The sequence below is a fragment of the Streptomyces sp. a15 genome, assembly GCF_059026085.1.
In genome coordinates, this window is the sequence record NZ_JBWLKM010000019.1 from 55,396 (window position 1) to 113,066 (window position 57,671).

At 70.7% G+C, this 57,671-nt stretch carries 44 protein-coding genes and 2 pseudogenes (1 of these 46 running past the window's edge); 28 read left to right on the top strand and 18 right to left on the bottom strand.

The features are described 5' to 3' along the window. Positions 1–142: 142 nt before the first annotated feature. Both AC5P09_RS21070 and AC5P09_RS21075 read left to right on the top strand, forming a co-directional pair. Entirely contained in the window at positions 143–682 is a 540-nt protein-coding gene (locus AC5P09_RS21070) for a hypothetical protein (protein WP_493875376.1), read from the top strand. Positions 683–770: 88 nt separating this feature from the next. Beyond that, on the top strand, positions 771–3,374 hold the full coding sequence (locus tag AC5P09_RS21075; protein ID WP_493875377.1) for an immunoglobulin I-set domain protein: 2,604 nt from the start codon (positions 771–773) through the stop codon (positions 3,372–3,374). Between the two features lie 89 nt (positions 3,375–3,463). Here the strand turns inward: AC5P09_RS21075 and AC5P09_RS21080 are convergent, their stop codons facing one another. The 5 genes from AC5P09_RS21080 to AC5P09_RS21100 form a co-directional block, all read right to left on the bottom strand. Then, on the bottom strand, positions 3,464–4,408 hold the full coding sequence (locus tag AC5P09_RS21080; RefSeq protein ID WP_493875378.1) for an SMP-30/gluconolactonase/LRE family protein: 945 nt from the start codon (positions 4,406–4,408) through the stop codon (positions 3,464–3,466). A gap of 122 nt (positions 4,409–4,530) precedes the next feature. Next, the gene (locus AC5P09_RS21085; protein ID WP_493875379.1) at positions 4,531–5,256 is read right to left on the bottom strand and encodes a class I SAM-dependent methyltransferase; all 726 of its coding nucleotides are present in this window, start codon (positions 5,254–5,256) and stop codon (positions 4,531–4,533) included. A 155-nt stretch (positions 5,257–5,411) separates the two neighbouring features. Beyond that, positions 5,412–7,871 (bottom strand): SpoIIE family protein phosphatase, encoded by a 2,460-nt coding sequence (locus tag AC5P09_RS21090; protein WP_493875380.1) that lies wholly within the window; start codon positions 7,869–7,871, stop codon positions 5,412–5,414. 185 nt (positions 7,872–8,056) lie between these two features. Further along, complete coding sequence (locus AC5P09_RS21095) at positions 8,057–10,450, bottom strand: MFS transporter (protein WP_493875381.1); 2,394 nt, start codon at positions 10,448–10,450, stop codon at positions 8,057–8,059. A 152-nt stretch (positions 10,451–10,602) separates the two neighbouring features. Next, positions 10,603–11,046 (bottom strand): SRPBCC family protein, encoded by a 444-nt coding sequence (locus AC5P09_RS21100; protein WP_493875382.1) that lies wholly within the window; start codon positions 11,044–11,046, stop codon positions 10,603–10,605. 181 nt (positions 11,047–11,227) lie between these two features. Here AC5P09_RS21100 and AC5P09_RS21105 point away from each other — a divergent pair, with 181 nt between their 5' ends. From AC5P09_RS21105 to AC5P09_RS21120, 4 genes are all read left to right on the top strand, one after another. Beyond that, positions 11,228–12,265: an Rv2578c family radical SAM protein gene (locus tag AC5P09_RS21105; RefSeq protein WP_493875383.1), complete on the top strand. Its 1,038-nt coding sequence runs from the start codon at positions 11,228–11,230 to the stop codon at positions 12,263–12,265. A gap of 135 nt (positions 12,266–12,400) precedes the next feature. Beyond that, on the top strand, positions 12,401–13,978 hold the full coding sequence (locus AC5P09_RS21110; protein ID WP_493875384.1) for an alpha/beta hydrolase: 1,578 nt from the start codon (positions 12,401–12,403) through the stop codon (positions 13,976–13,978). A gap of 71 nt (positions 13,979–14,049) precedes the next feature. Continuing rightward, on the top strand, positions 14,050–14,448 hold the full coding sequence (locus AC5P09_RS21115) for a RidA family protein (RefSeq protein WP_493875385.1): 399 nt from the start codon (positions 14,050–14,052) through the stop codon (positions 14,446–14,448). Positions 14,449–14,468: 20 nt separating this feature from the next. Continuing rightward, positions 14,469–14,972: a GNAT family N-acetyltransferase gene (locus tag AC5P09_RS21120; protein ID WP_493875445.1), complete on the top strand. Its 504-nt coding sequence runs from the start codon at positions 14,469–14,471 to the stop codon at positions 14,970–14,972. Positions 14,973–14,976: 4 nt separating this feature from the next. Here AC5P09_RS21120 and AC5P09_RS21125 read toward each other — a convergent pair whose 3' ends face one another. Further along, on the bottom strand, positions 14,977–15,552 hold the full coding sequence (locus AC5P09_RS21125; protein ID WP_493875386.1) for an adenylosuccinate lyase: 576 nt from the start codon (positions 15,550–15,552) through the stop codon (positions 14,977–14,979). Between the two features lie 391 nt (positions 15,553–15,943). Here AC5P09_RS21125 and AC5P09_RS21130 point away from each other — a divergent pair, with 391 nt between their 5' ends. Both AC5P09_RS21130 and AC5P09_RS21135 read left to right on the top strand, forming a co-directional pair. Continuing rightward, complete coding sequence (locus AC5P09_RS21130) at positions 15,944–17,749, top strand: 3-hydroxyacyl-CoA dehydrogenase family protein (protein WP_493875387.1); 1,806 nt, start codon at positions 15,944–15,946, stop codon at positions 17,747–17,749. 184 nt (positions 17,750–17,933) lie between these two features. Continuing rightward, complete coding sequence (locus tag AC5P09_RS21135) at positions 17,934–18,746, top strand: TetR family transcriptional regulator (protein ID WP_493875388.1); 813 nt, start codon at positions 17,934–17,936, stop codon at positions 18,744–18,746. A 971-nt stretch (positions 18,747–19,717) separates the two neighbouring features. On the opposite strand, the gene AC5P09_RS21140 is transcribed toward AC5P09_RS21135, so the two are convergent. Together AC5P09_RS21140 and AC5P09_RS21145 are read right to left on the bottom strand one after the other, a co-directional pair. Further along, positions 19,718–20,491: a 4'-phosphopantetheinyl transferase family protein gene (locus tag AC5P09_RS21140; protein ID WP_493875389.1), complete on the bottom strand. Its 774-nt coding sequence runs from the start codon at positions 20,489–20,491 to the stop codon at positions 19,718–19,720. A 227-nt stretch (positions 20,492–20,718) separates the two neighbouring features. Then, positions 20,719–21,017, bottom strand: a pseudogene (locus AC5P09_RS21145) (IS630 family transposase); the annotation flags it as partial. A 930-nt stretch (positions 21,018–21,947) separates the two neighbouring features. Between AC5P09_RS21145 and AC5P09_RS21150 the strand changes: the two are divergent. Genes AC5P09_RS21150 through AC5P09_RS21185 form a run of 8 tightly spaced genes read left to right on the top strand, consistent with a single transcriptional unit; the run spans position 21,948 to position 31,783 of the window. Next, positions 21,948–23,741, top strand: coding sequence for a fatty acyl-AMP ligase (locus AC5P09_RS21150; RefSeq protein ID WP_493875390.1), 1,794 nt, complete (start codon positions 21,948–21,950; stop codon positions 23,739–23,741). A gap of 38 nt (positions 23,742–23,779) precedes the next feature. Then, positions 23,780–24,082 (top strand): acyl carrier protein, encoded by a 303-nt coding sequence (locus AC5P09_RS21155; protein WP_493875391.1) that lies wholly within the window; start codon positions 23,780–23,782, stop codon positions 24,080–24,082. Continuing rightward, complete coding sequence (locus AC5P09_RS21160; RefSeq protein ID WP_493875392.1) at positions 24,079–27,168, top strand: type I polyketide synthase; 3,090 nt, start codon at positions 24,079–24,081, stop codon at positions 27,166–27,168. Before AC5P09_RS21155 ends, AC5P09_RS21160 begins: the two co-directional genes overlap by 4 nt. Further along, positions 27,165–28,187: a 3-oxoacyl-ACP synthase III family protein gene (locus AC5P09_RS21165; protein ID WP_493875393.1), complete on the top strand. Its 1,023-nt coding sequence runs from the start codon at positions 27,165–27,167 to the stop codon at positions 28,185–28,187. Before AC5P09_RS21160 ends, AC5P09_RS21165 begins: the two co-directional genes overlap by 4 nt. Beyond that, complete coding sequence (locus AC5P09_RS21170; protein ID WP_493875394.1) at positions 28,184–30,151, top strand: HAD-IIIC family phosphatase; 1,968 nt, start codon at positions 28,184–28,186, stop codon at positions 30,149–30,151. Before AC5P09_RS21165 ends, AC5P09_RS21170 begins: the two co-directional genes overlap by 4 nt. Further along, on the top strand, positions 30,148–30,384 hold the full coding sequence (locus tag AC5P09_RS21175; RefSeq protein WP_493875395.1) for an acyl carrier protein: 237 nt from the start codon (positions 30,148–30,150) through the stop codon (positions 30,382–30,384). Before AC5P09_RS21170 ends, AC5P09_RS21175 begins: the two co-directional genes overlap by 4 nt. Further along, complete coding sequence (locus tag AC5P09_RS21180; RefSeq protein WP_493875396.1) at positions 30,381–30,983, top strand: hypothetical protein; 603 nt, start codon at positions 30,381–30,383, stop codon at positions 30,981–30,983. The genes AC5P09_RS21175 and AC5P09_RS21180 overlap by 4 nt, the downstream gene beginning before the upstream one ends. After that, the gene (locus AC5P09_RS21185) at positions 30,980–31,783 is read left to right on the top strand and encodes a thioesterase II family protein (RefSeq protein WP_493875397.1); all 804 of its coding nucleotides are present in this window, start codon (positions 30,980–30,982) and stop codon (positions 31,781–31,783) included. Before AC5P09_RS21180 ends, AC5P09_RS21185 begins: the two co-directional genes overlap by 4 nt. An 18-nt stretch (positions 31,784–31,801) precedes the next feature. Here AC5P09_RS21185 and AC5P09_RS21190 read toward each other — a convergent pair whose 3' ends face one another. Then, a complete protein-coding gene (locus AC5P09_RS21190) occupies positions 31,802–32,608 on the bottom strand; it encodes a 2-oxo acid dehydrogenase subunit E2 (protein ID WP_493875398.1) in 807 nt (268 codons plus the stop codon). A gap of 807 nt (positions 32,609–33,415) precedes the next feature. Here AC5P09_RS21190 and ccrA point away from each other — a divergent pair. The 7 genes from ccrA to pssA all read left to right on the top strand — a co-directional run bounded on the left by ccrA (position 33,416) and on the right by pssA (position 41,139). Further along, on the top strand, positions 33,416–34,753 hold the full coding sequence (ccrA, locus tag AC5P09_RS21195; RefSeq protein ID WP_493875446.1) for a crotonyl-CoA carboxylase/reductase: 1,338 nt from the start codon (positions 33,416–33,418) through the stop codon (positions 34,751–34,753). Positions 34,754–34,761: 8 nt separating this feature from the next. Beyond that, positions 34,762–36,789, top strand: coding sequence for a protein meaA (locus tag AC5P09_RS21200; RefSeq protein WP_493875399.1), 2,028 nt, complete (start codon positions 34,762–34,764; stop codon positions 36,787–36,789). After that, positions 36,786–37,745, top strand: a complete 960-nt coding sequence (locus tag AC5P09_RS21205) for an HpcH/HpaI aldolase/citrate lyase family protein (RefSeq protein ID WP_493875400.1) — start codon at positions 36,786–36,788, stop codon at positions 37,743–37,745. The genes AC5P09_RS21200 and AC5P09_RS21205 overlap by 4 nt, the downstream gene beginning before the upstream one ends. Positions 37,746–37,750: 5 nt before the next feature. Continuing rightward, the gene (locus AC5P09_RS21210) at positions 37,751–38,263 is read left to right on the top strand and encodes a MaoC family dehydratase (RefSeq protein WP_067442528.1); all 513 of its coding nucleotides are present in this window, start codon (positions 37,751–37,753) and stop codon (positions 38,261–38,263) included. 2 nt (positions 38,264–38,265) lie between these two features. After that, entirely contained in the window at positions 38,266–39,471 is a 1,206-nt protein-coding gene (locus AC5P09_RS21215; RefSeq protein ID WP_266449956.1) for an acyl-CoA dehydrogenase family protein, read from the top strand. A gap of 170 nt (positions 39,472–39,641) precedes the next feature. After that, positions 39,642–40,298, top strand: coding sequence for a phosphatidylserine decarboxylase (locus AC5P09_RS21220; protein ID WP_266449955.1), 657 nt, complete (start codon positions 39,642–39,644; stop codon positions 40,296–40,298). A gap of 22 nt (positions 40,299–40,320) precedes the next feature. After that, entirely contained in the window at positions 40,321–41,139 is an 819-nt protein-coding gene (gene pssA, locus AC5P09_RS21225) for a CDP-diacylglycerol--serine O-phosphatidyltransferase (RefSeq protein ID WP_266453019.1), read from the top strand. An 83-nt stretch (positions 41,140–41,222) separates the two neighbouring features. Here pssA and AC5P09_RS21230 read toward each other — a convergent pair whose 3' ends face one another. After that, positions 41,223–42,341: a glycerate kinase gene (locus AC5P09_RS21230; RefSeq protein ID WP_493875447.1), complete on the bottom strand. Its 1,119-nt coding sequence runs from the start codon at positions 42,339–42,341 to the stop codon at positions 41,223–41,225. Between the two features lie 224 nt (positions 42,342–42,565). Between AC5P09_RS21230 and AC5P09_RS21235 the strand changes: the two genes are divergently transcribed. The 4 genes and pseudogenes from AC5P09_RS21235 to AC5P09_RS21250 all read left to right on the top strand — a co-directional run bounded on the left by AC5P09_RS21235 (position 42,566) and on the right by AC5P09_RS21250 (position 44,756). Beyond that, on the top strand, positions 42,566–43,642 hold the full coding sequence (locus AC5P09_RS21235; RefSeq protein WP_493875401.1) for an ADP-ribosylglycohydrolase family protein: 1,077 nt from the start codon (positions 42,566–42,568) through the stop codon (positions 43,640–43,642). A 47-nt stretch (positions 43,643–43,689) separates the two neighbouring features. Further along, the gene (locus AC5P09_RS21240) at positions 43,690–44,184 is read left to right on the top strand and encodes an NUDIX domain-containing protein (protein WP_493875402.1); all 495 of its coding nucleotides are present in this window, start codon (positions 43,690–43,692) and stop codon (positions 44,182–44,184) included. Between the two features lie 2 nt (positions 44,185–44,186). Then, positions 44,187–44,372 (top strand): annotated as a pseudogene (locus AC5P09_RS21245) (NAD-dependent deacetylase); the annotation flags it as partial. 15 nt (positions 44,373–44,387) lie between these two features. Beyond that, positions 44,388–44,756 carry a VOC family protein gene (locus AC5P09_RS21250; protein WP_493875403.1) on the top strand — a complete coding sequence of 123 codons (369 nt, stop codon included), beginning with the start codon at positions 44,388–44,390 and terminating at the stop codon, positions 44,754–44,756. A 38-nt stretch (positions 44,757–44,794) separates the two neighbouring features. Here the strand turns inward: AC5P09_RS21250 and AC5P09_RS21255 are convergent, their stop codons facing one another. Together AC5P09_RS21255 and AC5P09_RS21260 are read right to left on the bottom strand one after the other, a co-directional pair. Then, the gene (locus AC5P09_RS21255; protein ID WP_493875404.1) at positions 44,795–45,280 is read right to left on the bottom strand and encodes a methylated-DNA--[protein]-cysteine S-methyltransferase; all 486 of its coding nucleotides are present in this window, start codon (positions 45,278–45,280) and stop codon (positions 44,795–44,797) included. A 58-nt stretch (positions 45,281–45,338) separates the two neighbouring features. Then, complete coding sequence (locus AC5P09_RS21260; RefSeq protein WP_493875448.1) at positions 45,339–46,886, bottom strand: AlkA N-terminal domain-containing protein; 1,548 nt, start codon at positions 46,884–46,886, stop codon at positions 45,339–45,341. Positions 46,887–46,926: 40 nt separating this feature from the next. On the opposite strand from AC5P09_RS21260, the gene AC5P09_RS21265 reads away from it, so the two are divergent. Beyond that, on the top strand, positions 46,927–47,622 hold the full coding sequence (locus tag AC5P09_RS21265; protein WP_493875405.1) for an MFS transporter: 696 nt from the start codon (positions 46,927–46,929) through the stop codon (positions 47,620–47,622). 197 nt (positions 47,623–47,819) lie between these two features. Here the strand turns inward: AC5P09_RS21265 and AC5P09_RS21270 are convergent, their stop codons facing one another. The 6 genes from AC5P09_RS21270 to AC5P09_RS21295 form a co-directional block, all read right to left on the bottom strand. Next, positions 47,820–51,758 (bottom strand): glycoside hydrolase family 2 TIM barrel-domain containing protein, encoded by a 3,939-nt coding sequence (locus AC5P09_RS21270; protein ID WP_493875406.1) that lies wholly within the window; start codon positions 51,756–51,758, stop codon positions 47,820–47,822. Between the two features lie 229 nt (positions 51,759–51,987). Then, positions 51,988–52,497, bottom strand: a complete 510-nt coding sequence (locus tag AC5P09_RS21275; RefSeq protein ID WP_493875407.1) for an O-acetyl-ADP-ribose deacetylase — start codon at positions 52,495–52,497, stop codon at positions 51,988–51,990. 72 nt (positions 52,498–52,569) lie between these two features. Then, on the bottom strand, positions 52,570–53,979 hold the full coding sequence (locus tag AC5P09_RS21280; protein ID WP_493875408.1) for a phytoene desaturase family protein: 1,410 nt from the start codon (positions 53,977–53,979) through the stop codon (positions 52,570–52,572). 98 nt (positions 53,980–54,077) lie between these two features. Beyond that, on the bottom strand, positions 54,078–54,920 hold the full coding sequence (locus AC5P09_RS21285) for an inositol monophosphatase family protein (protein WP_493875409.1): 843 nt from the start codon (positions 54,918–54,920) through the stop codon (positions 54,078–54,080). Between the two features lie 147 nt (positions 54,921–55,067). Next, positions 55,068–56,894 carry a gamma-glutamyltransferase family protein gene (locus AC5P09_RS21290; protein WP_493875410.1) on the bottom strand — a complete coding sequence of 609 codons (1,827 nt, stop codon included), beginning with the start codon at positions 56,892–56,894 and terminating at the stop codon, positions 55,068–55,070. A 44-nt stretch (positions 56,895–56,938) separates the two neighbouring features. After that, positions 56,939–57,671, bottom strand: partial view of a class I SAM-dependent methyltransferase gene (locus AC5P09_RS21295; protein ID WP_493875411.1) — the 3' portion only. It continues 101 nt past the right edge of the window; only the last 733 of its 834 coding nucleotides appear in the window; its start codon lies off the right edge, out of view; it ends in the stop codon at positions 56,939–56,941.

Consider the following 57,671-nt stretch of genomic DNA (forward strand, 5'->3'; position numbering starts at 1 on the left):
CGCCATGCCCAACTCCGTTGTTCTCCAAGCCACTTGAGAACTCTTTGCCTTCTGTTGACAAGCTTCGGGAAATCGTATTTAGGTTTGCCTTACCTAACCCCCCACGGGGTTCCGCAGCACCCAGAGAGGTGAAGTGCTCACCATGAGAGCCGTTCCTTCCGCCCGTACCTCAGCCCGTGCCGCCCTCGCCGTCGCCGCCTCCGCCGCCCTCACCCTGGGCCTGGCGACCTCCGCCTCCGCCGCCACCTCGACGCGCACGATCGTCGACGGCAGCACCACCTACAACCTGTCGGTGACCGCCCCGAACACGGCCGCCACGGCGGGCCAGGTCATCACCGTCACCGGCTCCGGCTTCAACACCGGCCAGGGCATCTACGTCGGCCTGTGCGTGATCGACGGCGCGCCGGGCGTCAACAAGCCCACCCCGTGCCTGGGCGGCCAGGACGAGGACGGCTCCACCGGCGCCTCGCACTGGGTCAACAACACCTTCGGCGGCATGTTCGCCAACAGCTCCAAGTTCGGTACCGGCGGCACCTTCAGCGTGCAGATCTACGTCAAGGCCACCCTCGACGACGGCAGCGTCTGCGGCGACGACGTCACCTGCGCGATCGTCACCCGCGCCGACCACTTCGACACCAACGACCGCAAGTACGACGTGCACGTCCCGATCACCTTCCAGTAGGCGCCCGTCGGACCGGGCCCCTCGCACCCGGGGCCCGGCTCTCGCGCGACCGGAGTGCCGGGCGCACCCGACCAGTGAGGAACCCTTCATGAAAGACGACACGACGGCCCGGGCGGCGCGCCCCCGGCTCAGACGCCCGGCGGCGCTCCTCGGCGCCGCCGCCCTGGTGGCGGCCGCGGCGACGGCCGTCACCGTCGGATCTGCCGCGCAGGCCGCCGACACGCCGAGGACGGCGCTCGGCAAGGACGGCCAGCAGCTCACCGTCTCCGCCTCCGCCGGCCTGGACCCGGCCGGTGAGACCCTCCGCGTCACCGGCGAGGCCTACGACGACACCAAGGGCATCTACGTCGCCGTGTGCAAGGACAACGGCGACAACCGCATTCCCACCCCCTGCCTCGGCGGTGCCGACCAGGAGGGCGACAGCGGCGCCTCGAAGTGGATCATCCCGGTGGACGCCCCGGACGAGGGCGCCGGCACGGTCGCCATCCCCTGGGGCGAGGGCGGCACCTTCGACGTCGAGCTCGAGGTCAAGGCCAAGGACGGCGGTCTCGACTGCCTCCAGGTCGCCTGCTCGGTCGTCACCCGCGTCGACCACAACGGCACCGGCGACCGCTCCCAGGACGTCCGCATCCCCCTCACCTTCCAGGGCCAGGATCCCGGCGACGGGAACGGCGGCGGGGACGGAGTGGACGTACCGGCGGGCACGGTCAGCTTTGCGAAGTCGGCCGAGTTCACCGCCGCTGGGCGGCCTCTGGACCTCCTGCTGCACCCCGACTCGGGGAAGCTGTACGTCGGTTCGGACAACATCGTCGACACCGCGGACGTGGCCGAGCAGGGTCTGTATGTCCTCGACGCGAAGGACGGCAGGGTCCTCAGCCACATCGCCCAGGCCCCCGGCTCCACCGGCACCCTGGCCGCCCGGGTGGTCCGCCAGGTCGTCGCACCGATTTCCGGCGACGGGGTCGTGTTCCACTACCCGCTGCGGGGAATCGGCACCGCCAAGGACGGCGACCCGGCCGCGAAGGGTGTGTGGCTGACCGGCGCCACGATCACCGGCATGGGCCAGGGCACCGACGCCTCGACCGTCCTGGTCGCGCAGGGCCCCGCCCTCTCCGAGCTGGAGATCACCAGCGGCGCGGTCAAGCGCACCCTCACCCTCGACGACGGGGCCCTGCTCGGCGTCGACGCCGAGCACAAGGCCGCCTGGTCCGCCGGCGTCACGGGCGGGCAGCTGCGCCGCGTGGACACCGGCTCCTTCACGGTCACGGCCACGGCCGAACTCCCGGCGGCGTCCGTGTTCTTCGTCGAGCCGGACCCGGCGACCGGCAACGTCTGGGTGGGCAGCGGGGACGACGTGCTCGTCTTCGACAAGGACGCCAAACTGCTGACCACACTGAAGGGCAACGGCAACGACCGGCCCACGGCGGCCGGGTTCGACCGGACCACCGGCGAGGCCTTCGTCCTGCGCGAGGACTACGGCAACGCCGACAACGGCTCGGACAACGTCGGCTCCCTGCAGGTGTTCGACGGCGCCACCTTCAAGCAGGCCGCCGAACCGGTCTCCCTTCCGGGCAGCCGGGCCGGCACCTTGGCGGGCATCGCCGTCGCCCCGGGCGCCACGTCCGTCTACCTCACCCACCAGGCGGAGAGCAAGGTCGTCAAGCTCGACCGCCGCGTCTCCCCCAAGGTCACCCAGTCCCCCACCGACCAGTCGGTGGCCCCGGGTGACGAGGTGACGTTCGTCGCCGCCGCCGAGGGCACCCCGGAGCCGACCGTGCGCTGGCAGGTCAGCCCGGACGGCGGCCAGACCTGGAACGCCGTCGAGGGCGCGACGAAGAACGCGTACTCCTTCACCGCGAAGGCGGCACAGGACGGCTACGAGTACCGCGCCGAGTTCACCAACTCGGTGGGCACGACGCGTACTTCACCCCTCACCCTCACGGTCACCGAGGCCGGCGGCGACGGCACCGACGGGGGCAACAACGGCGGCGAGGACGACGAGCCGTCCGGCACGAAGACCGTCACCGGCCCCGAGGGCCAGAAGCTCACCGTCACCCCGGTCAACAACCTCGCCACCGAGGACCAGACCCTGAAGATCACCGGCTCCGGCTACGACGAGGACAAGGGCATCTACGTCGCCCTGTGCGTCGACAACGGCGACGGCGAGCTGCCCACGCCGTGTATCGGCGGCGTCGACATGTCCGGCGCGTCCCACTCCTCGGCGTGGATCTCCTCCAACCCGCCCGACTACGGCGAGGAGTTGGCGACCCCGTACGAGGCGGGCGGCTCCTTCGAGGTCGAGCTGACCGTGGACGCCAAGGACGAGTTCACCGACTGCTTCAAGGCCACCTGCGTGCTCGCCACCCGCGCCGACCACACCCTCTCCGGCGACCGCTCCCAGGACGTGAAGGTCCCGGTCGCCTTCGTCGGCCAGGACCCGGTGGACACCGACCCGGGCACCGGTGACACGGGCGGCACGGGCGGCTCCTCCGGTACGACGGGCGGCAGCACCGGCACCACCGGCGGCGGCACCTCCGGCTCCACGACCGGCGGCACGGGCACGACGGGCACCTCGACCACGGGCGGCAGCCTCGCCTCCACCGGCGTCACCGTGCTGTCCGTCGCCGCGCTCGCGGCGGCGCTGCTGGGCGCGGGCTGGGTGGCGTACCGCCGCGGCCGCACGGCCAACTGACGGCGGTTTCAAGGCGATTCGCCCTCCGGTGCCACCTGCACCGGAGGGCGAATCACTGTCCGCGCGGGGTCAGCACTGTCCGCGCAGGGTCACAGGGAGACCGCGACGGCGTTGTACGTCGTCTCGGGCGTCGGCGTCGTCGTGAAGCGCGCGTTGACCAGGTAGAGGCGGTCACCGAAGCGGGCGGCCGTGGTGGGCACGTCGAAGCGCGGGTCGGTGATCGTCTTGCGCAGGGTGGCGGTGGTGGCCTTGGCGTCGAGGTCCCAGACGCTGATCAGGTTCAGGCGGTTCTGTACGACGTACAGCGTGCGGCCGATGCGCCACAGACCGTCGCCGTTGACCACGTCCGCCTGTCCGACCAGTGTGATCTTCGTGGCGACGCCGGTCCTGACGTTCACGTTGTACAGCTCGCCCGGCGTGCTCTTGACCACGATCAGACCGCGGCCGTCGGGCGTGCCGACGATGCCGTTGGCGTTGTTGACGCCCGGCAACTGCGTCCAGTCGCCGGTGAGCGGCAGGACCCGGATGTCGCCGGACCTGCCGCCGCGCGGGACGCCGTACAGGGCCGCGTCGCGCGAGTCGGTGAACCAGGCTCGGTCGCCGAGCAGGGTGACGTCGTTGATGAAGTGGCCGGTGGCCTCGGTGAGTTGGTGGGTGGCGAGGAGTTCGCCGGTGCGGGAGTCGTGGACCCGGGCGACGCCCGTGTTCCCGGCGACGTACAGCAGTCCGTCGTGGTCGGTCTTCAGGCCCACGGAGATCAGGCCGGTGCCGCCCGCGAAGAGGACCTTGCCCTCTCCGGTGCGCAGGTCGGTGCGGTAGATCGCGCCGTTGGCACGGGAACCCAGGTAGGCGTACGGCTTGCTGCCGATGGCGATGCCCTCGGGAAGCCAGCCGTTCGGGAGCGGGAACTCCGTCGGCCAGGTGGCCTTCGGGGTCGCGCTCGCCGGACCGGCGCCGACCGTCACGGCCAGGGCGGCCAGGGCGGTGCCGCCGAGGACGGCACGCCGGGTCGGGCGGGGGTGGGTCGGGGTCATGGTGGGACCTCCATGGCATGGTTTTCGTTGACAACTACGACAACAACTACGTTGACAATGCCGTAAGTTGGCAACGTTTTTGCGACGCGCGGAGTTCCCCGTGACCCCGACCGCCACCGGCGTCACGCCGCCCGCGCCGCCACCAGCCACTTCGACGGAAGTTCGATCCGGGTGCCGTCGGGCCGGTACTCCGTGGTGACGAGCGGCAGGTCACCGCTCGCCAGGACACTCAGCCCGGCCGCGTTCAGATAGCCGGGGATCGCGTCGTCGGCGACCTCGCCGGGCGCGATGCCGTGCCGGAAGACGGGCGCCAGCTTGGGCGGCGGACCCTCGGGGCTCTGCGCCAGGCCCATGAGGACGGGCTTGGCGGCCTCGGAGAGCTCGACGAGGAAGGCCCGGCCGCGGTCCCCGAGGAGCGCGGCGAGCCCGTCCACCAGAGGCTGCCGGTCGTCCGGGTCGGCCTGGTGGAGGACGCCCCTCATGTAGACGTTGGCGTCGCCGAGTTCCGCGTGCAGGGTCTCCGCCTCGCCCTTCCCGGCGGCGTCCAGCAGCCGGTACGTCGCCTGTCCGGCCCGGTCGTTGTCCCGGGCGTGGTCGAGGGCGGCGGCGGACAGGTCGGCGCCGAGGACGTGCGGGAAGCGGTCGGCGAGGAACCGGGTCTGGGTGCCGTTGCCGCAGCCGAGGTCCACCAACGGCAGTCCGTGGTCGACCATGTGGGGTTCGAAGAGGGCGAGGTGGGCGCCGGCCGTCAGGATCGGCTCCGCGTCCCAGATCACGGCCCCCTGTTCGCCGGGAGCCTCACGCCAGAAGCCCTCCCAGGCCTCTCGGTACCGACTCGTCACGCTCATGACCAACTCCCCAGGGTGCGACGCCGCCCGACCCGAGTGACGGGCGAGTACGGTGTATCGCGCCCAGGTCACGCCCACAAGCGCGTGGCACATTCCTTCACGGGTCTTTCCACACGGGTGCGCCGTCGTGCGCCCCCTGTGCCCCAGGGGTCGGGTCAGCGCCGCGGCAGCGTCAGTTCGAACCACACGGTCTTGCCGGCCTTCGTCCGGCTGGTCCCCCACTCACGCGCGAGGGTGCTCACCACCCGCAGGCCGCGCCCGGCCTCGTCGCCCGGCCCCGCGCTCAGCAGGGTCGGCAGCTCGTGGTCGTCGTCGTCCACCTCGCACAACAGGTGGTCGCCGCGCACCAGGCGCAGGTCGACGGGGCGGTGGTGGGAGTGCCGTACGGCGTTGGTGACGAGCTCGCCGACCAGCAGCTCGGCGGTGTACGCGAGCTTGGCCAGCCCCCAGTCGTGAAGTTGCTCGCGGACCACCGCGCGGGCCCGTCCGACCTCGGCCGGGTCCAGGGGGAGCCGCCATTCGGCGACGTCGTCGGGTTCGATGCCGTTCAGGCGGGCCATCAGCAGGGCCACGTCGTCCTTGCGGCCGCCGCGGGTGTTGAGGGCGCGGATGATCGTGTCGCAGGCGTCGTCCATGGAGGCGGCCGGATGGGCGGCGGACTCGCAGAGCGTCGCCAGTCCTACGCCGATGTCCTCGCCGCGCACCTCCACCAGGCCGTCGGTGCACATCACGAGCCGGTCGCCGGGCTCCACGCGCACGCGTACCGCCTCGAAGGGCACCCCTCCGACGCCGATGGGAGCACCGGTGGGCAGGTCGAGCAGTTCGCTGCCGCCGTCCCGGGCGCGGACCACGACGGGCGGGATGTGACCGGCGTTGGCGAGGTGCAGTTCGCTCGCGATCGGGTCGTAGACGGCGTAGAGACAGGTCGCGAGGTAGGTGTCGCCGAGGCGCTGGGCGAGGTCGTCGAGGTTGCGCAGCAGTTGGGCCGGCGGCAGGTCGAGGGCGGCCATGGTCTGGACGGCCGTACGCAACTGGCCCATCATGGCGGCCGAGTTGAGGCCGTGGCCCATGACGTCGCCGACGACCAGGGCGGTGCGGGCGCCGGGCAGTTTCACGGAGTCGAACCAGTCGCCGCCGACGCGGCCGAGGAGCGTGCCGGGCAGATAGCGGGTGGCGATGTCGCAGCCCGCCATGCGCGGCGGAATGTGCGGCAGCATGCTGTCCTGGAGGGTCTCGGCGACGCTCTCCTGGTAGGTGTACATGCGCGCGTTGTCGAGCACCAGGCCCGCGCGGGCGGCGAGTTCGGCGCCGGTGACCCGGTCCATGTCGTTGAACTCGACGCGCTCGGGGTGCCGCAGCAGGATCATGAAGCCGAGCACTACGTTGCGTGCCTTGAGGGGCACGATCAGCATGGAGCGGCCCGTGATGAGCGGGCGGATGTCCCGCTTCTCGAACTGCGAGGCGATGGCGTGGCCCATCTGCTCGCTGATGCGGGGCACGAGGACGGGTTCGCCACTGGTCATGCACTGGAAGAACGGCGTGTGCGCGGGGAACGGCATGGCCTCGCCGACCGGCACGACGTCGTCCCAGCGGCCGGGTTCGTCGGTGTGCTCCAGGGCGACCCGGTGCCACATGGTCGTCGTGTCCGGAACCCCCTCGGAGAACTCCTCGCCGGCGACGACCTGTTCGCGCAGATAGGTGCCGGCGACATCGGTGAAGCGGGGTACGACGGCCTTGCTGACCTCGATGATGGTCTTGGCCAGGTCGAGCGAGGTGCCGATACGGCCGCTGACCTCGTTCAGGAACTCCAGACGCTCGCGTACGGCGGCGTACTCGAGGTCCTCGCTCTCCTCGGCGACGTCCTGCGGGACGGGCCGTCCCTCGGCCAGGGCGCGGGCCGCGCGCTCGCGGCGGGCCTTGCGCTCGGTGCGCCGGGGCACGCCCCAGTCGGGGGTGACCGGAACCCGGTCGTTCTGGCTGAACTCCAGGACGGGGTAGCCCAGTTCGAGGACCTGCGCGACGATGCGGGCGCCCTCGTCGACGCTCATGCTGGGCAGGATCTCGGGGAGCCTGCGGGCCAGGTCGTCGGCGCCCGGGAAGTCGGTGTGCAGGGCGAAGCCGGGCGCGATCCGCTCGAACGCCACGTCCTCGTCGGGGTCGTCCTGCCGCAGTCCGCCCGCGTCGGCGGCGAGGACCAGCAGGCGCTCGCGTCCGGGGCCGACCAGCGGGTATGCCCACCACAGCACGTCGGCCCGGTCGTGTTCCGCGACGGTGAGGCGGGCGCGGCCCGCGGCCGGGTAGGACAGCCTGCCGTCGAGGGAGGTCTCGAGGTCGGGGCCGAGTCCGTCGTAGGCCGCGTGTGCCCAGTAGGGCGCGACCTCGTCGTCCTCCGGCAGCGCTCCGGAGACGGGCAGCAGGTCGACCGCGGACCGGCCGATCGCTTCTTCCTTGGCGGCGCCGAAGAGGCGGCGCGCACCCGTGCTCCAGTGGGAGACCAGGCCGTCGCGGTCCACCACGACCACGGCCAGCGGGATGCGGCCGGGCGCGGCCTGCTCCGCCGCGCCGTTCCCAGCTCCGGGGCTGGGAGGTGCGTCCCTCTCGGTGCCACGGTCCATGGCCCAGGCCCTCTCTCCCCACGGCTCCGCGAGATCTGTGCCGCCTTCACCACGGTACGGCGCCGGTCGGTCACGATGTGCGGCAATCCGGGAATTGATGCCGTGGGATCACGCCGGCGCACGCCCCCGCGCGCCCCTGCTGAGCTGGGCGAACGACCCGAGGAGGCCAAGTTACTGACAGGTTTTCAGTTCTCGTGTGCCAGCTGCAGATCGCGTTCCGTGCGTCCCCCGCCGGCCACCTGGAGCACGGTGGCGACCGGCGGGTAACCCGCGGCGATGACGGTGTACTCGCCGCTGGACAGATCGACGAAACCGAACGTCCCGTCCGGGCCGGTGGTGAGGGTGTCCACGACGTTGCCGGCCGCGTCCAGCAGCGTCACGCGCGCGTCCTCGACGGGCCGTCCGCCGCCGGCCCGCACGGTGCCGCGCAACGCGGCTCCGCCGGCGAGTTCGACGTCCTGGCGGGTCTCCCGGGACGCCCGGACGGTGACGGGGACCGCGGCCGGGCGGAAGCCGGGCGCGCCGACGGCGAGGGTGTACTCACCGGCCACCAGCTCGGTGACGACATAGCCGCCCTCACGTCCGCTGCGGGTGGTGGCGACGACCTCACCGTGCGCGTCGGTGAGGGTGACGATGGCGTTCCGGACGGTGGTTCCGTCCGCGGTGACCACGCTCCCGGCGAGGCGTCCGGTGCCGCCGAGGACGATGTCCAGCTCGACGGGGTGCTCCCCGACGGTCACGGAGACGGCCTGCGGCTGGTGGCCGCCCGCCGCGGCGATCAGGACGTACGCCCCCGAGCCCGGCGTCGGCAGCGTGAACCGCCCGTCCTCGCCGCTGGTGCCCCGCCCGATCTGCTGTCCCGTGACGTCGATCAGGGTGAGCGCCGCACGGGGCACGACCGTCCCGTCGGGGTGCCGCACCGAGCCGCACACCGGGTATTGGGAGGCGTACGGCGAACGCGCCTGTGGGACCGGGGCGTTGACGGACGCGGTCTCCGGCTCCGCGGCGGGGGCGTCGTAGGACACCAGTGGTTTCTCCTTGAGGAAGAAGGCGATGAGCAGGCCGAGGACGAGGACCGGCACCAGGTAGAGGAAGATCCGCGGCATGGCGTCGGCGTACGCCCGGATGTAGCCGTCGCGCAGTGCCGGGGGCAGGGCGTGGACGAGCTGCGGGGTGATGGCCTCGGGGTCGGGGAGCCTGGCACCCGCGCGCGCGGGAAGGCGTTCTTCGAGCGAGTCGGTGAGCCGGTCGGCGAAGAGGGTGCCGAAGACCGCGGCGCCGACGCTGCCGCCGATCTGCCGGAAGTAGTTGTTGGCGCTGGTGGCGGCACCGAGGTCGGCGGGGCGCACGGAGTTCTGCACGGCGAGGATCAGGACCGGCATCACCATGCCGATGCCGGCGCCGAGGACGGCCATCCAGATGCTGTAGTGCAGCCGGGGCGTGTCGGCTTCGAGGCGGGACAGGAGCCACATGCCGATGACGGACAGCAGCCCGCCGATGACGGCGTGGATCTTGTAGTGCCCGGTGTGGCTGATGAGCTGCCCGGAGATGATCGAGGCGCCGACGATGCCGCCCATCATCGGCAGCATCAGGAGGCCCGACTCGGTGGCGGAGGCCCCGTCGACCATCTGCAGGAACGTCGGCAGATAGCTGGCGGCGCCGAACAGGGCGACACCGGTCACGAGGCCCACCAGGCCGGTGACGTTGAAGACGGAGTCCCTGAACAGCCGGAGTGGGATGAGGGGTTCGGCCGCGAAGTGTTCGGCGACGAGGAAGAGGACGCAGGCGGCCACCGCGCCGGCGCCGAGTCCGAGGACGACCCGCGAGTCCCAGGCGTACTCGGTGCCGCCCCAACTGGTCAGCAGCACCAGGCAGGTGGAGGCGGCGGCGAGGAGCAGCGCGCCGAGGATGTCGAGCCGGGGCCTGGCGGTCGGTTTCGGCAGCTTCAGCACGAGGGCGACGACGGCGAGGGTGACCAGGCCGAAGGGGACGTTGAAGTAGAAGCACCAGCGCCAGGAGAGGTGGTCCGTGAAGTAGCCGCCCAGCAGGGGCCCGGCGACGGAGGCGAGACCGAAGGCGGCGCCGATGAGGCCCATGTAGCGGCCGCGCTCCCGGGCCGGCACGATGTCCGCGATGATCGCCTGCACGCCGATCATGAGGCCGCCCGCGCCGACGCCCTGGACCGCGCGGAAGGCGATCAGCTGGTCCATGGTCTGCGCCCGGCCGGCGAGTGCGGATCCCACGACGAAGACGACGATCGCGAACTGGAAGACGCCCTTGCGGCCGTAGAGGTCGCCGAGCTTGCCGTAGATCGGCAGTCCGACGGTGGCGGTGAGCAGGTAGGCGGTGATCGCCCAGGACATCTTGTCCAGGCCGTGCAGTTCGCCGACGATCTTGGGCAGCGCGGTGGCGACGATCATCTGCTCCAGCGCCGCCAACAGCAGCGCGAGCAGCAGCCCGAGGAAGACCAACCGGACCTGGCGCGGGCTCAGTCCGGTCTCGGCGGCCGTCCCCCTGGGCGGTTCTTCCGGCTGAGGTGCCGCGGCCGGTTCGTCCTTTACCAGAGTGGTCCCGCCCACGTACCGCTCCCCTCGTCGCGCTGCCGCACAATTCCCGCGTAAAGCGACAACTGCAGGCAAGCGCGACGAGTTACGGCGTATCGCCGGGGTGGCCGGAGATCCACTCGAACCGGTGAGGTGACCAACGGCCCGTCACGGGTGGCACGTTGGGGCTACTTCGCGACCTCGGCGGCGAGCTTGTCGAGCACGGCGTCGTAGATCCGGCCGAGGCCCTTGGGTGCGAAGGTCTTCTCGAAGAAGCCGCCGATGCCGCCGGCGCCCTGCCAGGTGGTGGTGACGACGACCCGTGACTTGCCCTCGCCGGCCGGGGTGACCCGCCAGGTGGTGACCATCGAGGAGTTGCGGTCCTTCTCGACGAGTTCGCCGTCGGTGGGCTCGCTGACCTCCAGGAGGCAGTCGCGGACGCGCTTGCTGGTGGCCTGGAGCTTCCAGTGGACGAGGGTGCCCTCGCCGTCGCCGCCCTCGCGCACCTCGTACTCGCTGAAGTGCTCGGGCAGCAGCTTCGCGCGCGTGCCGGTGTAGTCGGCGAGGGCGTCGAACACCTTCTCCGCGTCCGCCGCGACGATCCGCTCCGTAGTGGCCTCGACCTGCGCCATTGACTTCCTCCAGGACCTTTGGTTCTCGGGGTTGGGGCAAGCCAACCACCCCGGGTCCCGGGCGCCCAAATCGGGGGGCCGGAAGCGATCGGGCGGGGATCGACGGGCGATCGAACACGCCGGTCGCACGATCAAGGGAACACGTGTTCTATTCTGGGGGCAGTGCTACCGAGGAGGCCTCATGCGCTGGGAGAACCTCACCGAGTCCGGCGAACACAGCCGGGCCGACGCCGCGCTGTTCGGCGCGGATGCGGTGACCACCCGTACCTTCGACACGCCCGAGTTCCGCGGGATCACCTTCCACGAGGTCCGGGCCCGCTCGATCATCAACCGGGTGCCGGGCGCCTCCCGCATGCCGTTCGAGTGGACCGTCAACCCCTATCGGGGCTGCACGCACGCGTGCGTGTACTGCTTCGCCCGCAAGACGCACAGCTACCTGGACCTCGACACCGGGATCGACTTCGACTCCCAGATCGTGGTCAAGGTGAACGCGCCGGAGCTGCTGCGCCACCAGCTCGGCTCGCGCCGCTGGCAGGGCGAGCACATCGCGATGGGCACCAACGTCGACTGCTACCAGCGCGCCGAGGGCCGCTACCGGCTGATGCCGGGCATCATCGCCGCCCTGCGCGACCACGCGAACCCCTTCTCGATCCTGACCAAGGGCACGCTGATCCTGCGCGACCTCGACCTGCTGACGCAGGCAGCCGCGGTGACGGACGTCGGAATCTCGGTCTCGGTCGGGTTCACCGACGCCGAGCTGTGGCGCACGGTGGAGCCGGGCACACCGGCGCCGGAGCGGCGCCTGGAGGTGGTACGGACCCTGGGCGGGCGCGGCATCGGGTGCGGTGTCCTGATGGCGCCGGTCATCCCGTTCCTGAGCGACCACCCGGCCCAACTCCGGGAGACCGTACGGGCGATCGCGGCCTCCGGAGCCACGTCGGTCACCCCGCTGGTGCTGCATCTGCGCCCCGGCGCCCGGGAGTGGTTCATGGCCTGGCTCGGCCACCATCACCCACACCTGGTCGGCCGTTACGAGCGGCTGTACGCGGACGGCTCCTACGCCCCGAAGTGGTACCAGCGCCGGATCACCCGTCAGGTCCACGATCTGGCCCAGGAGTACGGCATCGGCCCCACGCGCGCGGGGATGCCGCGGCGGATCCGCGAGCCGGAGCCCGACCGACCCGATCTGACCGAACCGACCCAACTCTCGCTTATCTGAGAGCATCCGAGCGCAACTCGCGACCCAATTGGGTCAAGTATTGACAGAACGCGCTCTTCCGGGAGTGCTTTCCGGGACGATGCGGCGAGGACCGTGACCCTCGCGGTCCGAAACCCTCCGTCCTGGGAGGACTCCATGAGAAAACGCGCAGCCGCGCTGTGCGGTGCCGCCGTCGTCGTGGCCGGGACCTTCACGGCCGTCCCCGCCGGCGCAAGCACTCCACAGACCGCGGAAACCGCACAGGCCGCGAAACTCACCTGGAAGAAGTGCGGCACCGCCGACTATCCGACGCTCCAGTGCGCGTCCCTCAAGGTCCCACTCGATCACGCGAACCCGTACGGGCAGCGGATCACGCTCGCGCTGTCCCGCGTCCCGCACACCGCGAAGAAGTACCAGGGCCCGCTGCTGGTCAACCCGGGCGGCCCCGGCGGCAGCGGTCTGACGCTCGCCGGCTTCGTCGCCTCCTCGCTGCCCAAGGCGGTCGCGGCGCAGTACGACGTCATCGGCTTCGACCCGCGCGGGGTGGGCGCGAGCAAGCCCGCCCTCGACTGCAAGCCGGGCTACTTCGACCCGGTGCGCCCCGACTCCGTGCCGAGCACCCCCGCGATCGAGAAGGCCAACCTCTCCCGCGCCAAGTCCTTCGCCGCCGCCTGCGGCAAGAAGTACGCGAGCGTGCTGCCGTACATCGACACGGTCAGCGCCGCGCGGGACATGGACGCGATCCGCAAGGCGCTGGGCGCCAAGAAGATCAACTACTTCGGTTACTCGTACGGCACCTACCTCGGCGCGGTCTACGGCAAGCTCTACCCGGACCGTGTGCGGCGCCTGGTCCTGGACTCGATCGTCGACCCCACCGGCGTGTGGTACGACGACAACCTCGCCCAGGACCACGCCTTCAACGACCGCCACCGGGCGCTGATGTCGTGGATCGCCAAGTACGACGCCACGTACAAGCTCGGCACCGATCCGGAGAAGATCGAGGCCAAGTGGTACGCGATGCGGGCGGCCCTCGCCAAGAAGCCGGCCGACGGGAAGGTGGGCGCCGCCGAACTGGAGGACACCTTCCTCCCCGGCGGCTACTACAACGGCTACTGGCCCTACCTGGCCGAGGCGTTCGCGGCGTACGTGAACGACAAGAACGACGACCCGCTGGTCGAGGCGTACGAGAACTTCGCCGCCGTGGACGCCTCGGGCGACAACGGCTACAGCATCTACACCTCGGTGCAGTGCCGTGACGCGTCCTGGCCGCGCGACTGGAACCAGTGGCGCAAGGACAACTGGGCGGTGTACGAGCAGGCTCCGTTCATGACCTGGAACAACGCCTGGTACAACGCGCCGTGCGCGTTCTGGCCGACGGACTCGCTGCAACCGGTGAACGTGGCCAACGGCAAGCTGCCGCCGGCGCTGCTCTTCCAGGCGACGGACGACGCGGCCACCCCGTACCAGGGCGGCGCGACGGTCCATCACATGCTCGCCCGCTCCAGTCTGGTGGTCGAGGAGGGTGGCGGGAACCACGGCATCTCGCTGAGCGGGAACGCCTGCCTGGACAAGTACCTGGCGGCGTATCTGACCGACGGCACGGTGCCGCGCGGCGGCGGCGAGGCCGACGCGGTGTGCCAGGCACTGCCGGATCCCGAGCCGCTGGCCTCGAAGGCGGCGTCGACGTCCTCGCGCGGCTCGACGCTGCACGGTCTGCTCGGCTTCCGCGGCTGAGCACGGCCTGACGCCCCGTCGGGGGCGACGCCGTCGGAGGCGTTGTCAGACCCATGGTCCACCATGGACGCATGAGTGAGCTGACGAGGATCCCCGCCCCCGACGGAGTCGCCCCCTCCGCCCAGTACAGCCACGTCGTCCTGGGCACGGGCCGCTTCGTGGCCGTCTCGGGCCAGCTCGCCCTGGACGAGGACGGCAGGCTCGTCGGCGAGGACGACCCCGCGGCCCAGGCCCGACAGGTCTTCGAGAACCTGCGCCGCTGCCTGGCCGCCGCGGGCGCGAGCTTCGACGACGTCGTCAAGCTCACCTACTTCGTCACGGACATGGCCCACCTGCCTGCCATCCGCGAGGCTCGCGCGGCCCACATACCCGACGACCGCCTGCCGGCCTCGTCCGCGGTGCAGGTCGCCTCGCTGGTCCGGCCCGAGTTCCTGCTGGAGGTCGAGGCGTTCGCGGTGGTCGGCGCGTGACGGACGTACGGGTGCGGGAGATGAGGCTCGCCGACTGCGACCGCGTCTCCGAGATCCGCGTCCGGGGCTGGCAGAGCGCCTACCGGGGGCTCATGCCGCAGTCGTTCCTCGACGCCCTCAGCGTGCCGAAGGACGCCGAGTGGCGGCGCGCCCACTTCTCCGCGCGCGCGGAGCACGGTGTGGTGAACCTGGTCGCCGAGCAGAACGGCGAGATCGTCGGCTGGGCGGCGTACGGCCCGTACCGCGACGGCGAAGAGCGCACCGAGGAAGCCGAGTTGTACGCGATCTACGTGGATCCGGACAGGTACGGCGGCGGCATCGGACACGCCCTGCTCCAGGAGTCGCTCCGGCGGTGCGAGGCCGCCGGACACGGCAGCATCCTCCTGTGGGTCCTCAAGGGGAACGCCCGCGCGCGGCGGTTCTACGAGCGGGCGGGTTTCCGCGCCGACGGCATCGAGGAGCCCTTCGAGGTGGAGGGCGTCGCCGTGCCCGAGGTGCGGTACGCGAAGAAGCTGTCCCACTGACGCCTCACCGCTGTCTCGGGATCCGCGCCAGCGCCTGCACCGCCGCCTCCGCGAGCACCGGGTGCGCGAGGGCCTCGTTGAGGACCGGCCTCGCCCGGGTGTCGCCGAGCGTGCCGAGCCCTTCCACGCAGGCGAGGGCCACGCGCCGGTAGGGGTCGTGCGGGCGCAGCCGCCGCCCCAGGGTGTCGATCAGCGCCGGTACGGCCTCGGGGGCACGCAGCCGCACCAGGAGCCGGACGGGGTGCAGGGCGTAGGCGACACGGAGTTCGTTGGTGGCGAGGGCGGCGGCCGCGCGGGCGGTGCGCGGGTCGCCGAGGCGGGCCAGGGCATGGGCGGCGGAGGCGCAGCGCTGCGGGTCGCGGTGGTTCAGCAGCAGGACGAGGGATTCGAAGGCACGCCGGTCGCCCGCGAGGCCGAGCCGGAACGCGGCCAGTTCCCTGGCCCACAGCGGCTGTCCGGGCTCGGTGAGCACGGCCGCCAGTTCGTCGACGTCCTCGGTCGCCACGAGGCGGCCGTAGAGCGGTGTCTCCCCCGACTCCTGCCGTAAGCGTTCCGTGAGTGATCGCAACTCTTCGTCCATGAACCCGAGATTAGGGGGTGGCCGGGGGCCCGGGAGCTACATCACAAACTCGGGGGCTGGCGCGCTCGTTACTCACGAGTTAAGCTCAGACGAGCGAGTTACCCACTCGCGGAATTCCTCGTGGTGGCCTGGTGACGCAGCCGCCGCGAGAGCAGTCGGTTCGGTACCTCGTGTACCCGAGTACGACCCGGCCCCGGGACAGGGCCGGTCGGTTTCCGCCGTTTCCGGGCGTGTGCACGCCTCGCGACGGCACCGGGCGTGTGCGCCTGCAGCCCGGCAACACCCGCACTCCTCTTCGCACCCCGGTGCGCTCCTGGTTCGGCCCCGTTCGGGCCTTCCTCGGCGCACCCGGGCGCGCTTCCAGTCGTCACCCTCATTCCTGGAGTCCGCGATGGCCGCTCCCCTGTCCGACACCCCTCCGTCCCCCTTCAGGACCGTCGCCGTCGTCGGCCTCGGCACGATGGGCACCGGCATCGCCGAGGTGCTCGCCAAGGCCGGCCGCGAGGTCGTCGGCATCGACATCAGCGAGGCCGCCGCCGCCCGGTCGGTCGCCGCCCTGGAGACCGCGACGGCCCACGCCGTGGAGCGCGGCCGACTGACCGGGCAGGAGCGCGCCGACCTGCTCGCCCGCGTCCGCACCTCCACCGATCTGCGGACCGCGGCCGACGCCGACCTGGTCATCGAGGTGGCTCCGGAGTCGTACGAGATCAAGCAGCAGATCTTCCGTGAACTCGACGGGATCGTGCGGCCGGAGACGATCCTGGCGACCGGCACCAACGCCCTGTCCGTCACCCGGCTCGCCGCCGACTCGGCCCGCCCCGAGCGCGTGCTCGGCCTGCACTTCTTCAACCCGGCACCGGCGATGAAGCTGGTCGAGGTCGTCTCGTCCGTGCTGACCGCGCCCCAGGCCGTCGCCGCCGTCACCGACCTCGCGATCGAGCTCGGCAAGGAGCCCGTCGCGGTCGGCGACCGGCCCGGATTCGTCGCCGACGGGCTGCTGTTCGGCTACCTCAACCAGGCGGCCGCGATGTACGAGGCGAAGTACGCCTCCCGCGAGGACATCGACGCCGCGATGCGGCTCGGCTGCGGGCTGCCCATGGGCCCGCTGGCCCTGCTCGACCTGATCGGCGTCGACACCGCGCGGACGGTCCTGGAGGCCATGTACGCCGAGTCCCGCGACCGGCTGCACGCCCCCGCGCCGATCCTCAAGCAGCTCAGCGCGGCGGGCCTGACCGGCCGCAAGTCGGGCCGCGGCTTCTACACGTACGAGGCGCCGGGCAGCGCGACGGTCGTGCCGGACGCCCTGACACCCCTCGCGGGCGGCCTCGACGTCCCCGGCCGTCCGGTCCGCTCCGTCGGCGTCGCGGGCTCGGGCACCATGGCGTCCGGCATCGCCGAGGTGTTCGCCAAGGCGGGGTACGAGGTCGTGCTCGCCGCCCGCAGCGAGGAGAAGGCCCAGACCGCCAAGTCCCGTATCGGCAAGTCGCTTTCACGCTCCGTCGACAAGGGGCGGATGACCGCCGAGGCCGCCGCGCAGACCCTGGACCGGATCACTCCGGCGGGTTCGTACGACGCCTTCGCCGACGTCGACCTGGCCGTGGAGGCCGTCGCCGAGGACCTGGAGGTCAAGCAGCAGCTGTTCGCGACGCTGGACAAGGTCTGCAAGCCGGGCGCGGTCCTGGCCACCACGACCTCGTCGCTGCCTGTCGTCGCCTGCGCCCGCGCCACCTCGCGTCCGCAGGACGTGATCGGCATGCACTTCTTCAACCCGGCGCCGGCGATGAAGCTGGTCGAGGTCGTCCGTACGGTGTTGACGGCCGAGGACGTCCACTCAACGGTTCGCGAGGTCTGCGTCAAGATCAAGAAGCACGCGGTCGACTGTGGGGACCGGGCCGGCTTCATCGTGAACGCGCTGCTCTTCCCGTACCTCAACAACGCGATCAAGATGGTGCAGGAACACTATGCATCCCTTGACGACATCGACGCGGCGATGAAGCTGGGCGGCGGTTATCCGATGGGTCCGTTCGAGCTCCTGGACGTCGTCGGGCTCGATGTCTCCCTGGCCATCGAGAAGGTCCTGCACCACGAGTTCCGCGACCCGGGCCTGGCCCCGGCCCCGCTCCTGGAGCACCTGGTGGCCGCGGGCTGCCTCGGCCGCAAGACGGGCCGCGGCTTCCGCGAATATGCCCGCCGCTGAGCGTCCCGGCGACTGGTTCGCGGGGGACGCGGACTGGGGCGGGCTGCTCGACCCGGGCGGCTTCGCGCCACCCGCCACGCACAGTTCGCCCCCACCCGCTCAGCCCGACGCTCCCCCGCCCGCACCGGGCGGGGGAACCCGGGGACATGCGCAGCGAGCTGCGCACATGCAGTACGTTCGGGGCATGTCCCAGCCCGCCAAGTCCTCACGTACACCAGCTACGCCCGACGCACCGGAGAGTGCCGCCGGCAGCCGCGCCGCCGCCCAGCGGCTCAAGATGCGCCGGGAACTGGCTGCCGCGGCGATGGAGCTGTTCGCGACCAAGGGGTACGAGGCGACCACCGTCGACGAGATCGCGGCCGCGGCCGGGGTCGCGCGCCGCACCTTCTTCCGGCACTTCCGTTCCAAGGAAGAGGCGATCTTCCCGGACCACGACGACACGTTGATCCGGGCGGAGGCGGTCCTCAACGCCGCCCCCGCGCACGAGCACCCGCTCGACACGGTGTGCCGCGGCATCAAGGAAGTCATGCGGATGTACGCGGCCCGGCCCGAGATCTCGGTCGCCCGCTACAAGCTGACGCGCGAGGTGCCCACCCTGCGCGAGGCGGAGATCGCCTCGGTGGCCCGCTACGAGCGGCTCTTCACCCGCTACCTGCTCGGCCACTTCGACGAGCACGCACACGACGACGACGCCAACGACGACCCGCTGCTGGCCGAGGTCGCCGCGTCCGCCGTGGTCACCGCCCACAACCACGTCCTGCGGCGCTGGCTCAGGGCCGGCGGGCAGGGGGACGTCGAGGCGCAGCTGGACCACGCCTTCTCGATCGTACGGAAAACGTTCGGGTCGGGCATCGGGGCCGGACGGGACGCCTCGCACCGGCCGGCCCCCGCTTCCCTGGCCTCGCACCGGGAGGTGCTGGTGACGGTGGCCAGGACCGACGCGCCGCTCGACGAAGTGATGCGCACTATCGAGCAGGCGCTCAAGGAACGCTCCTAGCGGCCTGCCTCACGGGCGCGAACCGAGCAGCGAGCCCCGGGTCCGCCCTCCCCGTCGGCAGGCCGGCCACCAGCCGTCCCGTCGCCGTGGCCGGCATCAGGCCCAGCATGTTGTGGCCGGTGGCGAGCAGGCCCCCGGGGGCGGCCCGGGACCGGTCCGATCAGCGGGAGGCCGTCCGGGGTCATCGGGCGCGGTCACATCCACTCCTGCTCACGTCGGCCGCAGTCCGCGCCCGGCAGACCAGGGCCGCGCCGCTGCCACACGACTCGTACGGGGACGCGGCGCCGGCACTGCGTACCGGGCCCCGGATTGAGCCCAACCGGCGCTTCGTCGCCGTCGCCGATCTTCGGGTGCCGCAGCTGGTGGCGATGGCTGTGCGCCAGGAGCGTGCGGTCCGGCGTTTCATCTGTGGAGCGGCTCGCCGAGCCATTCACCCAGTTGACCACCCCGTAAGGACGGTTCACCACCCGGCTCAACCACGCCTTGGAGCGAGGCGCGCTCGCACTGGCCGGACGGGCCGGCACCCGGCTCCGTCGAACACCAGCGAGTCCCAGAACGATACGTTGACCTGCATGTCTAGTACCGTCACCGGCCAAAGCCAACTGCGGCGGAGACGGCCAGAGACCCTGCTAACTAAAGCGTCAATAGTATCCTGCGCCAGAAATGACGATACTAAATCTGTCTCAGGTTCCAGTGGTCGGTGGGTTGATTTTGGTGAGGTAGCCGGCGAGGGAGTTGAGGATCTCGTCGGCGGTCTTGTTTCCAGGTGAAGAGCACGAGGACCCCGAGACGCCATGAAAGCAGCCTGCAGACTTGGTCTCGTCATTTCTGGCGCATCACACTAGGTCGGCAGACGGCAAGGCGTACGCGGTCTCACGCGAACCCGCCCCTCGCAATCGAACAGCGGGGTAACACCAGACTGACGCTGTCAAGTGGGAAACGACTCAATCTTGACTCGTATTTATGGAACCTCATGCCCGTGTCACAGAATCGACCTTGGGGCCCACGGCGCACGCGACAAGGAAGTCCCGCTCGACGCGCCCGCTGTGAAAGTCCCAGCCGGGTGCGGCCCGGCACCGCCACTGGCCGCCGCCCGGCGAGGGCCGCAGACGCAGCTGTGAGAAGTCCAGGGCCAACCCGGTCCCCAGCGCCTTCGCATAAGCCTCCTTCAGCGTCCACAGGCGCACCAGCCGCTCGTTCCGATCTGCCGACGCCAGTACCCGCAGCTCCGCAAGTTCCTCCGGGTGACCGATCCTCTCGGCCAGCCCCGGGAGCAGCAGTGACCGGTCCCGCGCCTCGACGTCCACCCCAATGCGCCGGTCCTGGGCGACACCGACCAGGAGCAGGCCGGCGGTGTGGCTGATTCCCACGTCCAGTCCGGTCGGCTTGACGCACTCCAGTCTTCCGTACGTGCCACGAGTCACCAGCACTTGCCCCGGTTCGGTACCACTCACGGCGGCCACGGCCCGGCGCAGCAGCAGCCTGGAACCCAGCAGCCGTGCCCGGACGGCGGGTTCGCGTGCGGTGCGGTACCGGTCCAGGTCCGCGCCGAGCAGGTTACGCGAGGGCGAGACCGCAATGGCCGCCCACTCGTCGAGCCGCCCGTAGCACACCGTGTAGCCGCGCCGTAGTGCGTCCTCATGGAGGCTCCGCCACGGCGTGCGCGCGTGCGGTCCATCCTCTGCGGGGAGCACCGGGCCGATGCACAGCAGGGAGTCCGCAATCGCTGCGTCCGGGTCCGTCATGACCGTTCTCCTTCGCCGCCGTCTCCAGGCACCGGGTGCCTGCGCGGAGTGCATGCCCGCGTACCACCGTTGTATCGGCTCGTCCGGTCGGCGTGCAGGTCGCGGAAGTGGAGTGGACCGTCACAGCGGGCTCACCGGCCCTGCGCTTCACCGCTGGTCGGCGCTGCCCTCTGTGGCTCCTGTTCCCGTGCTGTGCCCGGCTCACTCGCCACTCGCCCGGCCTAGTGTCATGAGTCTTTGATTCGGTTCAGATATCCGGCGATGCGTTCGAAGATCTCGTCAGCGGTCTTCGTCCATACGAAGGGCCTCGGATTGTCGTTCCAGTCTGCGATCCAGGCCCGGATGTCCTTTTCCAGGGCTTGGACGTTCTGTGGACGCCACGCCGTATCTGCTTGTCCGTCAGCAGTGCGAACCAGGGCTCCACTTGGTTGAGCCAGCACGAGCTGGTCGGGGTGAAGTGCATGTGGAACCGGGGATGGGCCAGCAGCCACTTCTGGATAGCGGGCGTCTTGTGAGTGGCGTAGTTGGCCTGGCACCCCCGTGCGCTTCGCGGTCGGTTCGATTCCCCGGAAACCCGCCGTCATGCGGGCCACCACCACGGTGGTCCTGGACAGGCGAAACCGGGCCGAGGTGACTGTGCGCGCGGTGGCGAGGATCGCCTCCCGATGGCACCTTGGGTCTGTCGGGAATCCCACCGCACACCGTCGACACAACAGGACTCGCGCGAACCCTGTGGTACGCAGCCTCGGCGGTCAGTCGCCAGCCTGGTACCGCATCCAGGCCCTGGCCCGGGCCTCGATTCGTGCCTGTAGCCCGCTCCGCCCGCTCCGTGTTCGTCCGGCCGGGCCGCGAGCCAACGGAGGATGCCAGCCGCGAGCCAACGGAGGATGCCATGTCGGTGATCGAAAAAGCCCAGGGGGTCGACAAGCCGCACGAGTTCGTCGGCGTCTGCCTGGCCTGCGCCGACGCTGCTGCCGCCGAGCAGGAACGGCAGATCCCAATGTCCGTGAAGTGCATGAGGGCCAAACGCTGGCTCGCCGCCGTTCCCGGCAGACGGGGTACGACGCGCCTAGGACGATGGCTGTCATCGACGCGACGCGCACCACCCTGCGGGCGATACCGACACCTGCGGAGAACGCAAGGGGACGGAGTGCTGCGCGTTGTCCGCGAAAGCCTACCGGGAGACGGAGAAGCCGCTCGGAGAGCTGATCCGGCAGATGCGGTCGAGCGGGGTGGCGAAGGGCTGCCCGGGGGTGAAAACGCCCAGCGCGACAACCCCCGCTGCAGCGGCGACGAGCGCTGGGTGCGGCCTTCCGGGGAACGCCTGCCTTCGACGTTCGCCTCAGTCCGCTTTGCGTCTCCTCTTCACGGCTGCCCAACAATGAATCCCTGGACGGCACTTGGTGCCGCTCCGGTTTCGTACCGCACGGAGCATCGACTGCGGAAAGGACAACCCGTGCCGCAGCTGTTTCAGCACAGGACGTTGACGGACGCCGTACGCGAGGGCGTGGAAGAGCATCCCGAGCGAGCCGCGTTCGTCTATCTGCACGAGGACGGCCGGGACATGCGGCCCGAAGAGCTCAGTTACGCGGCGCTGGACCGGCGGGCCCGCGTCGTGGCGACTCAGCTCCGGCAGGAGTCCAAGGGCGACCCGGCGCGCCCGGTTCTGCTGCTCTTCCCTCCGACGCTGGAGTTCGTCACCGCCTTCCTCGGCTGCTTCTACGCAGGCCGTACGGCGATCCCGGCGCCGCTGCCCGACGAACCGGGCGAGCGGCTGGCCCGTGTCAGCGGCATCCTGCGGGACGTTTCGGTGGGCGCGGTGCTGACGCTGCCCGCCTACCGGCAGGCCATCAGTGCGTGGCTGGCGGCTTCCGGGGAGCAGGACATCGTCTGCCTGGCCGCCGACGCGGACGAGCCCACCGATCCCGAGCTGTGGCGCCCGCCCCGGGTACGGGCGTCGGACCTGGCCTTCCTCCAGTACAGCTCCGGTTCCACCAGCGAACCCAAGGGTGTAATGATCACGCACGCCAATCTGGCCGCCAATCAGGAGGCCATCCGTGCCGCCATGCGAACCCGGCCGGGTGTCGTGGCCGGCAGCTGGCTGCCGCTCTACCACGACATGGGCCTCATCGGGATGACCCTGCACCCCCTGTGGGTGGGCGGCACCAGTGTGCAGATGTCACCGGCCTCGTTCATCAAGCGTCCGTATCGCTGGCTGCAGATGATCCACGACTTCCGCGTCGAGGGCACCGCCTCGCCCAATCTCGGCTACGACTTGTGCACCCGGCGCATCACCGAGGAGCAGTCCGCCGGGCTCGACCTGTCCAGTCTGCGGGTGGCGCTCAACGGTGCCGAGCCGGTTCGCGCGGCCACCATCCGAGCCTTCACCTCCCGTTTCGCCGCCAACGGCCTGCGTCCGCAGGCGCTGCTGCCCAGCTACGGGCTGGCCGAGAGCACCCTGCTGGTCTGCGCCGGCGATCCGGACACCCCGCCCGTCGAACTGCGCGTGGACGCCCAGGGCCTGGAGCAGGACGAACTGCTGTCCGCCCGGGTCGGCCACGCCACCAGGGTCCTCGTCGGCTGCGGCCGTCCGACGGCCACCGAGGTACGGATCGTGGACCCGACGACTCTCCAGTTGCTGCCCGACGGCCAGGTCGGTGAGATCTGGCTCCGCGGCCCCTCGGTGACCGACGGCTACTGGAACCGGGCCGATCTCACCGACGAGACCCTCCGCGCCACGACCGCGGACGGCCGGACGGGATACTGCCGCACCGGTGACCTCGGAGCCCTGCTCGACGAGGAGCTCTACGTCACTGGGCGGATCAAGGAGATGCTCATCCACCACGGGCGCAACCTCTACCCGCAGGACATCGAACAGGCCGTCCAGGAGTCAGAGAACGCCTTCCGGCGCGGCGGCGGTGCGGTGTTCACCGTCACCGACGCCGCCACCGACTGCGCCCATGTGGTCGTAGTGCAGGAACTGCGCACCCAGGCCTGCGGCGAGGCCGGGACGGCCGAACTGGCCACCGCAGTTCAGTCCCTGCTGAGCCGGCAGTTCCAGCTACCCGCCGCGAGCGTGGTCCTGGTGCACCCCGGCGGGATCCGCAAGACCACCAGCGGCAAGACACAGCGCACGCTCATGCGGCAGCTCTTCCTCGGTGGCGCCCTGCCCGTCCTGCACCAGCACCTGGAGCGGCCGGTCGCCGCCCTGCTCGCCCACGCCGAGGGTGCCCCCGCCACCCTCCGGTGACCGCCCCCAGCAGCTGAGATCCGAAGGAGAAGTACGCCATGGGCATCGCCCCGGAAACCCACACCGCCCCCGAACTCGAACTCTGGCTCACCGACCGGGTGGCCTTCCACCTGCAGAAGTCCCCCGAGGAGATCGACCCGGGCACACCGCTCGCCGACTACGGCATCGACTCGGTCGCCGCGATCAGCATCTGCGGCGAGATCGAGGAGCACTATCGCCTGCCGGTCTCCCCCACCATCGCCTACGACTTCCCAACCGTCCGGGCGATCAGCAACCATCTCTCCGAGCGACTGGCCGACGCGATCCCGAACGGCACGGACCCACACGGAGACAGGTCATGACCCAGCGCGAACCCATCGCGGTCGTCGGTCTCGACTGCCGGTTCCCCGGTGCCCGCGACGCCCACGAGTACTGGGCCATGCTCATGGACGGGCGGGACGGCACCGACCGCGTCCCCGAACAGCGATGGGACGCCGACCGCTACCACACCGCTCCCTTGACCGCACCGCGCAGCGCCTCCCAGGCCCAACCACCCAGCCACACCAACACCGTGCGCGGCGGCTTCATCGACGACCCGGACGCCTTCGACCCCGGTTTCTTCGGGATCCCGCCGCGCGAGGCCGCCGCAATGGACCCGCAGCAACGGCTGCTGCTGCAGTCCGCCTGGCGGGCCATCGAGGACGCCACGATCGCCCCCGAGGACCTGGCCGGCACGGCCACCGGCGTGTTCGTCGGTGTGATGGCCAACGAGTGGGCGTACCTGCAGCTCACCGACTACGACCGGATTACCGCCCGCTACGGCTCCGGCAACGGCTACTTCATGGGAGCCAACCGGGTCTCGTACCACCTCGACCTCCAGGGCCCCAGCCTGGCCGTGGACACGGCCTGCTCCTCCTCTCTCGTCGCGGTCCACCTCGCGGTGAACTCGCTGCGCTCGGGGGAGAGCGACTACGCCCTGGCGGCCGGCACCAACCTGATCATGACTCCAGTCATCAACATCTTCTACACCCAGGCGGGTCTCTCGGCGCCCGACGGGCGGTGCAAGCCCTTCAGCGCCGCGGCCGACGGCATCGGCCGAGCCGAAGGGGTCGCTGTGCTGGTGCTGCGCCGACTCAGTGACGCGCTGGCCGACCGGCAACCGGTGTACGCCGTACTGGAGGAGACCGGCATCAACCAGGACGGGCGCAGCAACGGAATCACCGCGCCCAATCGCTGGGCGCAACAGCGGCTCATCGAATCGGTCTGGCAGTCGGCCGGGGTCACCGCCGACGACATCCGGTTCATCGAGGCGCACGGCAGCGGCACGCTGCTCGGCGATCTGATCGAGGCTCAGGCGCTCGGCCACCTGACGAGTGGGCGCAGCGGCGGCAGTGTCGCGCTGGGCTCGGTCAAGAGCAACTTTGGGCATGCCGAGGGCGCTGCCGGGATCGCCGGGCTCATCAAGGCCGTACTCGCCCTGCACCACCGCACCGTGCCGCCGAGCCGGTTCGCGGACGACGAGAACCCCAAGCTGGAGCTGGCCCGGCACCGGCTGACGCTGCTCAGGTCGCCGCTGCGGCTGCCGCCCGGCACCGTGCACGCCGCGGTCAGCAGTTTCGGCATGGGCGGCACCAACGCACACGCCGTGCTGGCCTCGGCGCCCCGCGCCGTGCACCGCTCCCGGGGCGGCACGCCGGGCGTGTTCACCGTTTCCGCCCGCACAGCCGAGCAACTGCGTCCCAATCTGCTGGCGCAGGCCGAATCCCTGGCCCGCCGCCCCGAAGGCCAGCTGGCGCAACTGTGCTGGACCAGTAACCGGGTCAAGTCCCGGTTCCCGCACCGGGTGGCCGTCGCGGCTGGGGACCTGCCCGGGCTGGTGACGGGGCTGCGTGAGGCGGCGGAAGACCTCGGCGAGCCGTCCCCGGCCGGCGGGCGCCGGGCCGCGCCCTCGGTGGCGTTCGCCTTCGCCGGACAGGGCGCACAGCACCCTCGTATGGCCGCGTCCTGGTACGAGTCCTCCCCCGTCTACGCACGGCTCTTCGACGAGATCGACAAGGTTCTCAGCGCCCACACCGGACGGTCCGTACGGGACGCGGTGCTCGACGGAGATACTGATGTGCACAGGGCACGGCTGGCGCAGCCCGCGCTGTTCGCGGTGGAGTACGCGATGGCGGGCACCCTGGCCGAGGCCGGGATCAGGCCTTCGTACGTCATCGGGCACAGCATCGGCGAATTCGCCGCCGCATGCGCGGCCGGCGCGCTCGATCCGACGGACGCCGCCATGCTGGTCGCGCGGCGCGGGGCGCTGATGGAGGCACTGCCCGGCGGAGGCGGCATGCTCGCGGTGAGCCTGGGCGCCGCGGATGTGGAACCGATGCTGACCGGGCGGCAGCGGCTCGCCCTCGCCGCGGTCAACGGCCCGGGCAACACGGTGGTCGCCGGAGATCTCGCTGAACTGACCGCGTTGGGAACAGAGTTGGCCGAGCGCGGGGTGTTCGCGCGGCCCCTCACCGTCTCGCACGCCTTCCACTCCCCGCTGATGCGGCCCATGGTGGAGGAGTTCCGCCGAGAGTGCGCGGGCGTGGCCGGTCGGCGGCCCGCGCTGCCCTTCTTCTCCACCGTGTACGGCCGGAGGCTGGCCGACGAGGAAACCATGGACGCGGGCTACTGGGCGGGGCAGATCACCGCGCCGGTACGGTTCGCCGAGGCCGCCGCCGCGCTCTTCGCCGCCGGTGCCACCCATGTGGTGGAGATCGGCCCGCGCGCCATCCTCACGCGGCTGCTCGCCCGGCTGCGGCCGGAGGGTGGCCACCCGGTGAGCTGCCACGCGGCACACCCAGGAGAGCGGGCCCCCCGGTACCGGCCGCAGCAACTGCTCGGCGAACTGTGGTGTGCGGGTCTCGCACCGGACTGGGACGTGCTGTACGCCGAGTCGGACCGGGTACCGCGCCGACTGCCACCTTACGTCTTCGACGACTCGTTCCGCGCCTGGCGTGAAGGCGGGGCCCCCGGAGTTCCTGAACTGTCGGCGCCTGTTCCCTCCCGTGCCGCGGGCACGGCGGCCGCGCCCGCGGCACCGCCCATCGCGGACCTCGGGGGCCCGTGCCCGCCGGCCACGGCAGGCGAACTCCCCCCGGCCATCACCGAGCTGACGCACCGTCTGGTGTGCAGGGTCGGCGGGCACGCTGCCTCCCTGGTGCACGACCATTCCCGGCTCCACGAGGACCTGGGCTTCGACTCGATCCAGGTCATGGAACTGAAGACGCGGATCGAGAACGAGCTGCCGCAGCTCGGCACGCTACCGGTCGAGGAGCTGCTCGCCAGCCTGCGGACCGTGGGCGACCTCGTGCGGTATCTGGGGGACCGCGCCGCCGAATCCCCGGCTCCGTCACCCGCCGAGTCCAGCGCCTCGGCCCCCGCCGCCGCTTCGGAAGGACCGCATCGATGACCGCACCCATCGCGCATCTCGCCTCGGTCGGCACCTGCCTGCCCGGGGAACCGGTGGACAACGCGACCCTGGCCAAGCTCGTCGGTGTGGACGAGCAGTGGGCCGAGATGTTCATCGGCAACACCAGCCGGTACTTTGCCGTCGACCTGGCCACCGGGCAGGTACGGCACAGCCTCGCCGACATCGCCGCGACCGCCGGTGACCGGGCGCTGATGGAGGCCGGGCTGGAACCGACCGACATCGACTGCATCGTCATGGGCACCGCCACCCCCGACCAGCTGATGCCCGCCACGGTGAATCTGGTCGCGGACCGGCTCGGCATCGACAACGTGCCCACCTACCAGCTCCAATCCGGCTGCGCCGGTGCGGTGCAGGCAGTGGACGTGGCCCGCACCCAGCTTCTCGCCGGGCAGTGTTCGACGGTGCTGGTGATCGGCGGCGATGTGTGCGCCAAACACCTGGAGACGGACTTCGACCCGGGCTCGCGTACCTCCGCCGAACTCGTCAACTACGCGCTCTTCGGGGACGGGGCGGGGGCGGCGGTGCTCAGCACCGAGCTCCTGGGCCACGGCATCGTGGTCCGTCAGGTGCTCAACCGGCTGGTGGGCCTGGGCAAGGAACCGGGCCAGGTCATCGACTGGTTCGGGCTTGGCGACCGGCACGGCGACCGCGCGGCGATCTTTGAGGACTACAAGGCGATCGAGGAGATGGTGCCGGTGCTGGCCACGCAGATTTTCTGGGAGCTCCTGGACGATCTGGGTTGGACCGCCGACCAGGTGGATTATCTGCTGCCGCCGCAGCTCTCCGGCCGGATGAGCGACCGCATCTCGGCGGCCATGCCCGCCCCCGACGTCCCCCGGATCAATGTCGTACGGACCGTCGGCAACAACGGGAACGCCCTGCCGTTCCTCCAGCTCGACGCGTTGCTGCGGCAGTGGGAGGGCCCCGGGCGGGCCGTCACCATCGCCGTCGAGTCCAGCAAGTGGATCAAGTCCGGCATCGCACTGGAGCGCTCATGACCACGACCGAGGACCGCCTTCCTGGCCCCACCACCGTGGACGGCGGCGCCCCGGCCGGGGCGTGGTACGACCCGGGGGCCTTGCGCGAGCTGCGCGATCTGCACCGGGCGGGCCGTCTGACGGCGGAGTACGGATCGGTGCGGGCACTCCTGTCCCGCATGCCGGCGAGCGATCTGCCGCCTGCGGGCCAGTTGCTGGCCCGGCTCGACACCGACGAAATACGGGATCACCATCCCGGCGTGTCACTGGTCACCGTCGCCGTCACCGGCCAGTCGACTGTAGCCCCGCTGGTGGCGCCGCTCACCGCCGAACTGGCCCGGCACGGACTGATGCTCGACCCAGTGGTCTCCCCGTACGGCGCCTACCTCCAGGACCTGATGCGGCCCCCGAGTCCTGCGAAGGGTGACCGGGAACCGCGGCTCACGCTCTGCCTGCTGGACCCGCACACGGTCTTTGAGGAGGTGACGGTGCCCTGGCGGGTCGAGGACGTCGAGGCCGCAGCCCGGGCCAGGCTCCTTCTCATCGGCCGGGCCGTGCAGGCCCACCAGGAGAACGGCTGCGGTCCCCTGCTGCTCAACACAGTTCCGCTGCTGCGCCGGTACACCCATCAATTGGTCGATCTGCGGTCCCGGGCCCGGCTCGGGGCGGTGTGGCGCGAGTTCAACAGCGGGCTGCTCGCCCTCGCCGAGGAGCATCCCGGGGTTGTCACCGTGGATCTCGATCCACTGGTGGCCGAGGGCGTGGGCGCGTACGAGCCGCGCACCGCGCTGTACGCCAAGGCCAGGCTCTCCGCGGGGCTGCTGGCCGGGTACGCCAGGGAGGCCGCCCATGTGGTGCTCGGCTACCTGGGCAGAACCCGCAAATGCCTGGTCCTGGACCTGGACGGGACGCTGTGGGGCGGGGTGCTCGGCGAGCACGGCCCGGCCGGCATCGAACTCGGCTCGGGACTGCGGGGCGAGGCGTTCCAGGAGTTCCAGCGGATCCTCAGGCAGCTCGGCGCGCAGGGCGTGCTGCTCGCGGTGAGCAGCAAGAACGACGGGGAGGAGGTGCGCAGGACGCTCCTCCACCACCCCGCGATGGTGCTGCGCGAGGACGACTTCGTGTGCGTCGACGCCAACTGGTCGGCCAAGCACGACAATCTGCGGAACATCGCCGCCCGGCTCGGGATCGGCCTGGACAGTTTCGTCTTCGTCGACGACAGCATCTTCGAGTGCGGCCTGGTCGGTGAGCAGCTGCCCGAGGTCGCCGTAGTCCGAATCGACGAGGAACCGGCCCTGCATCCGTCCGCGCTGCTGGCCGACGGCTGGTTCGATGTGTTCGAGCTCACGGAGGCCGACCGGAAACGGGCGGGCCGCTACCGTACGGAGGCCCGGCGGCAGGAGTTCCGCGAGGACTTCGACTCGTACCAGGACTATCTGGACGGACTCGGGATCGAGATCGCGCTGCGGGCCCCAGAGGAGTCCGAGGTGGCGCGGGTCTCCCAGCTCACGCTGCGCACCAACCAGTTCCATCTGGCCACCGAGCGGCTGCACGTACCGCAGTTGGCAGCGTGGGCGGAGCGCCCGGGCCACACCGTGCTGGTGGTGGGAGCCCGCGACCGGTTCGGCGACCACGGTGTGGTCGGCGCCCTGTTCCTGCGCCGCGACGGTGACGAACTGCGCATCGACAACTTCGTCCTCAGCTGCCGGGTCTTCTCGCGCGGCATCGAGAGCGGGTGCCTGAGCGCCGTGCTTGAGCACGCGCGGGACTCCGGGGCGAGCGCTGTGACCGGCCGCTACCTGCCCAGTCCGCGCAACTCCGCCTTCGCCTCCTTCTACGCCGACCACGGCTTCGCCCACGTTCGCACGGACTCGGACGAACCCGACGCCGTCTTCTTCCGGCACGACCTGCGCACTATCGCCCCAGTTCCCGCCCATCTGCGGCTGCACGCCGTGTTCGGGCCTTTCGAGGGAGACCCGATATGACCACCGCCATCGCCGGCATCGCGGAGTTCCGCACGCTCCTGGAGGAGGAACTCGGTGTGCACGTCGCGTCCGAGAACCTCGACCGGCCCCTGGACGACTTCCCCGAGTGGGACTCCGTGCATCTGCTGCGGCTGGTTACCGTCGTAGAGGGCCTCACCGGACGGCGTGTCCAAGTGGCGGAGCTACTGGAGGCGACAACATTCCGGCAGATGTACGACGTGTTGGCGCGATGACGGCCACCGAGCCCCGTCCCGCCCAGTGCGTCACCTCGGAGCAGCGCGCGTGCGTGGCTGCCTTCGGCCGCCGGCGCATCCAGGGACGCGACATCACCCGGCTCGATATCCCCTTCGACTACGCCGGTTTCGTTTGCTGGACCACCGGGCTCTCCACGCGGCACAGGCTGCCGCTGCTGATCGTACTGGGCGGCATCGCCGACACCGAGGAGCAGCGGGTGCCAATGCCGGCGGATGCGGACCGGCTCGGGGCAGCCGTCATGGTCACGGAGCTGCCTGGTGTTGGCGAGGACACCCTCACATACGGATCGGACAGGCCTCGTATCCTCGCGTACCTCTTGGACCTGCCCGAACGGGTCGGCGACACCTCGCCCACATGTGTCCTGCTGGAACGGACGCTGCCACAGCTCGGGCTGATGGAACAGGATGTGCTGGGCGGGGAGCCGGAGCGGGCGGCCGATACCCGGCTGTGGCTGGTGTCGCAGGCGGTCCTGATGGCCGGTACGGCGGGCGGCATACGGCGGGCCGCGTCCGCGCCCGCTCGGGTCCGTCGGGCGCGCCGCGCCTTCCCCCAACCGACCGCCGGAGACCGCGCATGACGACCATCACGCCGACAGCCGCCCTCCCCCGGGCGCCCCACCAGGACGCCCGGCTACGGCTGTTCTGCTTCCACCACGCAGGCGGCGGTGCCTCGTTCTTCGGCTCGTGGCCGGACCGGGTGCTGCCCGGGGTCGACGTACTGCCGGTGCAGCTCCCCGGCCGGGAGTCCCGCTACGGCGAGCGCCGCTACCACGACGCCGGGGAGGCCGCGGACGCCCTCGGCCGGGAACTCGCGCCCTGGCTGGAAGGGCGCTGGGCCGTCTACGGGCACAGCATGGGCGCCCTGCTGGGCTTCGCGCTGGCGGCGGCACGGGTGCGGGCCGGGGAGCCGGGGCCCGAGGCGCTGTTCGTGGGCGCGTACGCGCCGCCGCATCTGACGCCCCCGCTACCCTCGCCCGACCGCCACGGGGACGCGGAACTGGCCCGGCTCCTGGTGGACATCGGGGGCATGAACCCCCAGTTCCTGGGCCGTGACGACTGGTTGCGGGTGCTGCTGCCCGTCGTCCGGGACGACCTGCGGATCTGCGCGAGTCACCGGCGCGCCGGGCTGCCGGACGCGGACGACGGACAGGCGCGGCTGCCGCTGGACATCGAGGCCTTCGCGGGCACCGACGACCCCCTCGTGGACCCGGCCGCGGTGCGGGCCTGGGAGCGGTACGGGCGGAGCTTCCGGATGACCTCGGTGCCCGGCGGTCACTTCTTTCCGCGCGAGGCGCCCGACGCGTTCTTCGACCGGTTCAACCGTTCGCTGGCCCGGCTCCTCGCAGAGCCGGCCGAACCACCTGCGGAACGCGGCTGATCCGACGGTCGATGTCGTTCATGAGATGCCTCCCAGGGGCGCGGTGCAGCCGTCGGTGCCGCGCACGAGGGGTAGCTCGAACTCCTCCAAGGCGGTTTTGATGTCCGCGAGCAGATCGGCCGCCTCGGCACCGTCCACCACGCGGTGGTCGAAGGCTAGGTTGAGCCGCATCACCGGGGCGATCACCACCTGACCATCGCGCGCCACCGGCCGGTCGGTGATCTGTCCGAGGCCGAGCGTGATGGTGGTACCGCCAACGGAGTGGAAGCCGTTGACCGGCCGGTGGCAGAGCGCGGAGACGGCGAGCGTGCCCATGACCCGGTGCCGGCCAGTGAGCGAGCGGACGGTCCGCCGTAAGGCCACCGATCCCAGCAGCGTGGGCAGTCGCTGCAGTCGGCGGACCACCGCGAACTCGGGCATCACTCCGGCGTCGCCGCTGCGGTAATGCGCGAGCCGACCCTGGATCTCGTCCAAGTCGGCCACGTCGGCTCCCTTGAGTAGCGCCGCCAGGACGACCCGCTCACCGTCGATCGTCTTGTCCAGGGCGACCTTCACATCGACCCGGTCGTACGTCACGATCCGTGGGCGAAGTCCGCCGCGGATCGCCGCGTTCGCCTTCGGGTGAGCCGCGAGGGCGCGGGCGGCCGCCAGAACGGTGAAGGCGACCGCGGAGTACCGACGACCGCTCTCACGTGCGGCTTCGCGCAGTTCCTGGACCCGAGACATGTCGACGTCGGTGTCCAGGAAGACCGGGGCGAAGCCGCGGAGCGTCTGCAGGAAGTAGAAGGTGTGGCGCCGCTGCCGGGCCAAGGGCCGGACGGTCATCGGGCCACTGCCGGCTCGTAGACGTGGGCCCGGTTGGGGCCTCTATGACCTCCGGGAGGGACAGGCACCTCCGGGAGGGACAGGCGCCGTCCGGTTTCCCGCTTCAGGACCGTCAGCAGCCACATCACGTGGAGGGAGTCCCAACCGGGCACCTCGTCCACGCTGCGGCGGAGGTCCTCGCTGGTGGCCGGGAGCCGAGCTGGTCACCGATCAACTCGTCGAACTCTCCAAGACTGTTCAACGTCTCTCCCTGCGATCGATCAGACGGATGTGGTCGGGCATGGCCGGCAACTGGTCCAGCCGATGGCGGAACGTCGCCGACCTGTCGTCGCCGCCGGTCTCCTCGAACCTTAAGGGCGGGGCGGAGGCCCCGCACTTTGGTGTCCTTGGTGGTGGCGTGGTGCCTGGCCTCGACCGCGTCTGGTCGCAGCCCGCCGATCCCGGTACGTGTCAAGTAGTTCCCAGGGGCTGTTGGGCGTTTGATCGATCATCGCTCATTTGTTACGTAAAGATTTCGCGTGAGCGCAATCTCTGGCACTCAGTGCCTTGCGGGGTGACACGGGGTGTCATACGTTGGAGATGTCCGGGCGGCCGGCGTGCAGAGACCTTTCGTACGCCGGCTGTCCCAGCAAACCATCGGTTCGCTCGCCCGGACGCCTGCGTCACAGGCAACCTTCCGCGCCACAACGCGCTGCCGAACAGCACCACCGCCGAACCGACGGCACTTTCCCACCCACCCTCAGCAGCACCGACGTAACCCTCAGCGTCTTCCCTCAAGACGCCATTCGCCGGAGGCAAACCGTGACCGTGAAGGACATCCTGGACGCGATCCAGTCGCCGGACTCGACGCCGGCCGACTTCGCCGCCATGCCGCTCCCCGAGTCGTACCGCGCGATCACCGTGCACAAGGACGAGACGGAGATGTTCGCGGGCATGCAGACCCGCGAGAAGGACCCGCGCAAGTCGCTCCACCTGGACGACGTGCCACTGCCCGAGCTGGGCCCGGGCGAGGCCCTGGTGGCCGTCATGGCCTCCTCGGTCAACTACAACTCGGTGTGGACCTCGATCTTCGAGCCGCTGTCGACCTTCGGCTTCCTGGAGCGCTACGGCAAGGTCAGCGAGCTCACCAAGCGGCACGACCTGCCGTACCACATCATCGGCTCCGACCTCGCGGGCGTCGTCCTGCGCACCGGCCCCGGCGTCAACGCCTGGAAGCCCGGCGACGAGGTCGTCGCGCACTGTCTGTCCGTCGAGCTGGAGTCGTCCGACGGCCACAACGACACCATGCTCGACCCCGAGCAGCGCATCTGGGGCTTCGAGACCAACTTCGGCGGCCTCGCCGAGATCGCCCTGGTCAAGTCCAACCAGCTGATGCCCAAGCCGGACCACCTCAGCTGGGAGGAGGCCGCCGCTCCCGGTCTGGTCAACTCCACCGCCTACCGCCAGCTGGTCTCCCGCAACGGCGCCGGCATGAAGCAGGGCGACAACGTCCTCATCTGGGGCGCGAGCGGCGGACTCGGCTCCTACGCCACGCAGTTCGCGCTGGCCGGCGGTGCCAACCCCATCTGTGTCGTCAGCAGCGAGCAGAAGGCGGACATCTGCCGGAAGATGGGCGCCGAGGCGATCATCGACCGCACCGCCGAGGACTACAAGTTCTGGAAGGACGAGCACAACCAGGACCCGCGCGAGTGGAAGCGCTTCGGCAAGCGCATCCGTGAACTCACCGGCGGCGAGGACGTCGACATCGTCTTCGAGCACCCCGGCCGCGAGACCTTCGGCGCAAGCGTTTACGTGACCCGCAAGGGCGGCACGATCGTCACCTGCGCCTCGACCTCCGGGTACAACCACGAGTACGACAACCGCTACCTGTGGATGTCCCTGAAGCGGATCATCGGCTCGCACTTCGCCAACTACCGCGAGGCCTGGGAGGCCAACCGGCTCATCGCGAAGGGCAAGATCCACCCGACCCTGTCCAAGGTGTACTCCCTGGAGGACACCGGGCAGGCCGCCTACGACGTGCACCGCAACCTCCACCAGGGCAAGGTCGGCGTGCTGTGCCTGGCGCCCGAGGAGGGCCTGGGCGTGCGCGACGCGGAGAAGCGCGCGAAGCACGTCGACGCCATCAACCGCTTCCGGAACATCTGAGGTCACAGATGACAGAGCGTCAGAAGGACCGGCCGTGGTTGATGCGGACCTACGCCGGTCACTCCACGGCCGAGGCGTCCAACGAGCTGTACCGGCGCAACCTCGCCAAGGGCCAGACCGGCCTGTCGGTGGCGTTCGACCTGCCGACGCAGACCGGCTACGACTCCGACCACATCCTCGCCCGCGGCGAGGTGGGCCGGGTCGGCGTGCCGATCGCGCACCTCGGTGACATGCGCCGGCTGTTCCAGGACATCCCCCTGGAGCAGATGAACACCTCGATGACCATCAACGCCACCGCCATGTGGCTGCTGGCGCTCTACCAGGTCGTCGCGGAGGAGCAGGGTGCGGACATCACCAAGCTCCAGGGGACGACCCAGAACGACATCGTCAAGGAGTACCTGTCACGGGGCACGCACGTGTTCCCGCCGGTGCCCTCGCTCCGCCTGACGACGGACATGATCGCGTACACGGTCTCCCACATGCCGAAGTGGAACCCGATCAACATCTGCAGCTATCACCTGCAGGAGGCGGGCGCCACGCCGGTCCAGGAGATCGCGTACGCGATGTCCACGGCGGTCGCCGTGCTGGACGCCGTCCGGGACTCCGGCCAGGTGCCGCAGGAGCGTATGCGTGACGTCGTCGGCCGTATCTCCTTCTTCGTGAACGCGGGCGTCCGCTTCGTCGAGGAGATGTGCAAGATGCGCGCCTTCGGCCGCATCTGGGACCAGGTCACCCGCGAGCGCTACGGCATCGAGGACCCCAAGCACCGGCGCTTCCGCTACGGCGTCCAGGTCAACTCCCTCGGCCTGACCGAGGCGCAGCCGGAGAACAACGTCCAGCGGATCGTCCTGGAGATGCTGGCCGTGACCCTCTCGAAGGACGCACGCGCGCGTGCCGTTCAGCTGCCCGCCTGGAACGAGGCGCTCGGCCTGCCCCGCCCCTGGGACCAGCAGTGGTCGCTGCGCATGCAGCAGGTGCTCGCGTACGAGAGCGACCTGCTGGAGTACGCCGACATCTTCGAGGGATCGAAGGTGATCGAGGCCAAGGTCGGCGAGCTGGTCGAGGAGTCCCTCACCGAGATGGAACGGATCGAGGGGATGGGCGGCGCGATGGCCGCCGTCGAGTCGGGCTACCTCAAGTCTCAGCTGGTCGCCTCGCACGCCGAGCGTCGGGCCCGTATCGAATCCGGTCAAGAGAAGATCGTGGGCGTCAACGTCTTCGAGACGACCGAGCCGAATCCGTTGACGGCCGACCTCGATACGGCCATCCAGACGGTCGACCCCGCCGTCGAGGCGAGGGTCATCGCCTCCCTCCAGCACTGGCGTGACACCCGGTACCAGCCGCCCTTCAACCACCCGCGCCCCTGTAAGGCGCTCGAGAAGCTCAAGGAGGCCGCCAAGGGCACCGCCAACCTCATGGAGGCCACCCTGGAGTGTGCCCGCGCGGGCGTCACGACCGGCGAGTGGGCGGGGGCGCTGCGGGAGGTGTTCGGCGAGTTCCGGGCGCCGACGGGCGTGTCGTCCGCGCCGGTCGCCGTGGCCGCCGAGGAGGGCAGCGCGATGGCCGACGTGCGCCGCAAGGTGACCCTGACGGCGGCCGACCTCGGCGTCGGCAAGCTCCGCTTCCTGGTCGGCAAGCCCGGCCTGGACGGGCACTCCAACGGCGCCGAGCAGATCGCCGTGCGGGCCCGGGACGCCGGTTTCGAGGTGGTCTACCAGGGCATCCGGCTGACGCCCGAACAGATCGTGGACGCGGCGATCGCGGAGGACGTGCACGCGGTGGGCCTCTCGATCCTCTCCGGATCGCACGCCCAACTGGTGCCGGACGTGCTGGATCGGCTGCGTGTGGCCGGTGCCACAGATATACCGGTGATCGCCGGTGGCATCATCCCCAATGGTGACGCCGAGCAGCTCAGGGCCGCCGGAGTGGCCGCGGTCTTCACCCCGAAGGACTTCGACATCACCGGAATCATCGGCCGCATCGTCGACGAGATCCGCAAAGCGAACAAGCTCGACCCCCTGGAGGTCCCCGCATGACCGTCAACCGTCTTCGCCCGCGGCGTTCCTGCCTGGCTGTACCGGGCTCGAACCCCCGCTTCCTGGAGAAGGCGCAGGGCCTCCCCGCGGACCAGGTCTTCCTGGACCTGGAGGACGCGTGCGCGCCGCTCGCCAAGCCCGAGGCGCGGCACACCATCGTCAAGTTCCTCAACGAGGGTGACTGGACGGGCAAGACGAGGGTCGTGCGCGTCAACGACTGGACGACCGAGTGGACGTACCGCGATGTCGTCACGGTCGTCGAGGGCGCCGGCCCGAACCTCGACTGCATCATGCTGCCGAAGGTGCAGGACGCCCAGCAGGTGGTCGCGCTGGACCTGCTGCTGACGCAGATCGAGAAGACCATGGGCTTCGAGGTCGGCCGGATCGGCATCGAGGCGCAGATCGAGAACGCCCAGGGCCTCAACAACGTCAACGAGATCGCGCAGGCCTCCGCGCGCGTCGAGACGATCATCTTCGGCCCGGCCGACTTCATGGCCTCGATCAACATGAAGTCGCTGGTCGTGGGCGAGCAGCCGCCCGGCTACCCGGCGGACGCCTACCACTACATCCTGATGAAGATCCTGATGGCGGCCCGCGCCAACAACCTCCAGGCGATCGACGGCCCCTACCTGCAGATCCGCAACGTCGAGGGCTACCGCGAGGTCGCCCAGCGCGCCGCGGCCCTCGGTTTCGACGGCAAGTGGGTGCTGCACCCGGGTCAGGTCGAGGCGTCCAACGAGATCTTCTCGCCCTCCCAGGAGGACTACGACCACGCCGAGCTGATCCTGGACGCGTACGAGTACTACACGTCCGAGGCGGGCGGCAAGAAGGGCTCCGCGATGCTCGGCGACGAGATGATCGACGAGGCCAGCCGCAAGATGGCCCTGGTGGTCTCCGGCAAGGGACGCGCCGCCGGCATGCAGCGCACCAGCAAGTTCGAGATCCCGGAGGCGTGACGGCCATGCAGTTCGGACGTACGTACGAGGAGTTCGAGGTCGGGGCCGTCTACAAGCACTGGCCCGGGAAGACGGTCACGGAGTACGACGACCACCTCTTCTGCCTCCTCACCATGAACCACCACCCGCTCCACATGGACAGCAACTACGCGGAGAAGACGACCGACTTCGGCAAGAACGTCGTCGTCGGGAACTACATCTACTCGCTGCTGCTCGGCATGTCGGTGCCGGACGTCTCCGGCAAGGCGATCGCCAACCTGGAGATCGAGTCGCTCAAGCACGTGGCGCCGACCTTCCACGGCGACACGATCTACGGCGAGACGACCGTGCTCGACAAGTGGCCGTCGAAGTCGAAGAACGACCGCGGCATCGTCCACGTCGAGACCAAGGGCTACAAGCAGGACGGCACGCTGGTGTGCGTGTTCCGCCGCAAGGTGATGGTGCCGACCGAGACGTACATCAAGGAGCGCGGCGGCGAGCAGCCCGGCCGGCCCCAGCTGAGGGAGCAGGAGAAGTAGTCATGGCGCGACTCGCCCAGACCGCCGGTCTGACCGACATCCAGCAGGAGATCCTCTCCACCGTCCGCGACTTCGTGGACAAGGAGATCCTCCCGGTCGCGACCGAGCTGGAGCACCGCGACGAGTACCCGCAGCAGATCGTGGACGGCCTCAAGGAGTTGGGCCTGTTCGGCCTGATGATCCCCGAGGAGTACGGCGGTCTGGGCGAGTCGCTCCTGACGTACGCGCTGTGCGTGGAGGAGATCGCCCGCGGGTGGATGTCGGTGTCCGGCATCATCAACACCCACTTCATCGTGGCGTACATGCTCAAGCAGCACGGCACCCAGGAGCAGAAGGACCACTTCCTGCCGAGGATGGCGGCCGGCGACATTCGCGGCGCCTTCTCGATGTCGGAGCCGGCCCTCGGTTCGGACGTCTCGGCGATCACGTCGAAGGCGGTCAAGGACGGTGACGAGTACGTCCTGACCGGCCAGAAGATGTGGCTGACGAACGGGGGGACGTCAAGTCTGGTGGCCGTACTCGTCCGAAGTGACGAAGGACACCCTGAGGGCACCGCGCCCCACAAGTCGATGACCACCTTCCTGATCGAGAAGGAGCCCGGCTTCGGAGAGGTCCGCCCCGGCCTCACCATCCCCGGGAAGATCGACAAGATGGGCTACAAGGGCGTCGACACCACCGAGCTCATCATGGATGGCCTGCGCCTTCCCGCCGATCGGGTGCTCGGCGGCGCCACGGGCCGAGGTTTTTACCAAATGATGGACGGCGTCGAAGTCGGCCGCGTCAACGTGGCGGCGCGTGGCTGCGGCGTCGCCCAGCGTGCCTTCGAACTGGGTGTCTCCTACGCCCAGCAGCGGCACACTTTCGGCAAGCCGATCGCCCAGCATCAGGCCATCCAGTTCAAACTGGCGGAGATGGCTACCAAGGTCGAGGCCGCCCATGCGATGATGGTGAACGCGGCACGCAAAAAGGACTCCGGTGAACGAAACGACCTTGAGGCTGGGATGGCGAAGTACCTCGCCTCCGAGTACTGCAAGGAGGTCGTGGAAGACGCTTTCCGGATCCACGGCGGCTACGGCTTCTCCAAGGAGTACGAGATCGAGCGCCTCTACCGAGAGGCTCCGATGCTGCTGATCGGTGAAGGTACCGCCGAGATCCAGAAAATGATCATCGGTCGCAGGCTGCTCGAAGAGTATCGATTCCAAGGCTAGATGTCGGGTTTGGGGTGTTTTCTTCGAGAAGAAGATCACACCCCGTCAACACGCTTCAGCCGCCGACTCGGCTTCCTGGCTTGCCCAGTTGTGGCCCGCGACCGGTACGATCCCGGGAAAGCCGCCGTCCCCCTCCCGCAGCGCGGCATCATCCGCTACGAAGGTCATCCATGCCCCACAGCCAAACCTCTGCACCTCGCGACAGCCTGGCAGGCGTACGCCTGGCGCGCGGAGCATCGCCGTGGCTCCTCCCGACCGTCGCCACCGCAGCCCTCAGCCTGGTACGCGCGCGCAAGTCCGGCGCCGCCAAGGCCGTCGCCGTGCCCGCCACCGCGCTCGCGGCGGGCATGCTGTGGTTCTTCCGCGACCCCGAGCGCGAGATCACCCAGGGCCGGGTCATCTCGCCCGCCGACGGCGTGGTGCAGAGCATCATGCCGTGGAAGGACGGTCGCACCCGCGTCGCGATCTTCATGAGCCCGCTCAACGTCCACGTCAACCGCGCGCCGCTCTCCGGCACGGTGGCGTCGGTCGAACACATCCCTGGCGGGTTCGTTCCGGCGTTCAACAAGGAGAGCGAGAACAACGAGCGCGTAGTCTGGCATTTCGACACCGAACTCGGTGACATCGAGATGATCCAGATCGCCGGCGCGGTCGCTCGCCGTATCGTCCCGTACGTGCCCCAGGGCACCAAGGTCGAACAGGGTGACCGGATCGGCCTGATCCGCTTCGGCTCGCGTGTCGACATCTACCTGCCCGAGGGCGTGGAGGTGGCGGTCGAGGTCGGTCAGAAGACCGTGGCTGGGGTGACTCGCATTGACCGTGATTGATCCGGAGACCCAAACGGGCTGGGTGCCTGAGGCGGACGAGGTGGACGAAGAGGAGGAGATGCCCCTCTCTCTGCGCCTCTCAATAGCGGACACGCTCACCCTCGGCAACGCCACGTGCGGCTTCATGGCGGTGTACTTCACCACCACCGGCATCCTGATCCCGCACCTCACCGGCAGCCAGGAAACCGGCATGGCCCGCCACAGCGCGGCCACGGCGGTCATCCTGATGCTGTGCGCGGCGGTCTTCGACCTCTTCGACGGCCTGGTGGCACGAAAGCTGCGCTCCTCCCCCATGGGCGCCGAGCTGGACAACCTGTCGGACCTGATCAGCTTCGGCCTGGCCCCGGCGTACTTCGTCCTGGTGTACGGCATGGTCGCCGACGACGCGCACCAGCGGGTGGCGGCGGTCGGGGCGATCGTGGTGCTCCTGGCGGTGGTGCTGCGGCTGGCCAGATTCTCCTGCGTGACGGTGAAGGACGGCACCTTCCAGGGCATGCCCTCGCCGTTCGGCGCGCTGACGGTGGTCTCGATCGTGCTGCTCGAGCTGCCCTTCGTGGCGACGCTTCTCGCGATCCTCGGTACGGCCTGGCTGATGGTGAGCCGGGTCGAGTACCCGAAGCCGCGGGGCCGTCTCGCGGTGGCGATGCTCGCCTGGATCGTCCTGTCCATGGGCCTCCTGGCGGCCTGGGCGTTCGACGCCCCCAGCGGCCAGCTGCTTCTGCAGACGGGCTGCGCGCTCCAGCTGGTCATGGGCGCGGTGATCCCGCTGTTCGCCACGGCCCGCCGGGTGAACAACTTCCGGGACAACCGGCGCGAGGCGCGGGCGGCACAGCTGCCGTAGCGGTCGTACGACAGACAGTGTGAACAGGGTGAAGGGCCCCGAGCCGATCGGCTCGGGGCCCTTCGCGTGTTCCGGGGCGCCGCTCAGGTCAGGAAGTCCCGCGCGATCCCCTCCGCCACCCGCTCCAGGATCGGGCCGGCCTCGGCGATGCACTTGGCCACGTCCGGCTCGGCGTCCGTCAGCGGGTAGGCCCGGCGGATGCCGGCCCGGCCCAGGGCCTCCGGCGGCAGGGCGAGCCGTCCGCAGACCGCGATGACCTCCTTGCCCTGCGCCCGGGCCGCGGCCGCCACGCCCGCCGGGGCCTTGCCGTGCAGGGTCTGCTCGTCCAGGGAGCCCTCGCCGGTGATCACCAGGGTGGCCTTCTCCAGAGCCGGCCCGAAGCCCAGGACGTCGAGCATGACCTCGATGCCGGGACGGAAGCGGGCGCCGAGAAGCAGAGCCCCGTATCCGATGCCGCCCGCGGCGCCCGCGCCGGGCGAGGCGGCGTACTCGGCGGCCTTCGCGCCGATCGACCGCTCCAGCACCTTCGCGTAGTGCGCGAGCGCCGCGTCCAGCGCCTGCACGTCGTCCGGCGAGGCGCCCTTCTGCGGGCCGTACACCGCCGGTGCGCCCTTCGGGCCGGTCAGCGGGTTGTCGACGTCGCTCGCGAGGACGAACTCGACGGAGGCGAGCCGGGCGTCCAGGTCCGTCAGATCGGCCGAGGCCAGGTCCGCCAGGCCCCCGCCGCCCGGGGCGAGGGGCTCTCCCTCCGCGTCCAGGAACCGCGCGCCGAGCGCGGAGAGCATCCCGGCGCCCCCGTCCGTGGTGGCGCTGCCGCCGACCCCGAACACGATCGTCCGCGCCCCCGCGTCCAGCGCGGCCCGCAGCAGCTCTCCTGAGCCGTACGTGGACGCCGTGAGCGGTGCGAAGACGCCCGCGGGCAGCCGCTGCAGCCCGCTCGCCTCCGCCATCTCCACGACCGCCGTGTCGCCGCGCAGCGCGAAGGCGGCCGTCACCTCCTGCCCGAGAGGGCCGGCGACCCGTACCTCGCGCCGCTCGAATCCTGCCGCGACCGCCGCGTCCACCGTTCCGTCGCCGCCGTCGGCCACCGGCAGCGAGTCCACGTCGAGGCCCGGTACGGCCCGGCGCAGCCCGGCCGTCACCCGCTCGGCGACCTCCATGGCCGTCAGCGAGCCCTTGAACTTGTCCGCGGCGATGAGCACCCGCGCTCCGACCCGGGCCTTGTTCACTGCAGCGTTCGCCACCTTGTTTTCCCCTTGCTCTCCGGGCCCCACGCATGTCAAGGGGCCAGTCGCGCCGCTGCGACCTTAACCGGGGGACGCCTGCGCCGTCATGCCCCGACCGGCCCCTGGGACAAGCCTGAAGGATGCCTGTGCGGACGGCCGAACGCCGCGCGGCCGTCCCCGGAATTGGGTAAACCGGAGCTATGACCCCTGTGGGCACCGAGCACGAGCTCGCCGACCGCGTCCTCGGGGGCTGGCTGGGCCGGATCGCGGGCAACATGCTCGGCAAACCGGTCGAGCAGGGCGACCTGTGGACGCGGGACCGGATCGACCGCTATCTGCGGCAGGCCGCCGCGCTGCCGCTCACCGACTACCTGCCCGAGCCCGTCGGCGAGAGCGACGGCTTCGAACTGCGCCCCGAGTGGCGCCAGTGCGTGCGCGGCCGCATCCACGGCAGCTGCCGCGACGACGACGTCGACTACGCCATCCTCGGCCTCGACCTCCTGGAGACCCACGGCTTCGCCTTCAGCACCGAGCAGGTGGGCGACCTGTGGCTGCTGCGGCTGCCCTATCTGCAGACGTTCACGGCGGAGCGGGCCGCCTATCGCAACCTCGCCAACGGGCTGAAGCCGCCGCTGACGGCGACGTACGACAATCCGTACCAGGAATGGATCGGGGCCCTCATCCGCGCCGACATCTACGGCTGGACCCGCCCCGGCGCCCCGCGCCGCGCCGCTTCCCTCGCCCGCCGGGACGCCGTGCTGTCCCACTCCGGCAACGGCGTGTACGGCGCGATGTGGGCGGCGGCGCTGGTCTCGGCGGCGTTCACGGCGCACAGCGTGCGGCACGCCGTCGACGAGGCGCTGGCCGTCATCCCGGGCAGCAGCCGCCTCGCCCGTACCGTACGGCGGGTCGTGTCGCTCCACGCCACCCGGATGACCTGGGAGGACACGCTCACCACGGTGGCCGAGGAGACCGCCGGGCTCGGCTGGATCCACACCATCCCGAACGCCGCCGTCCTCACCGCCGGGCTCCTGTACGGAGACGGCGACTTCACCCGCACCATCACGCTCACCGTCCGCGGCGGCCTGGACACCGACTCCAACGGCGCGACCGCGGGCTCGGTGACCGGCGTGCTGACCGGGGCGGACGCCATCCCGGCCCAGTGGAAGGACCCGCTGGAGGACACGGTGCGCAGCGCGGTGTTCGGCTTCGACGGGGTGCGGATCAGCGAGCTGGCGGAGCGGACGCTGCGGCTGGCGCAGGCGGCGGAGTCCTAGCCGAGGGAGGCGGAGGTGGGGTTGCGGAAGCTGGATACCCTTCCTTGATGACCTCCACTGAAGACTTCGCCACGTACATCGCGGGTCTCCCGCGTGTCCTGGCCGGCGCCGCCGCCCTCTTCCGCGACGCCGAGGGCCGGGTGCTGCTCGTCGAGCCCAACTACCGCGAGGGCTGGGCGCTTCCGGGCGGCACGATCGAGTCCGACCAGGGCGAGACACCGCGGCAGGGCGCGCGCCGCGAGACGTTCGAGGAGATCGGCCTGGACCGCGAGCTCGGCCGGCTGCTCGCGGTGGACTGGGTGCATGGGATGGCCCGCCCGCCGCTGGTGGCGTATCTGTACGACGGCGGGGTCCTCGGCGAGAACGACTTCAAGGCGATCCGCCTGCAGGAGGAGGAACTGCTGTCCTGGCGGATGGTCCCGCGCGGGGAACTCGCCGAGTACCTGCCCGGCGCCCTGGGCCACCGCGTCCTGACCGCGCTGGAAGTGCTCGCGGCGGGCTCGGGGACAGCGGAGCTGGAGAACGGGCACCGGGTGGGCTGACAATCGCCGTCGGCAGCAGTCTGCAGGTGCAGCCCGCCGCCGGGCTCGCCGGTGTCGCCGCCGACCACGGGGCACGGCTGATCATCGTCAACGCCGAGCCGACGCCGTACGACGAGCGGGCCGACGAGGTGATCCGGGAGCCGATCGGCACGGCGCTGCCCCAGCTGCTGCGCGAGCTCGGCGAGTAGATCAGAATCGCTGCCATGACCTCTGCCATTCGCCATGTGACCATCGACTCCGCCGACGCCTACCGCCTCGCCACCTTCTGGTCCCAGGTCCTGGGCCAGCCCGTGCACGAGGACGACAAGCCGGGAGACGAGGACGCACTGATCGAGGGGGCCGGTCTGCTGTTCGTCACCGTCCCGGAGCCCAAGACGGTCAAGAACCGTGTCCATCTCGACCTCCAGCCGCAGGACCGCACCCGTGACGAGGAGGTCGAGCGCCTCCTCGCCGTCGGGGCCACCCTGGTCGACGACCGCCGGAACGCGGACGGCACGGGCTGGGCGGTCCTCTCCGACCCGGAGGGCAACGAGTTCTGCGTGGAGCGCGGTGCGGCGGAGCGGGCGGGCTGACCCGCCGGCGGAGCGGGCGGGCTGACCCGAGCAGGCCTCTAGAACAGCGCCGGCCCGCTCTCGAAGTCCAGCAGCCGCTGCTTGCGGTCCAGGCCGCCCCCGTACCCGGTGAGACTGCCGTTCGCACCGACGACGCGGTGGCACGGCACGATGATGCCGACCGGGTTCTTGCCGTTGGCGAGGCCGACCGCGCGGGAAGCGGTGGGGGTGCCGAGGGCGTCGGCCAGTTCGCCGTAGGAGCGGGTCTCGCCGTACGGGATCGTCCGGAGCTGTTCCCAGACGCTGCGCTGGAACGGGGTTCCGTGCAGGCGCAGTTCAAGTGTGAACTCCTTCAACTCGCCCGCGAAGTACGCCTTCAGCTGGTCGGTGGCCTCCCCGAAGGCCGGTAGGTCGTCACGTTCACCGAAGGCCTCCTCCGGTGGGCGGTGGCGTTGGCCGGTCATGTAGAGGCCGCAGAGGACGCCGTCGTCGGCGACGAGGGTGAGGGGGCCGTATGGGCTGTCGGTCACTGTGTGCTGCTTCATGGAGTCGTCCCTGGATCCTTGTGCGTGCTTATGGGTGCTTATGCATGCTTGTGTGCCCTTATACGGGCAGGAAGTTGATCGGGTGGCTGTCGGTCGCCCACAGGTACTGGACCGCGTACGCCCGCCAGGGCCGCCAGGCCGCCGCCCGGGCCGTGAGCGCCGCCGGGGTCGAGGGCAGGCCCAACTCCTGGGCGGCGCGCCGGATTCCGAGGTCGGTGGGGAGGAAGGCGTCCGGGTCGCCGAGGGCGCGCATGGCGATGACGTCGACCGTCCAGGGGCCGAAGCCGGGGAGCGCGAGGAGTTGGGCGCGGGTCTGCGTCCAGTCGCTCTCCACGCCCAAGTTCAGGGAACCGTCGGCGAGTTGGTCCACCAGCGTGGTGAACGTGGTACGGCGCGTCCGGGGCATCGCCAGCGCCTCGGGGTCCACCGCGGCGAGTGCCTCGGGGGCCGGGAAGAGATGGGTGAGGCCGCCCTCGGGGTCGTCGACCGGATCGCCGTGCGCGATCACCAGACGGGCCGCGTGCGTACGGGCCGCCGCCGTGGAGACCTGCTGGCCCAGCACCGCCCGTACGGCGAACTCCGCCTCGTCGACCGTGCGGGGCACTCGCCGTCCGGGCGCCTTGTCGACCAGTGGGGCGAGCAGCGGATCCGTGCGCAGCTGGTCGTCGACGGCGACCGGGTCGGCGTCCAGGTCGAGCAGGCGGCGGCAGCGGCTGATGGCGACGGTCAGGTCACGCAGGTCGCTGAGGGCGAGGCGGCAGGCGATGTGGTCCGGTTGCGGGGTGAGGGCCACGATGCCGTGGCCGTACGGCAGTCGCAACGTGCGCCGGTAGGCGCCGTCCCGCCACTCCTCGACGCCCGGGACGGCGGTCGCGGCGAGGTGGCCGAAGAGGTTGTCCGGGTTGAGGGGGGCGCGGAACGGGAGGCGGAGGGTGAGGGCGCCCGGGGCGCTGGTGGAGGTGTTGATGGAGGTGCCGGTTGAGATGGCGGCTGAGATGGCGGTTGAGATGGCGGTTGAGGTGCTGCTCGCGGAAGTCCTCTTCTTCGGCAGGCGGGCGCGCAGTTCGCTGGGCGACAGGGCGAAGACCTCGCGCACGGTGTCGTTGAAGGTGCGGATCGAGGCGAAGCCGGCCGCGAAGGCGATCTCCGCCATCGGGAGGGGGGTCGTCTCGATGAGGATCCTGGCCGTCTGGGCGCGCTGGGCGCGGGCGAGGGCGAGCGGGCCCGCGCCCAGTTCGGCGAGCAGCTGGCGTTCGACCTGCCGGGTGCTGTAGCCGAGCCGGGCGGCGAGCCCGGGCACGCCCTCGCGGTCCACGACGCCGTCGGCGACCAGGCGCATGGCACGCGCCACGAGGTCGGCGCGCTGGTTCCACTCCGGGGAGCCGGGGCTGGTGTCGGGGCGGCAGCGCTTGCAGGCCCGGAACCCCGCCAGCTGGCAGGCCGCCGCGCTCGGGTAGAAGGTCATGTTCTCGGGCTTGGGCGGCACCACCGGGCAGCTGGGCCGGCAGTAGATCCGGGTCGTCAGGACAGCCGTGAAGAACCAGCCGTCGAAGCGGGCGTCCTTGGACTGGACGGCGCGTACGCAGCGCTCGGTGTCGGTGTGCATCCCCATCTGCATGGATCCAGCATCGTCCACGAGCGGGACCGTGGCTGGCGAGAATCCGACATCGACCTCAGCTGTCCTGCGCCGGACCGGATCGCCACGCGGACTCGCGCAGCAGCCTGAGCCCGTTGAGGCCGACCAGGACCGTGGAGCCCTGGCGCGACGGCTGGCCGATCCGGTGTTCCTCGTCCCCACGGCCGCGCTCGCGGGGGCGACCGCGGCGCTCTCGGTCGGCGTCGGCTTCCTCCCGGTGTCCGGTGCGGCCGCGGGGCTCGGCACGGTGGCGACCGGTGCCGCGGTGTCGGTGCCCGCGGCGTGCGCGGCGGTCGTCCAGCCGCGTGCCGGGCGGGCGTTGGACGCGGGGCGGATCACGGTACGGGCGGGACTGGCCGTGGGGCCGCTGCTCGCGGCGGCGGGGCTGGGATGCGCGATGCTGCCCGGGTTGACGGGCGTACTGCTCGCCGCCGCCCTCATCGGCGTGGGCACAGGGCTGATCACTCCGCTGGGGTTCGCGGCGCTGGCGTCTGCCACTCCGCGGGAGCGGCTGGGGCAGACCATGGGGGCGGCGGAGCTGGGGCGCGAACTCGGGGACGAGGGTGGGCCGTTGCTGGTGGCGGGGGTCGCCGCGGCCGTGACGCTGACCTCTGGGTACGGGGTGCTGGCGGTGTTGTTGGCGTGCGGGCCGATGGTTGCGGTGGTTGCGGGTGTATGGCGGAGGGGTGCGGCCGGGGTGAGGTGACAGGTGGGCGTGCTGGTGTTCGTCCCTGGTGACGTACCTCGGTCCCCTGCCGGGACTGAGGTGCGGGTGGGGCTCCGCCCGTGGGAGACCCGGGATGCCTTGAGTCTTGGACCCGGGCAGACCCGGGCAGACCCGGGCAGACCCGGGCAGACCCGGGCAGACCCGTGGAGATCCGTGGAGACCCCACCCGCCCGGCGCTATTCCGTCGCCGTCGGCCGCCGCGAGGCCGCCATCGCCTCCTCGACGTCCGTCAGAGGACGCAGCCGGTAGCTGTACGCGTAGTCGCGGTTGGCGAGGAGCTTGAACTCGTCGTGGGTGTGCGCACCCCAGCTGTTGTCACCGCCCACGCCCATCTGCCGGTGGTTCACACGGAGTACGACCGCCTCGCGCGGCGTGAGCTGGTAGTCGTGGCGTGCCCCGACCGACAGGTCCTCCGGCGTGAAGTGCGAGGCGCTGACCTCGAGGAGGGGCTCGCCGGAGACCAGCAGGCCCACGCCGCGTCGGTCGGTCAGGGCGGCCCATCGCACGTCGGTCTTGTTGCCGTTCTCCTGCGGGCGGATGTAGGAGGTCCACTGCCCGGAGACGGTCCCGGAGTAAATACCCACGTCCGTACCGTAGTTGCGGTCCCAGTGGTTCTCCTCGGGGCCGCGGCCGTAGTAACGCAGCTGCTCCAGACGCGCGGGCAGGAAGAGCAGGCTGCCCACCTCGGGGATGTACGGCAGGCTCGACGCGCCCGGGTGCAGGCTGTGGTCGACCTTGATCTCGCCGTTGCCGAAGACCGTGTAGGTAGTGGTGTACGTCGACTCGACGGTCGTCGGCAGCGTGCCGGCGACCTTGATCTCGACCGCCCTGTCGCGCAGGGCGCGCACGGTCACATCCGTAACCTTGCGGTTCGCCCCGGCGTCGCGCCAGGTCTGGTTGCGGGTGTGCTGGCCGTTGCCGTGGTCGTTGTCGGTGGGCGCCCGCCAGAAGTTGGGTGCGGGGCCGGAGGTGATGAGCCGGGTGCCACGGACCTCGTACGAGGTGATGGTTCCGCTGCTCTTGTCGACGACGACCGTGAAGTCCGCGCCGCTGACAGTGACTTGGTTGCCTCCGTCGAGGTGGCTGAGGGCGGCCACGCTCGCCAGTGGGACGGGCGTCACCGCCGGGCTTCCCGCGTCGAGGGCGAGTTGCTGCCGCGCCACCTCGAAGCCGGCCTTCGCCCACTTCGTGGATTCCTTGGTGGTGAAGGACAGTTCGAGGAAGTACTCGGCTCCGGGTGACGGTCGGGCCGGCAGCCTCACGGGCACCGTGATGTCCTTGCTCGACAGCGGTGGCACATCGAGCTGGTTGCGCGTCAGTTTCCCTCGCTGTACGACCTTTCCGTCCGCGACCAGCGACCAACTCCCGTCAAGCTCACAGAGGTTGGTGAACAGGTTCTCGTTGGTGAGAGTCACCGCTCCGGCCGCTCCGCCCGCGACCGGTGCCGCGTTGACGGCCTGGTAGACCCGCTTGATCTCGGCCGCCTTGCCGGTGTGCCCCCGGTCGGCGGTGACGATGCCGTCCGCGACGAAGTTCCCGTCGTTGGGGTTGTCGCCCCAGTCGCCGCCGTACGCGAAGAAGGTCTTGTCCCTCGGCCGCTTCTCGGTGACCCCGACGGTGGCCGCGTCGAACCAGAACCGCACACCCTCGTCGCCGGGACCGCGGCTGTCGGAGGCCAGTTCGGCGGCGCTCAGCGCACGGGCGTACACACGTGCCCGGCGGATGGTGCCGCTGAACTCGCGGGTGATGTTGTCGACGTCGGTGGCGAGCGCGAGGGGCGCGGTGTTGTTGCTGGGGGCCCTGGTGGTGGTCCGGGTGGCCTTCGCCTCTCCGTCGACGTACAGGGTCAGCGTGCCCGCGGCCACGTCGCAGACGCCGGCGATGTGGTGCTCGGTGCCCGTCCAGTCGTCCGGCAGCGCCCAGGTGGCGGTGATCCACTGGCCGCCGCCGTAGATGAAGAACTCCAGGTTCCGGCCCGACTGTTTGAGGGCGTACTGCGTGTCGCCCTTGGCGATGATCGGCTGGTGGTAGCCCGTCACCTGGGGCGTGACCCATGCCTCCAGGGTCAGGGAGCCGGTGAGGTCGAGGCTGGGGTCGCGGGCGAAGACGGTGCCGCCGGAGACACCCTTGGCGCGGTCGAACGTGCCGCCGGGGGCGATGAGTTCGCCGCGCAGCCTGCCGGGTCCGGTCTCGGTCAGCAGTGTGCGCGCCGGGGTGGGCCAGCTCAGGGCCTGGTCGACGAAGTCCCAGATCCAGCCGCCCTGGAGGACGTCGTGGCGCCGGATGATGTCCCAGTACTTCTTGAAGTTGCCGTTGGAGTTCCCCATCGCGTGGGAGTACTCGATCATCACGTACGGCCGGGTGTCGGCGGTGTCCTTCGCCCGCTGCTCGACGCGCGCGGGGCTCTCGTACATCTCGGAGCGGATGTCGCTGATCGTGGGGCGGTCGTCGCCCTCGTACTGGATGACGCGCGTCGGGTCGTAGGAGCGGATCCAGTCGTGCATGGCGACGAATGTGCTGCCGCCGCCCGCCTCGTTGCCGAGCGACCAGATCACCACCGAGGCGTGGTTCTTGTCGCGGTGGACCATGTTCTGCGCGCGGGCCACGCACGCCTCGGTCCAGTCGGCGTGGTTGCCCGGGTATTCGTCGCGGATGCCGTGCGTCTCGAGGTTGGTCTCGTCGACGAGGTAGAGGCCGTACTCGTCGGCGAGTTCGTACCACAGCGGATTGTTCGGATAGTGCGAGGTGCGGACCGTGTTCATGTTCAGCCGCTTGACGATCCCGATGTCCTCGACCATGTCCGCGCGGGTCAGCGCCGTGCCCCGGTCAGGATGCATCTCGTGCCGGTTGGTGCCCCGGAAGGAGACGGGCCGGCCGTTGATCCGCATCAGCCCGTCCTTGAGCGCGAACTCCCGCAGGCCGACCCGGTGCGAGAGCGTCTCGATCACCTTGCCCGCGGGGTCGCGCAGCCGCAGCACGGCGGTGTAGAGGTTCGGGTGTTCGGCCGACCACAGCTTCGGCTCGGGTACGGCCTTCGCCGCTTGTACGGTCGTCTCGGCACCGGTGCCGAGATCGACGGTCTGCTGCAGCGGCCGGGACCAGACAGGGTACCCGTCGGCGTTATACAGCATCGTGTCGACTGTATACCGTCTATCCGACGCCCACTCCGACGCCGACCCCGATCCGCTCCCGTAGTCCCGCACGCTCGTGGTGACCGCCAGCTCGGCGGCCGTGTAGTCGTCGCTCAGCGGGGTGTCCAGCTTGAAGTCGCGCAGGTGCACGGCCGGCGTGGAGTACAGGTACACCGAGCGGAAGATGCCGCTCAGCCGGATCATGTCCTGGTCCTCCAGCCAGTCACCGTCGGAGTACCGGTACACCTCCACCGCGATCTGGTTGGCGCCGGGCCTGAGATGCTCGGTGATGTCGTACTCGGCGGGGCTGAACGAGTCCTCGTGGTAGCCCACCAACTCCCCGTTGATCCACACGTAGTGGGCCGACTTGACGCCCTCGAAGTGCAGGAACGTCCGCCGCCCCGACCAGTCGCGGGGGACGGTGAAGGTGCGGCGGTACTGGCCGACCGGGTTGTAGCGGGTCGGCGCGGCCGGGGGCTGCGGCTCCTCGCCCAGGCCGTTGGGGCCCCACCAGGGGTAGGTGATGTTGACGTAGATCGGGAAGTCGTAGCCGTGCTGCTGCCAGACGGAGGGGACGGGGATCGTGTCCCAGTCGCTGTCGTCGAGGTCGGTGCGGTGGAAGTCGGCGTCCCGGTCGTCGGGGCGGTCGGCGTAGGCGAACTTCCACTTGCCGTCGAGGCCCAGCCGGTACGGCGAGCGGGTGCGGTCGGCGGCCAGGGCCTGCCTGACGTCCTGGTACGGCATGAGGGTGGTGTGCGGGGGCTCGGTGCCCAGGCGGAAGACCGCGATGTTGCCGTTCCACTCCGGTAAGGCGTCCGCGGCCGCCGTGCGCCGGCCGGTGGCCGAGGCGGGGACGGGCGAGGCGGACAGGGCGAGCGCGCCGAGTACGGCGGCTCCGCCCTCCAGCAGACGGCGGCGGCTGAACACGTGCGGCTGCGGGTGCGAGCGCGGGTGCGGGTGCGGGTGCGGGTGCGGGTGCGGCATGACCGTGGCCTTCCTCGGTGCGACTGTGGGGTGCGCGAACTGAGGGTGCGTCAGGAGGGTCAGAGGAGTCGAAGAGAGTCAGCGGGAGGCAGGGGGAGCCAGGGGTTCAGAACCTGACTACTGGCGACAAAGGCAACTACTGAGCCAGAGGAACCCTAGAACTCGCACACAATCGAAGCAATGTTCCTGTCGGACTTTGTGCGGTCCTGTTGAGCCACGCTGGCTCTCATCACCGGACCTGCGTGGCGAACGCCTCGTACGCCCGCTCGTCGGAGAGGACGAACCTGACCTCCTCGACCGCCGTGTCCGTCGCGCGTACGGTCTCCACCGCGATGCGGGCGGCGTCGTCCATCGGCCAGCCGTAGATACCGGCGGAGACGGCCGGGCACGCGACCGTACGGGCGCCGAGTTCGTCGGCGAGCCGCAGTGACTCGCGATAGCAGGAGGCGAGCAGGTCGGAGCGGTCTTCGGTCTTGCTGAAGACGGGCCCCACGGTGTGGATCACCCACCGCGCGTCCAGCTCGCCCGCCGTCGTCGCGACCGCTTGGCCGGTGGCGAGCCCTTTGCCGTAGTGCGAGGCGCGCAGCTTGCGGCAGTCCGCGAGGATCGCCGGGCCGCCCCGGCGGTGGATGGCGCCGTCGACGCCTCCGCCGCCCAGGAGGGAGGAGTTCGCCGCGTTGACGATCGCGTCGGCGCGCTGCCGGGTGATGTCGCCTTGGACGAGGGTGATCGTGGTCATGTCCGGCACGGCCTCCTTCGCGCGATGGTCATGATCATGTCTGCCGCAGTCTCCGCCACGCAATGGTCGCGATCATGTCTGCCGCAGTCTCCGCCACACGGCCTTCGCCGCGTTGTGTCCCGACATGCCGTGCACGCCCGGTCCCGGCGGGGTGGCCGAGGAGCAGATGAAGACGGCCGGGTGTGGAGTGCCGTACGGGAACAGGGACAGCTTGGGGCGCAGCAGGATCTGGAGTCCGGTGACCGCGCCGGAGGCGATGTCGCCGCCGATGTAGTTGGCGTTGCGGGCGGCGAGTTCGGCCGGTCCGGCGGTCGCGCGGGCGAGGACGCGGTCGCGGAATCCCGGGGCGAAGCGCTCCAGTTGGCGTTCCATGGCGTCGGTGAGGTCGCCGGTCCAGCCGCTGGGGACGTGGCCGTACGCCCAGAAGACGTGTTTGCCGGCCGGGGCCCGGGTGGGGTCGACGAGGCTGGGCTGCACGGTGATCATGAATGGCCGCTCGGGTGCGCGGCCTTCCCTGGACGCGGCGCGCAGGGCGGCGCCGACCTCCGCCCTGTCCGCGCCGATCTGCACGGTGGTGGCCCTGCGTGCCTCCGGTGCGGTCCACGGCACGGGGCCGTCCAGGGCGTAGTCGATCTTGAAGACTCCGGGGCCGTACCGGAAGCTCTCGTAGGAGCGGCCGAGGCCGGCGATGCGGGCCAGGGCGGTGGGCGAGGTGTCGAAGACGTACGCGCGCGCGGGCGGCAGGTCGTCGAGGCGCTTGACCTCGAAGTCGGTGTGGATGGTGCCGCCGAGGTCCAACAGATACGCGGCCAGAGCGTCGGAGATGGACTGGGAGCCGCCACGGGCCACGGGCCAGCCGCGGGCGTGGGCGGCGAGGGCGAAGACCAGGCCGATGGCGCCGGTGGCGAAGCCGCCGAGCGGGGCCATCACGTGCGCGACGAGACCGGCGAACAGGGTTTTCGCCCGTTCGTCGCGGAAGCGGCGCATCAGCCAGGTCGACGGGGGCAGGCCGACCAGGCCGAAGCGGGCGAGGGTGACGGGGTCCCGGGGCAGCGCGGTGAGCGGCAGCGACATGAAGTCGCGGACCAGGGTGTCCCACCTGGGCAGGAAGGGCTCGACCAGCCTGCGGTACGTCCCCGCGTCACGCGGCCCGAACGAGGCGGCCGTCTCCCCGACCGACCGCGCCAGCACGGCCGCGGTGCCGTCGGTGAAGGGGTGCGCCATGGGCAGGTCGGCGTGCAGCCACTCCAGGCCGTAGCGCTCCAGGGGCATGGCGCGGAACGCGGGTGAGTTGATGCCGAGGGGGTGGGCCGCGGAGCACGGGTCGTGCCGGAAGCCGGGGAGGGTGAGCTCCTCGGTGCGGGCTCCGCCGCCGACGGTGTCGCGGGCCTCGAAGAGGGCCACGGAGAAGCCGCGGCGGGCCAACTCCACGGCGGCGGTCAGTCCGTTCGGCCCCGCACCCACCACCACCACATCGAGCATCGACGACACCTTCGGACCCCTTCGTCAGCCGGTGGCCTGTGAGGATCAGGATATGACGGAGGGCTGACAGCCCTGGGCCGCGGGGCGCCCCTCCGGAGCTACTGCGCCCTCAGCAGGCCCACCACCCGGCGTGCCGTGGCCGCGTCCCGGGCCGCGGTGAACGGGAGCGTGTTGTGGCCCGTGATACGGAACGGCTCGCCGGTGAGGGTCAGGTGCGCGCCGCCCGCCTCCTCGACCAGGAGCAGGCCTGCGGCGTGATCCCAGGCAGCCTCCCACGAGAAGGCCGTGGCGTCCGACTCGCCGCGGGCGACGGCGAGATACTCCAGGCCGGCCGAGCCGCACGCGCGCGGTGCCACACCCTCGGTCCACAGCCCGAGCAGGGCACGCTTCTGTTCCTCGGTCGTGTAGTCCGGGTGGGAGGTGGCTATGCGCAGGTCACGGTCCGCTTCCGGAGCACCGGCGTGCAGCCGCTCGCCGTCGAGGAACGCGCCCCGGCCGCGCACGGCCGTGGCCAGCTGGTCGCGGGCCGGCGCGTACGTCCACGAGGCGAGCACGACTCCGCCCTGTGCGAGCGCGACCAGGGTGCAGAAGCCGGGGTCGCCGTGCACGAACTGCCGTGTCCCGTCGACCGGGTCGACGATCCAGACCGGGGTGTCGCCCTGGATCGCCTCGTAGGACGCCGGGTTGGCGTGCACCGCCTCCTCGCCGACCACGACCGAGCCGGGCAGCAGGGCACCCAGTTCCTCGGTGAGGTACAGCTCCGCCTTGCGGTCCGCGTCCGTCACGAGATCATGCGGGCCGGCCTTCTGGTCGACCTCATGCGCGGCGAGCCGGCGGAAGCGCGGCATGATCTCGGCCGAGGCCGCCTTGCGCACCGCTTCCTCCACGTCGCCCGCGTGCCGGGTGAGAAACTCGTCGATGGTTTCCGTGTCTTCGATCATGACTCCATGAGAGCACGCGCCACTGACAATCCCCACCCGGCCGGTGTATCACTGGTGGAATCGGCGTGAAGACCACGATTTCCCCTGGGCCCGGTTCGCCTGGGCCCGGATGCGAGGTCCGGGGCGGGTTCCTCAGGCCGGGCGGCATCAGCGGCCCGTCGCGTACCCCTGCATCCCCCGCGGATTCGCCGCCGCCGACAGGATCCCGGTCTCCGGGTCCCGTCCGACGGCGCACAGCCGCCCCTCCGACCAGGGATCACCGACGGTCACGTCGTGCCCGCGCCGCCGCAGCTCCGCCACCACGTCCTCGTCCATCCGTCCCTCGACGGTGACACTGCCCGGCCGCATGCCGCGCGGGTAGAAGGAGCCGGGGAAGCTGTCGTTGTGCCAGTTCGGGGCATCGATCGCGCCCTGGAGGTCGAGCCCGCCCCTGACCTGGGCGCGCAGCGCGACCGCGAGGAAGAAGTGCAGCTGCCACTGGTCCTGCTGGTCCCCGCCGGGCGTTCCGAACGCCATGACCGGTACGCCGTCACGCAGCGCGATCGAGGGTGTGAGGGTGGTGCGGGGGCGACGGCCCGGGGTGAGTGAGTTCGGCAGCCCCTCCTCCAGCCAGGTCATCTGCAGGCGGGTACCGAGCGGGAAGCCCAGCTCGGGCACGACGGGGTTGGACTGCAGCCAGCCGCCGCTGGGCGTGGCGGCGATCATGTTGCCCCACCGGTCGACGACGTCGAGGTGGCAGGTGTCGCCGCGGGTGAGCCCGTCGTCGCCGACCTCGGGCTCACCGGGCACCGGGGAGGTGGGGTGCTTGGCGACGGTGGGCTCACCGGCGCCCAGGGCGTCGAAGCCCGGTTCGTTGCCGTGCGCCACGCGCGCGTGGGCGCTCATCCGAGGAGTGCGGCCCCCGGGACTGCCGGGCCGCAGCTCGTACGAGGCCTTGTCCCCGACGAGCTCCCGCCGCCCCGCGTTGTACGCGTCCGACAGCAGCGCGCCGAGCGGCACCTCGGCCGCGTCTCCGTACCAGGCCTCGCGGTCGGCCATAGCGAGCTTGCAGCCTTCGATCAGCAGGTGGACGTACTCGGCGGATCCGTACCGGGGCAGTTCGGGCGGCAGCAGCGCGAGCTGCTGAAGCAGCACCGGCCCCTGGCTCCAGGGGCCGGCCTTGCACACGGTCCAGCCGTTCCAGTCGTACGTCGTCGGCGCCTCGTACGTCGCGGACCAGCCGGCGAGATCGGCGGCCGTGAGCGTACCGGCGTGCCGCTCGCCGCTGGTGTCCATGGTGGGCCGCTGAGCCTGCCGCACCAGCGCCTCGGCGACGAACCCGGTGCGCCACACCTCCCGCGCGGCCTCGATCTGCGCCTCTCGGTCCCCGGCACCGGCGACCTCTTCGAGCAGCCGCTTCCAGGTGGCGGCGAGGGCGGGATTGCGGAAGAGCTCGCCCGGCCGGGGCGCGTTGCCGCCCGCCAGGTACACCTCCGCCGACGAGGTCCATTCCGTCTCGAACAACTCCCGCACGCTTTCGACGGTCGCCCCGACGTTCTCCACGGGCGCGTGCCCGTGTTCGGCGTATCCGACGGCGTACTTCAGCACGTCGGCGAGGGACTTGGTCCCGTGGTCCCGCAGCAACAGCATCCAGGCGTCGAAGGCCCCGGGAACAGCGGCGGCGAGCGGCCCCGTCCCGGGAACCAGCTCCAGCCCGAGCCCCCGGTAGTGCGCGACCGTCGCCCCGCCCGGCGCGGCTCCCTGCCCGCACAGCACTCGCACCTCGCCGCCCGCCGGAGCGAGCAGGATCGGGACCTCACCGGCGGGCCCGTTCAGATGCGGCTCGACGACATGCAGCACGAACGCCCCTGCCACGGCGGCGTCGTACGCATTGCCCCCGTCCTCCAACACCGCCATCGCCGACTGCGAGGCCAGCCAGTGGGTGGAGGACACCATGCCGAAGGTGCCCTGGAGGGTGGGGCGGGTGGTGAACACGGTGAGCTCCTCACTCGACGGCGGCGGTCGACTGATCGTACGAGCTAACTCGGCCGCCTCCCCGCCGTGAGCAGATGCCCGCCGGCGCCGAGCAGCGTCGGCTCGGACTCGATGCGCCGGGTCGCCGCCAGGACGGCCGCGCGGCGTTCCGGGTCGTCCAGCCAGTCCTCGATGCCGCCCATGAGCCAGGCGACGCCCTCGATGCCGTACTGGCCCTCTACAGTGAGCCCCGCGTCGGTGAATTCGGTCGGGGGCTCCTCGGGGCCGGCGAAGTAGGCGACGGTGAACAGGCCGTCCTCGGCGTGGTGGTGGTGTCGGCCGTCCGCCGTTTCGGCGTCGGTGCGTTCGCGGTGCAAGGGGCTGAAGTAGCGCTCCTCGCGCAGCACGTCGTGCAGTCCGGCGAACCGGTTGATGGTGGCCGCGACCACCAGCCCGCCCGGCCGGACCGCCCGGTACGCCTCGGCCAACGCCCGTACCCGGTCCGGCCGTTCGGGCAGGTGGTACAGCGGTCCCAGGAGCAGCACCACGTCGTACGAGGCGTCGTCGGCGGGCAGGGCGCGGGCGTCTCCGGGGCGGGCGGTGACGCCGGGCAGCCGTGTGGCCTGCTCCACGTGGAGCGGCACCGGGTCCACGAGGTCGACCTCGTATCCGTCCCGTGCGAGCCATTCCGCGTGGATCCCGCTGCCGCCGCCGACGTCGAGGACCCGCGCGGGCGTCGCCGGCATCAGCCGCCGCAGCACGTCCTGGGTCCGCCAGAACTCCAGCCGCCCGGCGGGC

What these genes read in the sequence shown, in the direction of transcription:
- AC5P09_RS21090 (WP_493875380.1), bottom strand. Translation starts at nt 7,871, where the DNA reads ATGGACCGTGGCACCGAGAGGGACGCACCTCCCAGCCCCGGAGCTGGG.
- AC5P09_RS21130 (WP_493875387.1), top strand. Translation starts at nt 15,944, where the DNA reads ATGGCCGCTCCCCTGTCCGACACCCCTCCGTCCCCCTTCAGGACCGTC.
- AC5P09_RS21125 (WP_493875386.1), bottom strand. Translation starts at nt 15,552, where the DNA reads ATGGACGAAGAGTTGCGATCACTCACGGAACGCTTACGGCAGGAGTCG.
- AC5P09_RS21215 (WP_266449956.1), top strand. Translation starts at nt 38,266, where the DNA reads ATGGCGCGACTCGCCCAGACCGCCGGTCTGACCGACATCCAGCAGGAG.
- AC5P09_RS21255 (WP_493875404.1), bottom strand. Translation starts at nt 45,280, where the DNA reads ATGAAGCAGCACACAGTGACCGACAGCCCATACGGCCCCCTCACCCTC.
- AC5P09_RS21135 (WP_493875388.1), top strand. Translation starts at nt 17,934, where the DNA reads ATGTCCCAGCCCGCCAAGTCCTCACGTACACCAGCTACGCCCGACGCA.
- AC5P09_RS21110 (WP_493875384.1), top strand. Translation starts at nt 12,401, where the DNA reads ATGAGAAAACGCGCAGCCGCGCTGTGCGGTGCCGCCGTCGTCGTGGCC.
- AC5P09_RS21080 (WP_493875378.1), bottom strand. Translation starts at nt 4,408, where the DNA reads ATGACCCCGACCCACCCCCGCCCGACCCGGCGTGCCGTCCTCGGCGGC.
- AC5P09_RS21200 (WP_493875399.1), top strand. Translation starts at nt 34,762, where the DNA reads ATGACAGAGCGTCAGAAGGACCGGCCGTGGTTGATGCGGACCTACGCC.
- AC5P09_RS21250 (WP_493875403.1), top strand. Translation starts at nt 44,388, where the DNA reads ATGACCTCTGCCATTCGCCATGTGACCATCGACTCCGCCGACGCCTAC.
- AC5P09_RS21070 (WP_493875376.1), top strand. Translation starts at nt 143, where the DNA reads ATGAGAGCCGTTCCTTCCGCCCGTACCTCAGCCCGTGCCGCCCTCGCC.
- AC5P09_RS21120 (WP_493875445.1), top strand. Translation starts at nt 14,469, where the DNA reads ATGAGGCTCGCCGACTGCGACCGCGTCTCCGAGATCCGCGTCCGGGGC.
- AC5P09_RS21140 (WP_493875389.1), bottom strand. Translation starts at nt 20,491, where the DNA reads ATGACGGACCCGGACGCAGCGATTGCGGACTCCCTGCTGTGCATCGGC.
- AC5P09_RS21275 (WP_493875407.1), bottom strand. Translation starts at nt 52,497, where the DNA reads ATGACCACGATCACCCTCGTCCAAGGCGACATCACCCGGCAGCGCGCC.
- AC5P09_RS21270 (WP_493875406.1), bottom strand. Translation starts at nt 51,758, where the DNA reads ATGCCGCACCCGCACCCGCACCCGCACCCGCACCCGCGCTCGCACCCG.
- AC5P09_RS21115 (WP_493875385.1), top strand. Translation starts at nt 14,050, where the DNA reads ATGAGTGAGCTGACGAGGATCCCCGCCCCCGACGGAGTCGCCCCCTCC.
- AC5P09_RS21285 (WP_493875409.1), bottom strand. Translation starts at nt 54,920, where the DNA reads ATGATCGAAGACACGGAAACCATCGACGAGTTTCTCACCCGGCACGCG.
- AC5P09_RS21180 (WP_493875396.1), top strand. Translation starts at nt 30,381, where the DNA reads ATGACGGCCACCGAGCCCCGTCCCGCCCAGTGCGTCACCTCGGAGCAG.
- AC5P09_RS21260 (WP_493875448.1), bottom strand. Translation starts at nt 46,886, where the DNA reads ATGCACACCGACACCGAGCGCTGCGTACGCGCCGTCCAGTCCAAGGAC.
- AC5P09_RS21100 (WP_493875382.1), bottom strand. Translation starts at nt 11,046, where the DNA reads ATGGCGCAGGTCGAGGCCACTACGGAGCGGATCGTCGCGGCGGACGCG.
- AC5P09_RS21165 (WP_493875393.1), top strand. Translation starts at nt 27,165, where the DNA reads ATGACCGCACCCATCGCGCATCTCGCCTCGGTCGGCACCTGCCTGCCC.
- AC5P09_RS21190 (WP_493875398.1), bottom strand. Translation starts at nt 32,608, where the DNA reads ATGACCGTCCGGCCCTTGGCCCGGCAGCGGCGCCACACCTTCTACTTC.
- AC5P09_RS21175 (WP_493875395.1), top strand. Translation starts at nt 30,148, where the DNA reads ATGACCACCGCCATCGCCGGCATCGCGGAGTTCCGCACGCTCCTGGAG.
- AC5P09_RS21205 (WP_493875400.1), top strand. Translation starts at nt 36,786, where the DNA reads ATGACCGTCAACCGTCTTCGCCCGCGGCGTTCCTGCCTGGCTGTACCG.
- AC5P09_RS21280 (WP_493875408.1), bottom strand. Translation starts at nt 53,979, where the DNA reads ATGCTCGATGTGGTGGTGGTGGGTGCGGGGCCGAACGGACTGACCGCC.
- AC5P09_RS21185 (WP_493875397.1), top strand. Translation starts at nt 30,980, where the DNA reads ATGACGACCATCACGCCGACAGCCGCCCTCCCCCGGGCGCCCCACCAG.
- AC5P09_RS21170 (WP_493875394.1), top strand. Translation starts at nt 28,184, where the DNA reads ATGACCACGACCGAGGACCGCCTTCCTGGCCCCACCACCGTGGACGGC.
- AC5P09_RS21105 (WP_493875383.1), top strand. Translation starts at nt 11,228, where the DNA reads ATGCGCTGGGAGAACCTCACCGAGTCCGGCGAACACAGCCGGGCCGAC.
- AC5P09_RS21240 (WP_493875402.1), top strand. Translation starts at nt 43,690, where the DNA reads ATGACCTCCACTGAAGACTTCGCCACGTACATCGCGGGTCTCCCGCGT.
- AC5P09_RS21160 (WP_493875392.1), top strand. Translation starts at nt 24,079, where the DNA reads ATGACCCAGCGCGAACCCATCGCGGTCGTCGGTCTCGACTGCCGGTTC.
- AC5P09_RS21155 (WP_493875391.1), top strand. Translation starts at nt 23,780, where the DNA reads ATGGGCATCGCCCCGGAAACCCACACCGCCCCCGAACTCGAACTCTGG.
- AC5P09_RS21075 (WP_493875377.1), top strand. Translation starts at nt 771, where the DNA reads ATGAAAGACGACACGACGGCCCGGGCGGCGCGCCCCCGGCTCAGACGC.
- AC5P09_RS21210 (WP_067442528.1), top strand. Translation starts at nt 37,751, where the DNA reads ATGCAGTTCGGACGTACGTACGAGGAGTTCGAGGTCGGGGCCGTCTAC.
- AC5P09_RS21085 (WP_493875379.1), bottom strand. Translation starts at nt 5,256, where the DNA reads ATGAGCGTGACGAGTCGGTACCGAGAGGCCTGGGAGGGCTTCTGGCGT.
- AC5P09_RS21235 (WP_493875401.1), top strand. Translation starts at nt 42,566, where the DNA reads ATGACCCCTGTGGGCACCGAGCACGAGCTCGCCGACCGCGTCCTCGGG.
- AC5P09_RS21220 (WP_266449955.1), top strand. Translation starts at nt 39,642, where the DNA reads ATGCCCCACAGCCAAACCTCTGCACCTCGCGACAGCCTGGCAGGCGTA.